Genomic DNA, 57,671 nt, shown 5'->3' with positions numbered 1-57,671 from the left:
TATTCTTTACGGAATAGTTCTGGAGTAACAGTACGTTTAACAACATCATTTACTTCAGCAGTAGATGGCCAAACATCCTTGAAGAATACATCGTTGCCATTTTTATCTTTTCCGATTGGCTCGTTAGCAAAGTCAATGTTCACTGTACCAGCAAGTGCATATGCAACAACTAACGGTGGTGAAGCAAGGTAGTTTGCTTTTACAAGCGGATGAATCCGGCCTTCAAAGTTACGGTTACCTGAAAGTACAGAGGTAACTAATAGGTCGTTTTCAGCGATTGTTTTTTCGATTTCTTCTTTTAATGGACCGGAGTTACCGATACATGTTGTACAGCCGTAACCAACAAGGTTGAAGCCGATTTGCTCTAGGTATGGAAGTAAGCCGGAATCACGAAGGTAACCAGTTACAACTTTAGATCCTGGTGCTAAAGAAGTTTTTACAAACTTAGGAACTTCCATTCCAAGTTCAACAGCTTTCTTCGCAACAAGTCCTGCACCAACTAAAACGTATGGGTTAGATGTATTTGTACAGCTTGTAATCGATGCAATTGCAACTGCACCTGTTTTAATATCTGCTTCGTCGCCATTATTAAACTTAATGGTTGCAGACTTCTCAAGTTCGTCAGCTTGTAAGCCAAAGCCTTGGTTTCCTTGAGGAGCAGATACCGCTTTAACGAACTCTTCTTTCATTTTTGAAAGAGGAATTAAATCTTGTGGACGCTTAGGACCAGAAAGATTCGCTTCAATCTCAGAAAGGTCGATTTCGATTACACTTGTATAAACAGGCTCAACAGATGGATCAAAGAATAATCCGTTTGCTTTGCAATATTGTTCTACAACATTAATTTGTTCTGCATCACGGCCAGTTAAGCGTAAGTATTCAATGGATTCCCCATCGATTGGGAAGAAACCACATGTTGCACCATATTCAGGAGCCATGTTTGCGATGGTAGCGCGGTCAGCAAGTGGTAATGTAGATACCCCAGGTCCAAAATATTCTACGAATTTACCAACTACACCATGCTTACGAAGTACTTGTGTTACTTTCAGTGCAAGGTCAGTTGCAGTTGCTCCGTTTGGAAGCTCACCTACTAATTTAACCCCAACAACTTCAGGAACAGGGAAATATGAAGGCTGTCCAAGCATTCCAGCTTCAGCCTCGATACCGCCAACACCCCATCCAAGTACGCCAAGACCATTGATCATAGTTGTATGAGAGTCAGTACCTACTAATGTATCTGGGTAAGTTTCTAATTCACCGTCTACATTAGCTACATGAACAACATCTGCTAAGAACTCTAAGTTTACTTGGTGAACGATACCAGTTGCTGGCGGCACGGCACGGTAGTTGTTGAAGGATTTTTGCGCCCAGCTTAAGAATTGGTAGCGCTCAGCATTACGTTCGAATTCATAATCCATGTTAATTCTTAATGAATCAGCTGAACCATATGCATCTACTTGTACAGAGTGGTCAATAACAAGATCAACTGTTTTTTCTGGATTAATTTTGTCTGGGTCTCCGCCAAGGTCAGCCATTGCTTTTCTTAAGGAAGCAAGGTCAACGACAGCGGGAACGCCTGTGAAGTCTTGAAGAATAACACGAGCTGGTTTAAAAGGCACATCTACTTCTTTTAACTCGTTTGTTCCCCATTTTGCTAAGTTTTCAACATGCTCTTTTGTAATAACTCGGCCATCATATTGGCGAAGTACTGATTCAAGTAGTACTTTTACGGAATAAGGTAATTTCGAAACATTTCCAATACCAGCTTCTTCTAACGCATTTAAACGATAATAGTGATAACGTTTGCCGTTTGCTTCAAAAGAAGATTTTGCGTTATAAACATCATTTTTTACCATGAGTTTAACCCCCTCATTCTTAACTAAATACAAAAATAAACGAAAAGTGTGAATATTCCCTTTTACCCCAACTTTTCTCACAATTCTTATCTTAATACAACCTTTAACATAAGTAAATATCAAGAAAGTTATTGTAGTCGATAAGTTTTTCTTATGCTCTTTCATAAAAAGAGTTCGAAATATTTTGAAAATGTTATAGGGCTAAGATGATTCTCATTTGTCGGGAATTCTTTGTATTCGTTATTATTATGTCAAAAAAACTTTTTGATGTCATGTTTTTAGATCCAAAGGAAATATTAACAGATAAGGAGGTGGTTGGTATGGGAAAACGCAAAGCGAATCATGTCATTCCTGGTGCAAATGCAGCCAGTGCTCAAGGACAAGGGGCAGGCTTTAATGAAGAAATGGCAAAAGAGCCGTTGACAGTAAAAGAAAGAATGAACAATAAAAAGCGAAAGAAGAATCAGTAAAAGCAGGAGGTCTCCCCCCTGCTTTTATTTTTCCTATTTTTATTGGTTTACTTCTGAAACCATTGATTGAAGATCTTGCTGGAAGCGTTCCAGCTGGGCTCTTTGGTGTTCAGAGGCAACTTCTAATGCGTTTTCAATTTGCTGATACGCTTCATTCACTTCATCTTTCAAATGCTTCAGCTGATGACCGTAGCTTGCACTATCGGTAACAATATCATAATAAAGACCTTGAGCATTTTCATATCCCTGCTGGGCAGCCTGGAAAGCCTGTTGTTTGTCCTTATGGTAAGGATTTTTTTGCATATCTATGTTTCACCCCTTCATTTTATTTACCGTTAAATTGCACAGAACCAAAAAAAATATTCAGGCATGAAAAAATGGTCTTCACAGCATCCTAATGAGTAGGAGGGATGAAAAAATGGTAAACAAAAACGATGGCAAAGATATGCGTAAAAATGCTCCAAAACAATCTGGCCAGCCTGAGCCGATGAGTGGTTCTCATAAAGTGAAGAATCGCAATCATACACGGGCCAAACATAATTCGCACCATGATATGTAGAAAAGCGGAAGCGCCTTGGTCAGCCTAAGGCAAGTGCTGGAGGACCAGGCGGAGAAGTCGTTCTTTGACTTCATCGCCTGGTCCGAAGCAACCTCGAGGGGCTAGGCGCTGAAGCTGGACAATTCTCAAAGTCGAACATTTATTAGAAATTTTAAAAGACCCCTTTTTCTTAAGAGGGGTCTCCTGCCGTTAAAGCGTTTAAAATGATACCTTCTTCTTCCGGTGTGACAGTTCGTAAATCAATTAAAAACTCATCATTGTGAATCCGTCCGATAATCGCAGGTTCTGATTGGGTTCGAAATTTTCTACCAAGTTGTTCAGCTGTTAATGTTTTATGTTTTAAAGCAATAACCATTGTCGGTAGCTCGACATCAGGCATTGTGCCCCCGCCTACTTGACTGCTTCCAGGAAAAATTTTTGCATGAAATTGACTTGTCCTTGCTAAAAGCTGCGAAACAAATTCCTGGGACCTTTCGTCTAATTCAGTGACAGGAACAAGTAAATCACGGATTGTCGGGATATGCTGCAGCCCTTTTTCTCCCCGGACATAATCCAGTAAAGTGCCCTCTAAAGCCGCGAATGTCATCTTATCCACCCGAACTACTCTAGCCAGCTGATGTTTTTTTAATTGTTCTATTAGTTCTTTTTTGCCGGCAATTATTCCCGCTTGCGGCCCGCCAAGCAGTTTATCTCCACTAAAGGTTAAAAGATCCGCGCCCATTGCAATCAATTCTTTTACAAGAGGTTCCTCTCCAATCCCGTGTTTTCGGAAATCAAAAAGAGCACCACTGCCTAAGTCTTCGTAGAAAATAATCTGTTCGTGATTTCTAGTTAACTGAATTAGTTCCTCTGTTGCAACTGATTTAGTAAAACCAATTACCTTAAAATTACTCGTATGAACTTTCATAACAATTGAAGTGTCAGGAGTAATTGCCTTTTCATAGTCGAACAAATGGGTTTTATTCGTCGTTCCTACTTCTACAAGCCTAGCACCGCTTTCCTCCATAATCGAAGAAATGCGAAAGGAACCGCCAATTTCAACGAGCTGACCGCGTGATACAATAACCTCTTTGTTTTTTGCCAACGCAGATAACACCAGATAAACGGCAGCTGCATTATTATTAACTACCATTACTGCTTCAGCACCTGTGATTTCTTTTAACAGGGCTTCAACATGCGTGTGACGGGAACCGCGTTTTCCTTCTTCTATTAAATACTCAAGATTTGAGTAATTCCGTGCGGTTTCCACTACATGCTCGATTGCATGTTCACTGAGCCTTGCTCGACCAAGATTTGTATGTAAAATCGTTCCTGTAGCATTAATGACTTTTTTTAATGTATAGGTGAATTGTTTTTCAATTTTTCCTTTAAGACAAAAAAATACCTCATCAATAAACGTGCCTGAACCAGGCAATGCACCCTGCCAGGTTTCTTGTAACAATTCATTTCTTATTTGCTCCAATACCTCTTTTAACTGCTTCGTTAATTGATTAAAATCAAAACCCCGCTCTTCAAGGAGGGTTAAAAATTGCGGGTGGTTCTGCAATTCATGAACAGCTGGGATGGAACGTAGCCATTGTTTCACGATGTTAACTCCTTTATTTCCCTACTTTTTACCTATTATAGCATTTTTCACATTTCACGACAGTTTGAATAAAATAAACCAAGCAAGGGGGAATCGCTTTGAATAGAAAGAAAGATGATCAATGTTACGATTTGGAACAAATGGAAAAATGGTTAGAAAATTACTTTCTAGACCCATTAACCTCCTATTGTGACATGACCCAGTTCCGGATTGACCTTTATGAAACAGAAAAAGACTGGATTGTGGAGGCCGTTTTGGATGATTTTAAATCAGCCGAACTTTCCGTAAAAGTGGAGGATATGAAGCTAATTATAACAGCTCGAAAACAAACTCTCTCTACAAACATCAAAAAGATAAGAACCATTGACTTCCCCTTTCCGATTAAAAATCAGAAAGTCTGTGCTTTTTTTCAAAATGGAATTTTAGAAATATTTATCTCCAAAATAGATAAAGGTGCAGGAAACAATCGATTTATTACACTTCCGTAACCGTTTTTCTTTTTTTGTTGCAGTTTACATAATACTATTACTAGCAATAAAAAAGCTCTCAAATTCATCCTTTATGGATTTGAGAGCTTTTTTTTACATGCTTTCGATTATTTTGATGATTTCGTCTGTATCAGGAAAGACACCTGTTTCATCCTTGGAATATATTTTTATTCCATCAACGGTAATTTCAAAAACCCCTCCTGAGGCAGGTATTAATTCCATCTTTTTAATATTACGATTAAAGTGGGTAAATAGCTCTTCTGCGAAACTCGCAGCTTTTGGAGCAAAGTTTCATTGCATGCAAAATTCAACAATTACTTGATAATTTTTCATACGGACCTCCTATTTTGCTACATCAAGATAGTAAAAACATTCTACCTTATCCCTAATATTACAGCAATTATTTTGCACCATTCGTGCGCAAATAACCTGAAAGAGTTATACTAGGTAGATGGAGGTGGACAGTATGAGTGAACAAGAGAAAATTCGCCTAACCTCATTGTCAACAAAAGCTGGCTGAGGCTGCAAAATTGGTCCTGAAGACCTGGCGCAAGTCTTGCGTCTATTGCCAAAACAAGATCCTGTTCCGGAATTACTTGTTGGACATGAAACATCCGACGATGCCGGAGTATTTCAATTAACAGACTCGATCGCACTCATTCAAACACTAGATTATTTTACCCCAATCGTGGATGACCCTTATATGTTCGGTCAGATTGCGGCTGCGAACGCACTAAGTGATGTATATGCCATGGGCGGACAGCCGAAAACCGTTATGAATATTGTCGGCTATCCGATTAAGAAGCTCGGGCCCGATATGCTTTCCGAAATTCTCCGGGGGGCAGCGGATAAGGTAAAAGAATCAGGTGCCTTAACAGTGGGCGGCCACTCAATTGATGATCAAGAACCTAAATTCGGTCTCTCTGTGACTGGAATTGTACATCCGAAAAAGGTGTGGAAAAATGTCGGTGCAAAACTTGGTGATGTTCTTGTTTTAACAAAACCAGTCGGTGTGGGTATTCTTACAACTGGAATTAAAAGAAATGTTGTTACGGTGGAACAAGAACAAGCAGTAACCGAAACGATGGCGATGCTTAATAAAACGGCTGCAGAGGTTTTATCGAACTTCCATCCACACGCTGTTACAGATGTCACTGGGTTTGGTCTGCTCGGTCATGGCAGCGAAATGGCTCGAGGCAGTGGTGTAAGCTTTGAAATTTCGTTCTCCCAAGTTCCAATCCTTGAAGGAGCCATTGAGTTAGCTAAAGATGGTGTCGTACCAGGCGGGTCTAAATCCAATCATAAATGGCTTCAGAATGATGTTGTTTATGAAGAAATCCTTCCAGATGAACAACTTGTTCTTTGTGATGCTATTACCTCTGGTGGTTTACTGGTTTCATTGAATGAAAAGGATGCACGGACATATATTGAAAATCTTCATTCTAATGGACTTGCCCAAGCATCAATCATTGGACGTGTCACTGAGAAAAGCGAAAAATTAATTTATGTAAAAAAATAAAAAGCGAAGCTGATGCTTCGCTTTTTATTTATGCCATCTTTCTTATTTGCAGTTTTTGGGATAATTTTTCAATCATATCTTGTGTCATTTTGTCCAAATCATATTCAAATTTAAAGCCCCATTCTTGCTTTGCAGCGGTGGCATCAATTGAATTTGGCCAGCTATCAGCAATTTTTTGGCGTACAGGGTCTGGATTATAGGCCATTTTAAAGTTTGGAATATACCTCATGATACTTGCTGCGATATCCTCAGGTGCAAAACTCATTGCTGTAACATTAAAGGCATTTCGGTGAATCAGTTTTGAAGAATCTGCTTCCATTAAATCGATGATGGCATTCAATGCATCCGGCATATACATCATATCCATGTAGGTGCCTTTATCAATATAGGAGGTATATCTGCCATTTTTAATTGCTTCATAATAGATTTCAACTGCATAATCTGTTGTTCCGCCTCCAGGCAGTGCTACATACGAAATTAATCCCGGGAAACGTACGCCGCGTGTATCGACTCCGAACCTTTGGTGATAGTAATCAGCCAATAATTCCCCAGCAACTTTGTTTACCCCATACATGGTTGTTGGCCGCATAATCGTATCCTGGGGTGTTTGGTCTTTAGGAGTAGTTGGTCCGAATGCACCAATAGAACTTGGTGTGAAAAATTGCGCATTTACCTCTCTTGCTGTTTCAAGCGCATTCATAAGTCCACCCATATTTAAATTCCAAGCAAACAATGGCTTTGCTTCCGCTGTTGCGGATAAAAGGGCGGCTAAATGCATGATGGTATCAACATTATATTTTTTCGCAATTTCAACCATCCGTTTTCCGTCCGTTACATCTAAAATTTCGAAGGGGCCACTTTCGAAATTAACGTTGTCGCTCTTTTTGATATCCGTGGCAATTACATTGTCTACTCCGTAAATTTCTCTAAGCCTTGTGGTTAATTCTGACCCAATTTGCCCCAAAGCTCCTGTGATTAATATTTTTTTCATATATAATCCCCCGTCCTCTTCACGATGATGTAATTTGAAAAATTAAATGACACCCATTTCCTTACCGACTTTTTCATAAATGGAGATGGCTTTATCAAGCATTTCTTTGGTATGGGCAGCAGTTGGCATGTTACGAACACGGCCTGTTCCCTGCGGTACCGTTGGGAATACTATCGCTTTTGCATATACGCCTTCTTCGTTTAAACGTTTACTAAAAGCTTGGGTTAACGATTCGTCCCCGATTATACATGGAGTGATTGGTGTTTCACTGTTACCGATATTAAACCCTAATTCCTTCAAGCCTTTTTTTAGGTAATTTCCATTCTCCCAAAGTTTTTGATTTAACTCGGTGCTTTCCATTAAAATTTCAATCGATTTTTTACTGGCTGCAACATCTGCAGGGGTTAGGGAAGTTGAAAAAAGGAATGGACGGCTGCGAACCTTTAACCAGTCGATTAAATTTTTCTTTCCAGCCACATATCCTCCAACTACCCCAATTGCTTTTGAAAGTGTACCGATTTGGAAATCAATTTTATCTGATAATCCGAAATGCTTTACAGTCCCGGTTCCATCACCAAGTACTCCTGATCCATGGGCATCATCGACATACGTAATTAGATCAAATTCTTCAGCAATTTTTATGATTTCAGGTAATAGGGCAACATCACCGTCCATTGAAAATACGCCATCTGTAATGACCATTATTTTATTGTAAAGGCCTGATTCCTTTGCTTCTTTCGCTCTCGCCCGCAAATCTTCCATATCGGAGTGTTTAAAGCGGATAATTTTCGCTTTGGATAACCGACAGCCGTCGATAATGGAGGCGTGGTTCAATTCGTCTGAAAGAATCGCATCATTTTTATCCATAACCGCTGAAATCGCTGCCATATTACAGTTAAAACCCGACTGATAGGCAATCGCTGCTTCCGTATGTTTAAATTCTGCTAATTTTTCCTCTAGTTCTACATGAAGCTTGAGCGTACCATTAATGGTACGGACGGCACCGGCTCCGACACCGTATTGTTCGATCGCTTCTTTTGCAGCTTGTTTCAAACGCTCATCTGTTGCTAAACCTAAATAATTATTAGAAGAAAGATTTACAAGCTCCTTCCCATTAATCGTAATGACAGGACCATTTGGACTTTCTAAAGGATCAATAACATTGTATAGACCTTTTCCCTTTAAATCTTCAAGATTTTCATTTAAAAAATGTTCCAAAATATGACTGGACATTTTTCTACCTCCTTATCAACTCAGCGGTTATTTGTCGTTATCCTAAGTACAATTGTCTACTGGACACGGACATTGAAATTAAGCTCAATTGCCTGTATAAAAGCATTCTTGTTAATTACTGTATCATACTTTTTTTGAAATGTTCATACCTAGAGGACAAATTTTTAAAAATTTTTTTATTTACTCCTATAGGGTAACCATTTCAAAAACAGGATATTTGCTTGAAAAGTATTTGAATGGAATCCTTTGAATTTTCATTATATAAAAATAATTTTATTGGAAAGAAAAAACGATATAATAGACTTACTCAAATGAACGAAACAGAAAGGGTGTTTTTTGTGCCAGTTCTCTCTTCTCTCCTCTATACCATCCTTGTTGGTGGGGCATTTATCTATTTATTCATTTTTACGTATGATTTTTTTTATGGTGAAAAACGGGATAAGCAATTGAAAAAAATACATAAGCATTTCCGTAAAGAAACGGTAAATAAGATTGACCTTTTAGAACATCAGCCCAAAAAATTTACAATGTATCAGGTAAAAACAAATACAGAAACGAAAAAAGTCAAAGTAAAACCAGGGTACAAGATTGTAAATATGGTCAAAAAGAAAAAATAAAAGAACCTACCCACTCGGATAGGTTCTTTCCGTATTTATTTCACTTTTTGAAAGGATAATTTTTCAGCTGCTTTATTCACCTTTTGAAGAGCATCTTGGTATTCTACCTCTAATCGTTCAATAATTTCTCCAGCCGTTTCGATTTTGTCAATTGCTCCGACACCATGCCCTGCGGACCAGATATCGCGCCATGCTTTGACATTTGGTTCCTGCTGCATATTATTAAAATCAACTTTTTCTTTTTTCGCAAGTTGAGCCGGATTAAGTCCTGCTTTTACAATGCTTGGAATTAACATATTAGCCTTTACCCCAGAAAAAGCGTCTGTCAAAATGATATCCTCTTGCGTAGCTTCGACTAGCATCTCTCGGTATTCATCTCGGGCCATACTTTCTTTTGCTACAATGAATCTTGTACCCATATAGGCAAGGTCTGCTCCTGCTGCTTGTGCCGCTAAAATTCCCTTTCCAGTCGAAATCGCACCGGCAAGTACGATGATTCCATCCCAGAAGGAGCACACAATATCTACAAAAGCAAAGCCGTTAATTTGACCGGCATGCCCACCTGCCCCGCTTGCCACTAAAATGAGTCCGTCAACTCCTGCCTCCGCCGCTTTTTTCGCGAATTTCACATCACTTACATCTGAAAAAACAAGACCGCCATATTCATGAACGATATCAACGACCATCTTCGGACTGCCTAGTGAGGTGATAACCAACTGAGGCTGATGTTTTTTTATTAATTCAAGTTCCTCCAGCAGTCTCCCATATGAGCTATGTACAACCATGTTCATCGCCCATGGTGCGATTTTTCGGCCAGGATCCTTCGTTTTCGCAGCTTTTAATTCCGCGTTTAATTGCCCCATCCATTGGTCAAGTACTTCAATCGGTCGTGCATTTGGTGCTGGAAATGAACCAATGATCCCATTCAAACAGCAATTTTTGACTAAATCAGGGCCTGATACGAGGAACATCGGTGCAGAGATAATCGGTAAGCGCAATTGAGTCCACCAGTTTTCTGGTATGGATTTGTTCATTTTATCCCCTCTTTTCAATTTGGAATTTTCTGAATAGACTTCTCAGTTTATATAGTAGCTGAAAATGAATGAATATTCAATCACTTCTTAAGAATTAAAAAAAACGTTTTCAAACACGAACGATATTTTTAAAAAATAAAATATTATTCGTTTTTTATCAAAAAAAGATTGATTTTAGCTTTTTGTCATGGTTATAATGTGAATAAATTTATAACCGTTTCACTCATATAATCGCAGGAATATGGCCTGCAAGTTTCTACCGGATTGCCGTAAACAATCTGACTATGAGTGGGCAATGAAACGCGCTTTTCTATCTGAATCGCGCACCTCTTGTTTCCTCTTGGAATTCAAGCCCAAAGGTCATTGCCTCACTCAATTTTGATGTGAGCGGACCTTTGGGCTTTTATTATTAGGAGGTTTAACCGATGAAATTATTGGAAGAAAGAATTAAAGTGGATGGGAATGCCCTTAATGAAAATGTTTTAAAGGTTGATTCCTTTTTGAATCACCAAATTGACCCTCAATTAATGAACGAGATTGGCAAGGAATTCGCGTCTCTTTTTGCAAATGAGGGAATAACAAAAATTGTGACAATTGAAACTTCAGGAATTGCTCCTGCTGTAATGGCTGGATTGCATATGAATGTTCCTGTAATCTTTGCAAAAAAAAGCAAATCTTTAACATTGTTCGAAGCCATGCTGACAACAAGAGTGTATTCCTTTACAAAACAAGAATCTAACGATATCTCCATTTCAAAAAAATATATATCCGAGGATGACCGAATCCTTATAATCGATGACTTTATTGCAAACGGTGAGGCTGCACTTGGATTAGTCAATTTGGTTGAAATGACAAATGCCAAGGTGGCTGGTATTGGCATTGTCATCGAAAAGTCCTTCCAGCCTGGTGCACAAAAATTAAAGGATCTTGGTTTTAGGGTTGAATCATTGGCAAGAATCGCCAAACTATCAAACGGAGAAGTAACATTTGTAAATGAAAAAGTGGAGGAGTTAGTCTAATGAAACAAAATCCTTTTAAAGTTGCCTCTTTAGGAATTCAGCATGTATTGGCAATGTATGCCGGAGCTGTAATTGTTCCTCTGATTATCGGCAGCGCCCTTCATTTTTCAGGTAAACAATTAGCGTATCTCGTATCGCTTGATATTCTTACAAGCGGGATTGCGACGTTATTGCAGGTGTGGCAGAATCGCTTTTTCGGGATTGGTCTTCCAATCGTGCTTGGTTGTACATTTACCGCTGTTGGACCAATTATTGCGATTGGCAGTCAATACGGTCTATCTGCCATCTACGGTTCGATTTTGATTTCCGGTTTAATTGTTATTCTCATTGCCAGTTTTTTTGGAAAATTGATTCGTTTCTTCCCTCCTATTGTAACTGGGTCGGTAGTTACAATTATTGGCCTAACACTAATTCCGGTTGCGATGAATAATGTTGCCGGCGGACAAGGCAGTCCTGATTTTGGTTCTCAAACAAATCTTGCTCTTGCATTTGGGACTTTATTGTTTATTATCTTGCTTTACCGTTTCTCTAAAGGATTTATTCGTTCGATTTCGATTTTGTTGGGATTAATTGCCGGTACCATTGCCGCTGCACTAATGGGGAAAGTAAACTTCGCATCTGTTGGTGAGGCTTCATGGTTCCATATGGTAAGCCCATTACACTTTGCAGCTCCTTCTTTTGAATTGGCACCGATTATTACCATGACCTTAGTAGCCATTGTCAGCTTAATCGAGTCTTCAGGTGTATACTTTGCTTTAAGTGATATTACTGGGAGAAAATTATCGGAAAAAGATTTAGTGAAAGGGTATCGTGCGGAAGGTCTCGCAAGTATCCTTGGAGCTCTATTTAATTCTTTTCCCTATACGACTTATTCACAAAACGTGGGACTTGTTCAATTTTCAGGTGTAAAAAGCAAAAGTGTGATCTACACAATGGCCGGAATCCTTGTATTTCTAGGTTTTGTACCAAAAGTCGCTGCGTTAACAACCGTTATTCCAACATCCGTTCTTGGTGGTGCGATGATTGCCATGTTTGGTATGGTGATTGCTTCCGGGATTAAGATGCTTAGTAAAATTGATTTTACTTCTCAAGAAAACCTACTGATTATCGCTTGTTCAGTCGGGATGGGATTAGGCGTAACGGCGGTACCTGATTTATTTAAACATCTTCCTGATGGTGTTAAAATTCTTACAAACAGCGGAATTGTTGCGGGGAGCTTAACAGCTATTTTCTTAAATATTGTGTTCAATATAATAAAACCTGCTAAGCGAAAACAAGTAGTTACGCAAAATATCGAAGTAAAAGCTTCCTAATTTCTATCCGATATATGTCTACTATATATATGTCGATATAGCCTACATTTTCTTAACGAAAATTACAAAGGGAGAAAATCAAGGATTATTCCGTTATCCGGACTAGTAATCAAGATGTTAATTGAACTTATGACTGAAAATCAAAAAGGTAAAACGAAGAGGAAAATTAAGATAATGAGAAACCACCAGTCAAATGTGATTGGTGGTTTTTTAATAAAAATATAAGTTAATATAAAAAAAGGAGTGACATTTTCAGTCACTTTCTTTCAACTGTTATTATTTAGATTTTCTATATCAAAATTTTCCACACAATTATTGCGACAAGATTCGAATCAATTTGTCTCCATGATGTTTTGATTTCTGAAGATATTTTTCATTTTTTTTTAAATCGATACTTTTAGCCAATAGGGTGTTATAACTGATAAACCAGAATTTATGCCATTCTCTTTTCATTTTAGCAACCATCATAATCACTCCTATATTGTTCTTTGCTTCAGATTACCAAACAATTGTAAAAGTATCGTATTAGAATTGTTAAGATTCTGAAAAAATAATTAGATAAAATATTCAAGAAAAAAGAGGGACACTTTCACTCACTTTTTTAAATAAAGCTCTGTTAAACTTAGTTGTTGATTTCCACTCCAGGATGCTCGCTTTCCGCGGGGCGGGCGGTGAGTCTCCTCGGCGCTTAAGCGCCTGTGGGGTCTCACCTGTCCCGCTGCTCCCGCAGGACACTGAATTTCTTCCTTGAATCCACCCACGCACGAAGGAAATGCGTTAGCATTTTCGAGGAGTCTCGCACCTTCCGCTCCAATCAACGCTGTTCAAAAAATCAACATTGTTCTTTAACACAGCCTTAAATAAAACAAAGAAAATCATTTATTTTTTATTGAGTTAGTCGCTATTGCTACTGCTTCTTTCGTCACCGCTATCTTCTTCAAATTCGTTTTGAAGGTAGTTGTTATTTACACCCTGGTCTTCGATATCACGTGAATACAGTTGTTTAAATAAAGTTTATGCACAATTACATTATTTTTTTGAAAAACTCTCAGAATGACAATATATGTGTTTGAGAGGATGTTATTGTCCATATTAATGAGTAAATCACACAAAAAAACGATGGTACAACAAAATGCATCGTTTTTTTTATCTTTTATAAATCATGAGCCTTATACCGAATTGCATCAATCTTACTACAATCGACAACGATAATTGATCCTGATTCTGTCTCACATTCACTAAAGTGAGCACAGCAAGTCTTTTTATTGAATTTAATTAATACTACATGTTTGATTACCGTTCCACTTATTAACAAATCTACAATTGTATCTTTTTGTAATTTTCTGAGTTGTCTACATACACACCCTTTGCACTTATTTGAACTGCACTTTTTTGAACTGGATTTATTTAAACTGGATTTATTTGAACTGGATTTATTTGAGCTGGATTTATTTGAACTGGATTTATTTGAGCTGGATTTATTTGAGCTGGACTTATTTGAACTGGATTTATTTGAGCTGGATTTATTTGAGCTGGACTTATTTGAGCTGGACTTATTTGAACTGGACTTATTTGAACTGGACTTACTTGAAGAACTACTTGACATATTTCCAATCACTCCATAATTTTTTATAATTCATTTATTAATCTATTAATAAATGAATAAAAATGATGTATGTCTATTTTGAAAAATAATTTTGGATGATTAAAATATGCTGAGGAATTTTCGGGAGGGTGTAAAAATTCTTACGAACAGCGGAATTGTTGCTGGGAGCTTAACAGCTATTTCTTAAATATTGTGTTCAATATTATTCAACCGGCAAAGCTGCAACAAGCAGTAACGCAGAGTATCGAAGTAAAAGCTTCCTAAACTAAACAATAAGGACGATGCTAATTTTAAAGCATCGTCCTTATTAAATTTAGAATCTCAGTCACTGTTTGTTGGTTGGCAGAATTTTCTTCCCCTGGACCGGAGGTTGTCCTTGTAACGGAGATCGGGGAAATGATTACTGCTCCGCCAAAATTAACAATTCCACCTGAAATAGTACCAATATTTATGCCATCTTTATTGATGTCCAATTCAACCACACCTCCCCCCTGTCCATATAAAATAGTATATGTACAAGCAGGTGCCTTGGTTAAACTCTTTGCTATATTAGTAGAATATTGTTTACAAACATGGGTTTTAATAACACTTTAATGCAACGGCCATCTTTTTAATCCCCGCTTGTATGCTTGCCTCAGATAATCCCCCATACCCGATCATGATTGGCTGATTGGAAATAGGTGCGGTCTGATGCCAATACTGTTGTGTCAAGTAAATCCGCACTCCCAGTTTTTCTGCCTGCTGCACCAGTTTCCTCGTATCCAGATTGTAAAATTCAAGCAGTAAATGCAGGCCCGCCTTTTGGCCAATCACCTTGACATTTTTTCCTAAGTATTCATCGATAGCCGCTAACAGCACTTTTTGTTTCAATTGATATATTTTCCTCATTTTTCGAATATGTCGGCTAAAATAACCATCTTTCATAAATCGATAAAGTGCTTCCTGAATCAAGGGAGAAACGGATTGATTATAAAAAGAGAAATCTGATTGGAAGCGTTCAAGTAATTTTTCTGGCAGCACAAGATAACTGATTCTAGCAGCAGGAAGAAAAGCCTTTGAGAAGGTTCCGAGATAAATAACGTTCCCATTCTTATCCAATGATTTCAACGAGGGAATCGGCTGGCCCTGGTAACGAAATTCTCCATCATAATCATCCTCTATAACATAACTGGCATTTTTCTCAGCCCATTGTAGCAGTTTGATTCGCTTCTGAATGGGCAGCACCATTCCCAATGGAAACTGATGGGATGGGGTTACATATGCACAAAGGGCAGTACTATTCTCTAACTCTTCAATTTTGATACCATCATCTTCCAGCGAGATCGGAGTGATCATACAATTTTGACTTTCAAAAACATGGCGAACCCCATCATATCCAGGATTCTCCATGGCTACCCTGTTATTTCCTAAGGAAAGAAGCTGGCATATCAATTGAATGGCTGTTTGCGTCCCGGCAGTGAGAATGACCTGATCCGGGGAACATTTTACTCCTCGCGCTTGATAGAGATAATGGGCGATTTCACTTCGCAGTCCAAGGTGACCTTTTTTATTACCATAAGAAAAAACTTCTTGACTAGGATTTTCCAATGCATCGACTAAACATTTTTTCCATGTCTTATGCGGAAAATGTTCCAAATCAATATCGCCATATTGGAAATCAATCTGAATTTTTTCTTCTTGGGTCGCATTTACACTTTCCATCAGTGGCTGAGTTTCACGGTGTCTATCATTGAAATGAAAATCGTCCAATTGTAAAACAAATAACCCTTTTTTTTCCTTTCCTTCAACATACCCTTCCGCAACAAGCTGTTGATACGCCATTTCGACTGTATTTTTACTAATATTGGTTGTGTGCGAAAGCTGGCGAATAGATGGCAGTTTGGTTCCTGCGGGTAATTGTCCTGTTTCAATTTGTTCGCGAAAATATTGATAGAGCTGTAAATACATTGGATTGACGTCTTCTTTTTTGATAAAGGGAATGATATCCACATTTTCCTCCTCTTCTGTCCCTATAAATTTATGTAATACTGTCTCTTTTAACAAGGGCAATTCATTTTTAAAATGAGTATAACACTAAAATTTGGTGAGGAGAGTAAAATATGATTCCAATAAGACAAAGGGCTTTAGAATGCAAGGATCAAGAAAAAATCAATCTGTTTTTAGAGCAGGAGAAAACCGGTTTTTTAGGTTTGGCAGACGGTAACACCCCCTATGTAATCCCGCTTAATTTTGTTTGGCTGGATGGGGCGATTTATTTTCACGGAGCAGCTGAAGGCAGAAAGGTAACTATAATGGAGGAAAATGCCAAGGCCTGTTTTACGGTGAGTGCGAACCTTGGCACCCTAACCCACCCTGTACCTGCTAAGACAGATACTGCCTATATTAGCGTAATGGTTTTTGGAGAAGCAGAATTAGTTGTGGATCTCGATGAAGCGGTCAAGGCCATGCAGAAAATGCTCGATAAATATGTTCCGGGCTATTACGAACACGCTCTTTCAAGTTCACACGTAGAAAAATACCGTTCTTCGCTTGGCAGCAGAACCGCTGTATATAAGATAAAAGCTCTGGATCTAAGTGCAAAGGAAAATCCAATTCAGATTGAAAAATTATTTTATAATGGCAAAACCCAGCATCATGAATCGACAAAATAAGTAAAACAGACTTGGTAGTCTGTTTTTTTATCGAAAAAAGGATTTAAAGGTGATTCACCTATTCCAAATAGGACGACCTTCCATATGATATAGCATGTACTTTTTTTACAAGAAGGGGCGTTTTTTTATGGAAGATAGTTGTTACGAGGAAAACAGGTGTATTAAAAAGACACTGGAAAAAATCCTTGAAGCACAAAGAAAAGCAAAAAAGAAAAAAGGCGAGTCATGCCAAACATCCTGCTTAGCTCCACTTGGTGAGTTAGGCAATCATTATAGCAATAACACCATTCCATTTATCCTTTATTGTGATTGTGATCCCTTTAAGGTGGAAGGAGTGACTACTTGCCGGGATAAAAATTCTAAAAGCGAAACGTTTGTTTGTTTTATTACCTTCGTTTTTCGGATTATTGATATCAAAGATGATTGTGCCGTATTGGAGCTATTAAAATTTAAAAACCATCAAAAGTGTAATTCCAAAGGTAAGCCTATTTGTTCCCCCTGTTCCCAATTAAATTGTGAAAATATCGATGATTTAATGGCAACAGGCGTCTGTGTAAATGTGGATCTCTCAGGCTTTCATGCAATTCAATGCCTACCTGCTGTCTGCTTATAAGAAAGTGGATAAGTAAAAGCAGCGGAAAACTCCGCTGCTTTTTAGTTTGCTTTTTCCAGTGCCAATTTTAAACCGAATACAATCAATACGAGACCTGTAACTCCCTCCATCAATTTGTTGACGGAAGGTTTTTTAATGAAAGCACTTATTTGATTAATTAAAGAAATATATAATAAAAACCAGATGACGGTTAAAACGGTATAGGTGATTCCCATCAAAAGAAACGGAAGGAATGTTTGGCTGCTGCCATCTAAAAACTGTGGTAAAAAGGTTAAGAAAAATACAGCTACTTTAGGATTTAACAGGTTGGTTAGAAATCCCTGTTTAAAACAAGAGTGACCTTGATAAGTATTTTTTGGAATGATTTCATTTGTCTTTTTCTTTTTTAAAGACCATAGCGTTTTCACTCCAAGGTAAAACAAGTAGAGCGCACCTACAAATTTAAAAATAGAAAAGACCATGGCAGATTTGACGATTATTGCAGATAAACCTACTACTGCTGCTGTTGTATGAATCATCAGAGCACAGCATGTGCCATATACGGTCCTTAGCCCTCCAACTTTCCCGATAGTAAGGGTATTTTTTGTGGTGATGGCTGTATCAGGACCGGGCAAGATAATTAATACAATACACATTATAATAAATAGAAAAAAATTATGAATCATGATTCTCTCCTCTTTTTCCTCTTCTTTATCGACTTGTTTTTTACTTTAAAAACACTCCTATTTACCTTGCTATTTAATCGCTAGAACTTGCTAGCAATTTGCTAAAACAATGCAATTACTAGGATTTCCTTTAGCTGGGTTTTCGATTTGTGTCCTTTGGCTGGATGGCCTTTCTTACTAATTTGCTGCCATCAAAATGGCTCCTATAAGTTTTTACAATTTCTGAAGCTTCTTCATAAGGTCACTAAGGATAAAAGCCCCACCGTACTTATTATTTGGATCAATTACCTTTTCCCACTTTTTTGGAATTTTTTATCATCTCCCTTTTCATTTTTTTAAGATCATCATAACAAATTTTCATAAAATTATGAATTGAACTTTGGGGATAATAGTACTTTTGGCTTATCATTCATGGAGAAAACATGGAACTGATTCTTCACCGTGTTCGAGATCTAGGATACCTTGATGGTGTGCATGGAATAAATTGCTTAAAAACGTGCATTCCTTTATCCTATTAATAGAAATTAATTGCTATTTTTTATAGAAATGAGTTGATTCTTTGCAAAACAAAAATGCTTTACCGATTTTATTTTTTGTCATGTTTCTCGTGATGATTGGTTTTGGGATTATCATCCCTGTCCTGCCTTTTTACGCGGAACAGATCGGAGCTTCGCCAACAGAGCTGGGCCTTTTAATGGCAGTTTATTCTTTTATGCAGTTAATTTTTGCTCCCATCTGGGGACGGGTTTCTGATCGGATTGGCCGTAAACCTGTAATGATGATTGGAATTGCGGGTCTTGGGATTTCTTTTTTAATTCAAGGGTTATCAACACAGTTATGGATGCTGTTTGCGGCAAGAATTCTCGGTGGGATACTTTCATCGGCCAATATGCCAACCGCTATGGCCTATGTAGCTGATATCACAACGGAAGAAAATCGTGGGAAAGGAATGGGAATCATTGGAGCGGCAACAGGTTTGGGCTTTGTTTTTGGTCCGGCTGTTGGGGGGATTTTTTCAAAAATAAGCTTAGGATTACCATTTTTGCTGGCAAGTGCCTCCTCCTTCATTACCTTAATCCTTGTGTTTTTATTACTAAAAGAATCTTCAGAGAAGAAATCGGTCGAAAAAAGACCATCATTGCTAGAAGCTTTTAACGGACCCACATCGATTCTATTTGTCATGCAATTATTGATTTCTTTATCTCTCTCCGGTTTAGAAGCAACCTTTGCCTATTTTGCTGCCAAAAAAGCGGGTATAGATACAGTAGAACTTGGTTATGTATTTATGATTATGGGGTTTGCAAGTGCCATAATCCAAGGTGGATTGGTTGGCCGACTAACGAAGAAATATGGAGAAAGAATGGTTATTCAAGGAGGTATTATTGTTTCAGCAATTGGTTTTGGACTCATCCTCCTTGTGAATAGTTTTCTAACTGCTGCCGTTTATTTAACGATATTTGGAATTGGTAATGGTGTAATTCGTCCAAGTGTCTCTGCTTTGCTAACGAAAACTTCAACAGCAGGACATGGAAGTTCAACCGGTTTACTCTCTTCTTTTGATTCATTAGGAAGAATTATCGGGCCTCCAATGGGTGGATGGTTATTTTCAATCACAATTGGTTTGCCCTACATCTCAGGGGCAGTCCTATCAGTCCTTGCATTGATTCTTTTTCAGATTTATCGCCCAGTTGCTAAAATGGTGAAAGAGAATTGAGAACTCTATCTTCCGGCGCAATGATTATTGCGCCGGAATCCAATAGGATCAGTTTTACGCAGGAAAAAAGTTTACCGAGGGTCTACTTAGTGGAGAATGGCTAAAGTTTAAAGTGTGAAAATAAGAATAATTCACTTCGGAACTTGTCTAAAAGTTCTTCAAACGTGGAATGGATTAATCGTGGAAACAGTGTTTCTAGCGCATCTTTGTAATCCTGCCCTAATTCTTCTCGTAAATGAATGAAAGCATGGAATAATAAAGCTTTTTCAAAATCAATTCCTAATTTATATAAACCGATTGCCAACTCATCCTTAGGAATTTGTTTAATTTTACTGTAAACCCTTTCATTTTTTTTAATCAGGTTTTTATTTAGATAATGAGTGACATAATCTGTATAGATCATTTGACCAATTTCATTTGTTTCTTTATTTGAATAATTAAAGCCAATCACATGGTTTTCCTTACTTTCGCGAATGATAAAGGTTTTATTTCCTTTTAAATGGGTAATAAAATTTTTTACGTGCTTATCAAAAATTTTATCAAATTCAATGATCTGCTGAAGTTTTACCGCGAAATCCCGATGTTCTTCGCCAACAACGAATAAGCGGTCAACAATGGGTAATAGGCTTAATACTCCTTCTGATAGCTGACTGGATGCATCGTATATGATAATATCAAATTCCTTTTTCATCTGTTTAATTTTTCGTTTTTTTTCTGCCAGAGATAATTTTGAGAATTCATGGATCAACTCCGTTGAAATTTCTTCTTTTTCTAAAGTCCCGTAAGAAATAAATGCTGCCGAAAGACTGGTGTTTTTTTTAAGCCAATGATAAATCGATAAAGACAATTCTGTAACACCTGATTTTGCTTTTGGAGAATAAAAACCAACTAAATACAATTCCCTTCACCTGCCTTTATAACAAAAAATCCCCCTTTTATATTGCTGAATTTCCTTACAATACGAGGTATTAATATAGTTTACGGAGTTGTCCATCCAACTGAAACGGCGATTTCATCAGGTTTTTATTTACAAAAACCCCCTGTTAAACTTGGATGTTGATTTCCGCTCCAGGCACAAGCGGTTCGTGGGCGGTCTGGTGAGCCTCCTCGTCGCTTTGCTCCTGCGGGGTCTTTTTCCCCTACTCCGTACTCCCACAGGACACTGAATTGCTCCCTTGAATCGGCCCACGCACGAAGAAAATGCGTTAGCATTTTCGAGGAGTCTTCGTGCCTTCCGCTCCAATCAACTTTGTTTAAAAATCATCATTGTTCTTTAACATAGCTTACAAAAAAAGCCAATCGAAAAAAATCGATTAGCTGCTTGTTGAGGTAAGGAATTTATCAATTTCTGCTATATTTTGATCCAAATTAATACTTAGGACCTCTCCTACATTGTCAAATCGTTCGTTTGTGAAGGAACCATCAACTGGAACCCGCAGAGTTTTTAAATTTGAGGAGCGATTCGTAATTAAATCCCTCCCCAAAGAAAATAACGTTGATGAATCCAGATTGGTTTCAATATATGGATTGATTACACCTAATAGTTTCGGAATCTTGATAACACTTCCCATACTTAATGCCTGATCCTCCAGTTTAGTTAGGACCTCCTGTTGCCGCTCGACACGGCCAAAATCACTTAGATTGTCATGTCTAAACCGGACATAGCCTAATAACTTGTCCCCGTGCAGCGTTTGCTTTCCAGGGTTTAACGTCATCCCAATTCCGGAGGACATTTGATGCGGAACATCTACTTCAATCCCATCTGGTGCAAGGACATCCACCACTTTGGAAAAACCTTTAAAATCTACCATTGCATAATAGTTCACATCAATATGGAAATTTTCTTCAATGGTTTGTCTTAAAAGCTCCGGACCACCAAAGGCATAAGCCGCATTTATCTTTTGCATTCCGTGACCGGGTATATCAACGTATGTATCTCTCATAATGGAAATCAATTTCGCTTGATGAGAATTTTGATCATAATGGGCGATCATAATGGAATCTGTTCGTGAATGCTTTTCACCACGTGAGTCGCTGCCTAAAAGAAGAACATTGAGTTTCCCAAACTTTACTTCTTTCCCTTTGAATGTATCAGTTTGTTTTTTATTACCTAAGTAACTTCCTGCCTCTGCAATCGAAAGTCCTCGCTTATATTGATAAATTGAATAAGCCGTTGTAAATATTATCATCAATATAAAAAGCATCCCAAATACTCTTTTCCATCTAACTTTCCTTCTTCTACGTACTTTTTCCATCTCGTACCTCCGGTTGTCTATACCAAGTTCACAAATTCAATACCCTTAATATTTTAAGTGATTCATAGGAATAATTAAATTACAAAATGGTAAATAAATGATTACGTTTTAAATACTGGCCAAAAAACGGGAGGGAAATTCTGAATTTAATTTAATCATATGTCGTGCGGACATGCATAAAATGGGTTATGAAGATGTAATTGGTAAAGGAGCCGGGAGCATGAAATCTTTCACTCAAACCACGTCATTGTTAGCCCTGTTATTCTTGTTAGTTTTTGCCGCCTATCTGGATTCGCCCTTTTCGTTTATCAATAAAAATTACTCCTACACAGCAACGGCGAGTAAACAAAAAATAGCAAAGCCTGTAACGGCCGCCCCTTCTGATGAGGGCCCTGATCTAGTAGAAAAACTTGAAAAAGTTGAAAAAGTGGATGGATATTTCGTGGAGACCTATCAGGAATATGAAGTGTACAAGGATGAAGATGGAAAAGTCAAAAAAGAGATACCCACTGACCATACCGAAACATTAAAATATTGGGATTATAGTCAAAATTATGGTGAATGAGGGGTAGATCCTCTATAGAAAAGGCTGCCGACCCGGTAGCCTTTTATTATTGTTTCACTAGTTCTTTCATATTAAACAAATTCCTATTGATTCTATTTTATAAGAGGATGAATGGATTTTTTAAAATTGTCTAAAATGGTAGATGAGGAGGTAGAAGAAAAATGAATACAATGGCTTTAATCGTAAAATTTGTTACTTGTCTGGTTGCTTATGCGGTAGCATTAGATCTTTTTTTTAATGCGACTTGGGTGGATATTGTTTGGTTCAGTGTGTTAATGACAATTGTTTCTTATCTTGGGGATAGGATGTTACTTTCTCGAATCGGAAATAAGAATGCCCTTATTGGAGATTTTATCCTATCCTATATGGTGGTTTGGATTTTTGGAAGTGTACTTCTTGACAATTATATGCAGATAGCTTGGGGAAGTATTATTTCAGCAATCATAATAACAATTGGGGAGTTTTTCGTTCACCGAATGTTGCATAGTCCAAGGCAGGAAAGCAGCCTCAAAAAGAATGCGGTACCTGACCGGCTAGCATACGGTATGGAAATGTCCGAGGAGCAAGAACCATTAAAGAAAAAGTGAAGCCTACTTAAATTTTAAAAACAGAATGATTTTAGAGAAGGTCTTCCCATTTGGGGAGACCTTTTTTTAGGTTTAATATGGAAAATAACTGGGGTTTAAAATAACAATTTACATGAAAGGAAATATCTTGATTCCAAATATGAACTTTCTGTGACAAATATGTGAAACATAAAAAATTCTCTACTCAAATGAAATTAAATTTGGTATATTTGTATAGCTTTTTAACATAATCCTCGTGAATAAATAAAAAACAAATCGAATGAAAGGGGTACTTACATTGAGTAAATGGAACCAATTTGCTAAATATTCTATTTTAGCATTCTTGGGTATGGTACTTTTGGCTGGGTGTGATAAAAGTAAATTTATTGTTCTAAACCCAAAAGGTCCGGTTGCCCAACAAGAACTAGATTTAATTATCATTTCGGTTATTTTATGTGCAGTTGTTATTATTCCTGTTTTAGGTATTTTTGTTTATATTGCGGTTAAGTATCGAGACCGTCCGGACAACAAAGCACCATATCAACCAGAATGGGCAGACAGTAAAATTTTAGAGATCGTATGGTGGGGAATTCCGGTTATCATCGTTGCGATTCTTGGTGTTTTTACTGCGAAAACAACAATTAATTTAACAAAACCCCCTGTGAAAGATGTAAAACCATTGGTTGTACAAGTAACTTCACTGGATTGGAAGTGGATGTTTACTTATCCAGATAAAAAAATTGCCACCGTAAATTACGCTGAGATTCCTGCTGGTGTTCCGGTACAATTTGTTTTAACTTCTGATGCACCGATGAACTCGTTCTGGATTCCTCAATTAGGCGGTCAAGAATATACGATGCCGGGAATGTCAATGGGCTTATGGCTGCAGGCGAATAAAGTTGGAGAATACTTTGGTTCCGGTGCAAACTTTACCGGTAAGGGCTTTGCACATATGCAATTTAGAGTGAAATCAGTAAGTCAAGCTAATTTTGATAAATGGGCAGAAAGTATTAAGAAAAGTTCTCCTGTCTTAACAAAAGCTGGTTATGAAAAATTGTCCAAGCCAAGTACCGAAAAAGAGTTAAGCTTTTCATCATATCCTAATGGATTATTCCAAGACATTGTGAACAAAAATGGTGGTATTTACTATAATCATAAAAATCACATGAACATGAGCGATAGTGCTGAAATGAAGTCAATGCCTGGAATGGATATGGGAAAATAAACAAACAGGAGGAAATTATCAATGGATAACTCGCATTTTTTTGTCACCGGCGATCCTATGATTTATGGTGCCGATGTTTCGATTGTTCTAGCCATGATTGGGATTGTATTTTCTCTCACATACTTCAAAAAATGGGGATGGCTATGGAGAGATTGGATTACAACCGTTGACCATAAAAAAATTGGTATTATGTATCTCCTTTCCGCTTTACTTATGCTTTTCCGCGGTGGGGTCGATGCGATTTTAATGCGTATTCAACTTGCGTTTCCTGATATGCATTTCTTACAATCTGAACACTATAATGAAATTTTTACAACACATGGAACGATTATGATTTTATTTATGGCGATGCCATTTATGTTCGGATTATTTAACATGGTTGTTCCATTGCAAATTGGTGCGCGCGATGTTGCGTATCCAATGTTGAATGCTGTGAGCTTCTGGTTATTCTTTATCGGAGCGATGCTCTTTAATATTTCCTTTGTAATCGGTGGTTCAGCGAGTGCCGGATGGCTATCCTACCCGCCTTTATCTGAAAACGATTTTAGCCCGGGTCCTGGTCAAAACTTCTGGATTTGGGGAATTCAAATTTCAGGTATAGGTAGTTTGGCAACAGGTATTAACTTTGTTGTAACGATCTTAAAAATGCGGACACCATCTATGCGCTTAAAAGATATGCCATTATTTTCATGGTCTGTATTAGCGTCATCAATTGCCATTTTAGGTGTATTCCCTATTTTAACTGTTACTTTAATCATGTTGACTGTTGACCGCTTACTTGGCGGACATTTCTTTACAATGACTGCCGGCGGTAATCCTATGTTATGGGTAAACTTGATCTGGATGTGGGGTCACCCAGAAGTATATATTGTTGTATTACCTGCCTTCGGTGTGTTCTCTGAGATTGTTGCTACATTCTCGAAAAAACGTATTTTTGGTTATGGTTCAATGGTATTTTCTATGATTGCTATTTCGATAGTTTCTTATTACACTTGGGTGCACCATTTCTTTACAATGGGTGCCGGTGCGGACGTAAATATTGTTTTTGCGATATGTACGATGATTATCGCAATCCCGACTGGTGTTAAGATCTTTAACTGGCTGTTTACTATGTACCGCGGCCGTGTACGCTTATCACAGCCTATGCTTTGGTTTTATGCATTCGTACCATGTTTCCTTGTTGGTGGTGCAACAGGTGTTATGCTTGCTGCCGCGCCGGCAGACTATCAATACCATAACAGTTACTTCCTGATCGCCCACTTCCACCAAGTATTAATCGGTGGTGTAGTATTCGGTTACCTTGCAGGTCTTTATTATTGGTGGCCAAAACTATTCGGCTTCAAGTTAAACGAACGTTTAGGAAAATGGGGATTCTGGTTGTGGCAAATTGGTTTCTATGTTTGCTTTATGCCACAGTACGCTCTTGGTTTCATGGGTATGACTCGTCGTATTTATACGTATAACCAATCAGCAGGTTGGGACATGGGTTGGGCACCGCTTAACTTAATCTCAACGGTCGGTGCATTCTTTATGGGTATCGGTTTCGTCTTCCAAGTTTGGCAAATTCTTTATAGCATTAAACACGGTGAACGCGATGTAACTGGTGATGCTTGGGATGGCCGTACATTAGAATGGTCAATTCCATCCCCTCCTCCAGTTTATAACTTTGCGATCTTACCAAAAGCAAATGGCAAAGATGCTTGGTGGTATCAAAAAGAAGAAATGAAAAAAGAAGGATATAAACCTGAACCGGTAAAATATGAACCGATTCATATGCCAAAAAATACAGGTATTCCTTTCATTATGTCATGCTTCTTCTTTATTGCCGGTTTTGGATTTACGTTTGATTGGATTTGGATGGGAGTCATCGGATTAATTGGTGTTGCCATAACATTATTTACTCGTTCATTCCAATATGACACGGATTATTATATTCCTGTAGAAGAAATCGAACGAACTGAGAAAGCATTAAGAAAAAACATTTCAGTTCAGCGAACTGCAAACTAGGAGGTTAAAAACATGCAACATAGCGCTTCAGCTCATGTTTCTGACCATGATCATGGTCATGTTGACCAAGAAGGATTAAAGGTTTTAGGATTCTGGATATTCCTTGTAACTGACTGTCTATTATTTGCAACCTTCTTTGCAGCGTATGCGGTCCTGCACACTCATACAAACGGAGGGTTCACAGCAAAAGAATTCGATGTACCAGGTTTTATCATTGAGACTTTCATTCTTTTAATTAGTTCATTTACAAGTGGTTTGGCAGTACTCGCCATGCATAAAGGCAATAAAAAAGGTCTTATTAAATGGTTAATTGTAACAATTGCTCTTGGTGCTGTATTCGTAGGTCTTGAAATCAACGAATTTGTAAATATGGTTCATGAAGGTGCAACACTTCAAAGCAGCGCCTTCCTTACTTCCTTCTTTTGTTTAGTTGGTACACACGGCGTTCACGTTTCTTTCGGTATCCTTTGGATCATTGGAATTATTGTTCAAATCAAGAAAAAAGGAATTACTGAAGTTACAAAACGAAAAGTTTCCATTGTCAGTCTTTATTGGCACTTCTTAGATGCTGTATGGATCTTTATCTTTACTGTCGTTTATTTAATGGGGGTGATGTAACATGTCAGCACATGGACACGAACACGAACACACTGGTTCCATCAAAGCATATGTGACAGGTTTCATTCTTTCGATAATATTGACTATCATCCCTCTTGTTCTTGTTTTAAATCATATGATGGCAAAATCAGCGCTTATGTTCAGCATATTGCTGGCGGCTGTTTTACAGTTTGTCCTTCAATTATTCTTCTTCATGCATATTCGTGATGGTGAAGGACCGAAGTACAATGTGATGGCATTAATCCTTGGGATTATTTTCGTTGCAACAATTGTTGCCGGATCGGTTTGGATTATGTCATTCAACTCTCAAGTTCATTAATGTTACTAAGTGCCCAGCGATTTTAGAGACCGCTGGGCACTATATCTTAATGGTCAGAAAAGAAATGGTTTCTTACATAGGAGGTGCTCTAAGATGAAATACTTTTGGCTTTCTATCATTGCAGCGGCAACACTGTTTCTAGTAAATATTATTGGATTTATTGACACGATGACAAATTCCGCAATGGGATGCGGGAGCGGATACCCTTTGTGTAATGGTAAATTATATCCTGATTTTTCTGATTATCACTCTGTCATTGAATACACCCATCGTATCGTTGTGGGGCTTGCGAGCCTGTTATTATTTGTTGTTTCAGCAATGGCTTGGATTCGCTATAAATCACGAAAAGTGAAAATGCTGGTATTCTTTGCGATTTTAGGTATCCTTGGGGAATCGACCCTTGGTGCCTTAACAGTAATGATTTCACTCTCTCCTCTTTTGCTGGCAGCGCATTTGGGAATTGCACTTATATCATTTTCAGCATTAATCAATATTGCCTATGTGATTTATTTGGAGGAAAAGAAAAATCCTTCCTTGAAAAAGATGCCCGCGTCATTTTCCGTTTTTTCTTGGTTTACTTTTATCTTTCTTTATGCAGCTATTTATTTCGGGGGTTATGTTGCCAAAACAGGTTCGGGTGAAGCCTTCCGTGGTTTTCCGATTCCGACCGAACGCTACGGGGATGTTGGAAATGCTTTTTGGGTTGATATCATTCATCGTTCATTTGCCCTTGGTCTAATCATTCTCTTTTTCGAGCTAATTCACCTTTCAAAAAAATACCGTCAAGATCGTCCGGACATTTATCGCTTCAGTCAAATTAATTTTTTATTCATTCTTTTGCAAGGATTAAGTGGTGCCCTTTTAATCTATACCCATTTAAGTTTGGGAGCAGTCCTCCTACATGTTTCCATTCTATCTCTATTAGTTGGAATCCAAAGTATCATCTGCTTTCAAAATGGCTAGGCAAAAATCCTAAATGAATCGTTTAGGATTTTTTTTATTTCTCTTTTTCTTACCCATTGGCTCTGTTAAACTTGGTTGTTGATTTCCGCTCCAGGCACAAGCGGTTCGTGGGCGGTTCGTGGGCGGTTCGTGGGCGGTTCGTGGGCGGTTCGGCGAGCCTCCTCTGTCCCGTACTCCCACAGGAGTCTTCGTGCCTTCCGCTCCAATCAACGCTGTTCAAAATCTATATCGTCCTTTAATAAAGTCTATCTATTTTAAAAATCAAGTAATTTGCACTATTAAAATTTTTTTTAAAAAAAGTTTGACAAATTTGTGACAATTGATAGAATATTCAGTAAGGGAGTGATGATCATGGAGTATAAATATTTAAAAATTTTTAAAGCATCCATGTTTGGAATCGGTACTGGTGTACTCATTTTTATTTCTAGCTTTTTTGTAAGCGCTGCCAATGGAGGATACTTTTATACTGCAACAGGTGTTGGTGTCGTCATTGCTTCTATTATTACCTTATTATTTGGTATGTGTCTAAGCTTAATGGATGAAGTAACAGAAGCGGAGATTCGAAATAAAGAAACAAAACTATATTTTGTTCCAAAAAGAACATTTCATTAAAAAATAAAAAAATCAGGCGTAATTTTTGAATAAAATTGCGCCTGATTTTGTTTGAAAAGGAAAAGGTTCACATTTTCTACGATAGGACATAATTACTAATTTCGACCGAAATTTATCATCCCTGTAATTTTTCAACCTCACCCATTTTCTTCTTTACCGGCCAAAACGCCCATTTTCCTAAAATCGATGTGATGGCAGGAACCAAAAACGGTCTGATCATAAATGTATCCAAAAGTACACCGATGGCTGTAATCGTTCCAAAATGGACAAGTATTTGAATCGGAAGTGTCGTTAAGATGGCAAATGTGCCTGCTAAAATTAAACCAGCTGAGGTAATGATTCCCCCCGTTTCAGCTACCCCTTCGCGAACTGCATTTACAAGGGACATTTCATTACTTTTTCTCCAAATGCTTGAAATCATAAAAATATTATAGTCCTCTCCAAGTGCAACAATAAATACGAAAGCATATAAAGGGATAAATCCTTGGATCTCATTCACGTTGAACCCATAGTGCAAGATAATCCATCCTAGCCCTAATGCACTATAATAAGATAAGAGCACCGTTCCGATTAGGTAGATAGTGGCGATAATGGAACGAAGATAGAACAATAGTAAAACGGCGATCATTACAAGGACAATCGGAATAATCAAGGAGGAATCGGCTTTCGTAGTCTCTTTTGTATCATATTGTTCGGCTGTTTGCCCGCTTATATAAACCTTGCTATTCGCACCACTACTTTTTAAAATTTCCTTTAGGTCCTTTTTAAGTTTAGGGATGGATTCCATTGCCTTGTTGGAATAAGGATTATCTTTTAATTCCACATCATACTTGACCAAGCTTGGATCCTTTTCACTTCGCTCGGCATTCGACACCTTCGCAATATACGGTAATCCTTCCAATTTTGCTTTCACGGTGCTTTCATCTTCAATTCCTTTTACGATGACAGTAGCTGGTGCCAACTCACCAGCACTAAAGTGTTCAGAAAGGATTTCAAAGCCCTCACGAGACGGCATATTTTTTGGAAACGATGAAAGTGTGTCATACGTATATTCAATTTTTAATGAATAAATGGCCAAAATTCCCAAAATCGTAAACGTCGTAATAAACACTTTCCAAGGGTTTTGGCTAACCATTCTACCGATGATATTTCCTAACCGTTTTTCTTTATTGCGATTCCGATATACCTTCCCTTTTTTCTCTGCCAATTTTTTATCCATTTCTTCGGTACGAGGGATAAATGGGAAAAAGGAAGCTCTTCCTAATATACTTAGAAACGCAGGAATAAGCGTTAAACTCGCACACATCATGATAAGAATCGCCAAACTGAACGGAATCGCAAAACGGTGGATGGATCCGTAGTTCGCCACTAATAAAACAAGAAGAGAGATCACAACAGTCAGTCCGCTCATTATAATCGCACCAGATGATCTCGTAAACGCATTTTTAATGGAACGAAATTTGCTCTCCTCTTTATTTAAACTATTTCGAAATTGGGCAATTAGGAATAAACAATAATCGGTCCCAGCCCCAAATAGTAATACAGTCATAATCGAGATAGCTTGAGAATCAAAGTCGATTACTCCTTCCCTCCCTAACAATCCAAGAATCGGGCTGATCACCATATAGGCCATCCCAACCCCAATTAATGGTATGAGGGCTAATATCGGCGAACGATAAATGACCAGAAGGAAAATCAGAACAAGTAAAACGGTACCAAAAAGTAAGGAGAGATCCCCTTGGCTGAATAGGTCAGTGGCATCTACCGATATTCCTGCAGGTCCTGTAACCCTAACGAGTAAAGAGTTTGCATCATTGATTTTTTTCGTAAATGGATTGGATGAGAAAATAGGTTTTGAAATTTGTTTCAATTTATCCAATCGTTTTTGTATCTCTGCAGTCTCAAGGTCTTGATCAAATACTACCGGTAAAACGAAGGTTGTTCCATCCTTGGATACTTGTTGTTTTAATACAGGAAGCGGCATTTTATAAAACGGGGGCACCTCCGCCCCTTCAATCGGGTTATCAACAACAAGTTTCTTTGTTAGTGTTTGTATGGATGCTAGATCTTCATCCGATAACTGATTCTTTTTATACCAAGTCATCAGTGCAGGGGTTCCCGTCTTATTACCAAAATTCTTTTCTATGATTTCCTTTGCTTTTTGAGAGTCAACTTTCTCTAAAAAGAGATCCGCTCTTTCATTCTTTTGTGAATTTGCTTGGGGTAAAGTGATATTTAATAGAATTATGACGAATACCCAAATAAGGATGGTAATCCATCGACCTTTTTTCCCGCTAACTAGCTCACCCCAACGCATTAACCAATTTTTCTTCACAATTCTCGTCTCCCTTCATTACCTTATCAGTTGATAAGTGGGTAGCAAAAAAAGAGAAGGCCTACTAGCCTAACTCCCTATCCCATCTAAAATAATACTTACAATTAATTTAGCTTTTCTCTCAGCCTGTACTTTTCTCTCTTTATCATCCAAGGTTTTAAGGCCTGAAAATTGTAATAAGGACTTAAGGATATCTAAAATGAAGTAGGACATTTCTATTGGATTGCTCTCAAGCTTTGATAGTTCCTTTATATGTTTTTCATTTTCTGCTTCCACGATGATCTTAACAATGGGATTGAAATAACTTTCTAACCACCAATTACGAATTAGTAGTTGTGTCTCCTCGTTCATTTCGTGTTTTAGGTCGTGAAACATTTGTGATAAATCCTCTTGGTGATTCATGAGCATGTAATAGGCAATCTGATGCACTCGTTCTCTAAATGACGTATATTGCTTTTTTATTTTCTCCATATGGAATTTCGTGCGGCTCATTATTGCTCTAACCACTTCGATATAAATTTCTTGCTTATTTCGAAAATGATGATATAAAGCTGGCTGGGTAATACCGCAAGATTGGGCAATTTGTCTAGTGGAGACGGAACGATAGCCATAGGTCATAAATAATTTTTGGGATATGTTAATTATATTCTGCTTCGTTTCAATTGCAGAAATCTCAGATTGCTTATTTGGTGTAATTGCCATTGATTGTTTCAGCCCTTCTTACTTATCAACTGATCAGTTATATCATATTATAAATTGATTTAAATAAATAGTACAGTAAAGTTCGCTTTGAAATAGAAAAATACGAATAACCCAGGTTTAATAAGGAACCTGAGTCTTTTCTAATCTTTCTAAAATTTTTCTTTTCCGATAAAGCATCATCCCTGCCTCTGAGAGGTCGCTAATCATGGACCGGTTAGTGAAAGCGCCGAAAATCATCCCGGCTACCGGTACCATTTGAAATAATTTTTTCCACCCAAAGTTGTCCCGGTATGTATAGACAACCTCTCTCCAGCCTTGTAATTGGGACATCATCTCATCTGATTTATTATCTCTTTGATAAAAGTTTGCCAGTTCATTTAAAATCGCACGTTTCCCCACAACATCGGCTGATGAAAATTGCAGACATTTAATCATAAAAATTCGTTCATTTTTATCGTTTGGGTCATAGCCGTGGAGAATCGCAATTTCTTGTAAAGTTTTTAAGGAAATAGCCAATATAGCCGGTATATCAATGGCCAAGGTGAATATTCCCCCTATTCCTGTGCTTGCTCCTTGGAGTGTGGCAAAATTCTTTCTTCGCCCGCTAAGTTCATGGCTAATTTTATCCATTGTTTTTAATGGCAAATCTTGAATATCTGAAACCTTTTCAATGGGTTGATTTGTTTCTTTTTGAACCATGTTGAATAAACTTTTTTCATTAATTAAATATTTTCCACCGGTTTGGATGTAAGCCCCAATTTCCTCAAGCAATAAACCGATCTTATTGTGAATGAATTGGGGTGTAATTTTATCTAACAGCTTAAATGGCAGACGCCCAATCCGTTCCCAAAACCATAGACCGCTCTGGTCTTTTTCCCATTTTTCAATGATGGATAGTTCTTTCAGTAATTCCTCTTTTGACTCCATTACTTTAACCACCTATTTTCATTTAAAAATCATCTTGCTCTATTTTTCCCATGAGTAATTTTTATTACATACGGAAAAAATTGAAAATGGTTTCAAATGGGGATGTTGGTAAGCAAAAAAGGCCTCTTTTTGAGACCTTTGCTGATTTATTTTGTGACAATAATCGGACCGTCTTTGGTAATAATCAGGGTGTGTTCATATTGGGCAACGCGGCTTTGTTCGGTTATATAGGTCCAGCCGTCACCCTTTTCGAGCACTTCCTCTTCATGTGTAGAGATAAATGGTTCAAATGCAATAACCATTCCTTCACGTAACAAGCCACTCTCTGACGGTTCATAATAATTAAAAATATATTCAGGCTTCTCATGGATGGTCCGTCCAATTCCATGGCCCGTAAGGTTTTTGATCACGGTGAATCCTTGTTTTCTAGCCGTCTGATAAACTACTTTCCCCATACCATTTATTTTTGAACCCGGCTTTGCTTTCTTAAGACCGGCTTCAAAAGCTTCTTGTGCCACTTCGCAGATTCTCTTTAACACAGGATCTCCTTCTCCCACGACAATCGAGATGCCGGTATCGGCGAAATATCCATTTTTGGAACCTGAAACATCAATATTGACGAGATCCCCCTCTTGAATCACTCGATTTCCCGGTATACCATGGGCTACTTCTTCATTCACACTAATACAAGTATAGCCAGGAAAATCATATTCTCCTTTTGGTGCAGAAACGGCTCCTTCTTTTTCAAAAAGCCCACCTGCAATTTCGTCTAACTCTTTTGTCGTGATACCTGGTTTAGCTTTTTGGACTAATTCATCTCGAATAGCCGCACAAATTCGGCCGATTTCTTTTATGCCATTAATATCTTCTTCTGTTTTTACAATCATGGTAAATCCCCAATCTTAAAATTTTGTCATAAATTCTTTTATGTAATAAATTTTACCCGTAGTCTTTTAAAAATCCAAGTCCTAGCCTCTAATAGATCCTTTTAAAACGAAAAGACACTTCTTAATCGAGTAAGTGTCTTCCAAAATAGAAAGTCAATGTTTTAATAGTATGGATATCCACCATATGGATAATACGGGGCTGTATAGGGCGCTGGATATGGAACAGCTGCCGGGTAAGGATAGCCGCCGTAGCCAATCCCAGGAGATAGTAGTGCACCGGCTGTTAGACCTCCTAATAGTCCTCCGACAAACGGTGCTCCGTAACCCCCAAAGCCACCATAACCACCATGATGCCCTCCGTGTGTTCTAAGATTCATTATGTCCATCCTCTCCCTGCTAGGTATAAGCCTTACTTTCTTTAATATATATGGGATAGATGTCCATGGAATGGGCGGGCTTTCCTTAAATTATTGGCGGCAATTAAAAGCAGCCCAGTTTAGCTAAAAAGGGCTGCTTGACCAATTATTCACCTAAGTCAACGTTGTGGTACACTTGCCTAACATCTTCTAAATCTTCAAGTGCATCAATCATCTTTTCAAATTTTGCTTGTCCATCTTCAGGAAGGGTAATTTCATTTTGTGCAAGCATGGTTAATTCAGCAACAGTAAATTCCGTAATGCCGGCATTTTTGAAGGCTTGTTGAACAGCATGGAATTGGTCAGGCTCAGCATAAACAATTACCTGTTCCTCTTCTTCAATAATGTCACGAACATCTACGTCAGCTTCCATCATGATTTCAAGGACTTCTTCCTCTGTTTTCCCTTCAATACCAAAAACAGCTGTGGCATCAAACATATAGGCAACAGAACCACTTACTCCCATATTACCGCCGTTTTTTCCGAAAGCAGCACGCACGTCAGAAGCAGTACGGTTTACGTTATTTGTTAACGCATCAACAATTACCATAGAACCATTTGGTCCAAATCCTTCATATCGAAGCTCGTCATAGCTTTCCTCTGAACCACCCTTTGCTTTTTCAATCGCACGGTCAATAATATGTTTTGGTACACTATATGTTTTCGCGCGTTCGAGTACAACTTTTAATGCTGTATTGGATTCAGGATCTGGTTCGCCCTGTCTTGCAGCTACATAAATTTCACGGCCAAACTTCGCATAAATACGGCTTGTATTTGCATCTTTAGACGCTTTCTTTTCCTTAATATTATTCCACTTACGTCCCATCGTCTTCCAACTCTCTTTCAACATTGAATCAACTGAAATAATTCACTAAATAATATTATCGTAAAATGGGCAATTTGTTAAGTGTCTCTAGTATCCTCCCTCCAAAAATCAATAAAATGACTAAAAAATAGATAACTCTTATAGGGTTTATACCTTTTTCTTCACGTAATGAACGCGTTGTATAGCAAGCTTTTTAAAATGTGATTTAAATCACATCAAAATATAATGAAAATGATTATCATTTTTATTAAAGAGATTGAAATCTATTTTGGAGTGATAATAATGAATCAAGCAATGAAAACCATTGAGGGTTGGTATAGTTTACATGATTTCCGGAATATTGATTGGCCAAAATGGAAGGCTGCAACTGAAGCACAGCGCGAACAGGCATTAACTGAATTTAAAGCTCTTTTAAGTAAATGGGAATTGGTCGAGGAAAATAAACAAGGCAGCCATACTGTTTATACGGTTGCAGGACAAAAGGCCGATCTAATGTTTATGATACTACGTCCTACAATGAAAGAAATAATCGCAGTGAAGACAGAATTTAATAAAACATTGTTCTCAGATTACACCAAACCTGCTTATTCCTATGTTTCCGTTATCGAAAAAAGCAGTTACTCACAAATGGCAACAAATCCATTTGAAGATCCTGCTATAAGGGCAAAACTTTATCCTTCAATCCCAAAAACAGAATACATTTGCTTTTATCCAATGAGTAAACTTCGCGGCGAAAAAACGAACTGGTTTATGCTTCCTATGGAGGAACGGAAACGGTTAATGTTTGAACATATTGATACTGGAAAACCTTATTCGGAGCAGGTGAAACGTATTGTAACAGGTTCCGTTGGTCTTGATGACTATGAATGGGGCGTTTCCTTATTTTGTGATGATGCCCTACAATTTAAAAAATTAATCTATGAAACAAGATTTGATGAGGTCAGCGCTGTTTACGGGATTTTCGGATCCTTCTACATCGGTAATCTTTTAACACAAGATCAAATCAATCAATTCTTTCAAAAATAGAAAAAATACGGTTATCTGCCGTCATTTTCTATTTTCTAGCCAGTTATCCATTTCTGATGTGTTAAACTAAATTTATCCCAGAAATACAAGTGGAGGTAAATTTATGAATAACCTTGACAAAAAAACACTAATCGCGCAACATCCCCTGCTACAAAATTTAATAGCATTGGATGAAGTTTTTTGGGTCAATCCTCATCTTGAAACCGGTAAAGAAGGGATTGAAAAAGCCCCGTTAACCCAGGATGATATTCGTGATGCTGAGGAAAGATTAAAAAGGTTTGCACCCTACATTGCAAAGGTTTTCCCTGAAACGAAACCAACAGACGGAATAATCGAGTCTTCTTTAGTGAAAATTCCTTCGATGAAACAATATTTACAACAAGCCAACGAAGAATCGATTGAAGGAGAATTATGGTTAAAATGTGACAGCCACCTGCCGATTTCCGGATCGATTAAAGCACGAGGTGGAATTTATGAGGTTTTAAAGCATGCAGAGAAATTGGCAATTGAGCATGGAATATTAAAACTAGAGGATGACTATTCTATCATGGACAGTGATCGGTTTCGTACCTTTTTCTCAGGTTTTTCCATCGCAGTTGGCTCAACTGGAAATTTAGGTCTAAGTATTGGCATTATTAGTGCAAAGCTAGGTTTTCATGTAACGGTTCATATGTCAGCCGATGCAAAATCATGGAAAAAAGAACTTCTTCGCAGCAAAAACGTTAATGTGATCGAATATGAGGCAGATTATAGTAAAGCAGTTGAGGAAGGCAGAATTCAAGCGGAAGCCGACCCGAACTGTTATTTCGTCGATGATGAAAATTCTCATGATTTATTTTTAGGATATGCTGTTGCTGCTTCGCGACTAAAAAATCAATTAGAGGAATTAGCTGTAAGGGTGGATGAAGACCACCCGCTATTTGTTTACCTTCCGTGCGGAGTCGGCGGCGGTCCCGGTGGTGTGGCCTTTGGATTAAAACAATTGTTTGGGGATCATGTCCATTGTTTCTTTGCCGAGCCCACACACTCCCCTTGTATGCTGCTTGGGTTAGTAACCGGACTTCACGATAAAATTTCTGTTCAGGATATAGGGATTGATAATTGTACAGATGCCGATGGGTTGGCAGTTGGCAGGCCATCCGGTTTTGTTGGGAAAACCATTGAGCCTTTTTTAAGTGGCTGTTATACCGTCAGTGATGAGCAGCTTTACCAGCATTTAAAGGAATTAGTGGACCAAGAAGAAATTCGCTTAGAACCTTCCGCATTAGCAGGTATGGCGGGTCCGGTCCAATTATTTAAAAATGGTTCTGGTTATATCACGAAACACAACTTAAAAGATAAGATGAAAAATGCGTCCCATATTGTATGGGCAACTGGCGGAAGTATGGTACCGCAAGAAATGCTTGAGGTTTACTATCAAAAAGGGCATGAACGATCATCAAAAATTTAATCAAAAAAACATTGGGCAACCATACCCAATGTTTTTTATCATTTTGTTGGAGATGCTTGATAGGCTGTTTCAGTTTCTTCTTCCGGTTCTAACTCTAATTCCTCGATGGCTACAGCACGGGTATGAACGGTATGGTTCCATTCTCTCTGATTCTTTTTTAGAAACCCTAAAATCGTAACGGGAATCCAGGAGAGTCCAAAAATATAGGAAACAAAAAACCAGTGAAGTTTTTTCCCTTTTTTCTCTAAAATCATCGCAAGAATTGGCAAGGATAAATAGGCCGCAATAAAGGTCCCGTAAATCCACCCATCAAAGATTATAGACTTATCAACAACATCTCCTAAAAAGCCATCAACCTCATATACCCCTGTATAAGAAAGAAATCCGGCAATAATCAGAATTAATGCCAAAATTGATCGGGAAGGCATGACTAAGTAGATTGCAGAATCAATAAGCATGAACTTTCGTTTTTTTATCCCTTCGAGTAGTAATGGAAATGTATATCTTGTCATACAGTCAAAATGTCCCTGCATCCAACGGATTCGCTGTCTAAAGGATTGCTTAAAACCTAACGGTTTTTCATCATATAGTTTTGCATCGTGGGCCCAAGCGACTCTTTTTCCTGTTTTTAAAATATATCTTTGCGTAAATTCAAGATCTTCTGTTAAGGAAGTGGCTCCCCAGCCAATTTCTTTTAAAACCTTGGTGGTGACCGTAACCCCTGTCCCGCCTAGTTGGGCAGTTAAACCTAAATTCTCTCTGACTAGCTGATAAATTCGATTCGTTGACCAGTACGCAAACGAATAGGATTTGGTTACCCATGTATCTTCAGGATTTTTAGAATCTAAGTAGGCTTGAACGACATCATGTCCTTCCATCAGCTTGGAGTTAATAATCTGTAAAAAATCCCTTCCGACCAGGTTATCGGCATCAAACATGACCACTGCATCATAGGAGGTTCCGTCCTCTTCAATCTCCCATAAGCGTTCGAACATCCACTCAAGCCCAAAGCCTTTTCCCTTGTGAGTCAGATCATGTCTTTCCATCGCCTTCACACCTGTAGCACGGACCGCAGATGCTGTGCCGTCTGAGCAATTATCACAAATAACATATACATCATATAAGTCTTTTGGATAGTTTAAATTCTTTAAATTCTCACAAATTTGGCTGATTACATTTTCTTCATTGTGTGCTGCAACAAGGACAGCAAAGCTATTTTTAGGCTCCTTGATGACCGTCTTTTTAAATTTTCGAAGTCCTGCATAACTCATAAAGGTTTGATAGCCGACAAAAAATAGAGATATGGCCTGTACGGCTAATAAAAATAGGTAAATCCCGAACTCCGAAGCTTCACTCCAGCCATGTGTAAAAACACCATATCCAACCGTCAGCACTAAACAAATTGCCACTAAAATGATAAACATAGTACACCTCAGCTTTAATGGGGTGTGTGTCTGTTACCCCTTTTCAATAAGGGTATCCATAAAGGGCGTTTTTAAAACGGAAGGTTTTAACCTAAAACTGGTTTTTCGATTCTGGGGTTATATCTTGCATATCATATTGGCAAGGATAGAAAAAAACAATCAAAAATGATACTGGCAGGTGCAGGATGAAAGAAAGAACTTCTCAACTCGGACTATTTGTGTTTTTATCGTTATTATTAAAATCACTTTATGTAAAGTATTCGATTATGGATGAGCTAAATATAGTTGGTTTTTTAACGGAAATGGCCTTTTTGGCCTTATTTATTATTACAGTATCTTCTATTCGAAACAGGGTTTCAAGTATTTTGCTTTTGATCTTGAACTTTGGATATTCTATTCTTTGCTTAACCACCCTTCTCTATTTTGATTACTACAACACCATTTTTACGTATAAATCTTTAGGAGAGATTGACCAGGTTGGAGAAATTTCTGACAGTATTGTTGCACTATTCAAACTCCAGTATATATGGTTATTTTTCGATTTTATTTTGCTTTGCTTTTGGCCAAAACTTAAGCGTATTTTACCATTTAGTCAATTACAACTAGGGCCAAAACTTTTCGGGTTGACCATTGCCTTTTTATTATTTTTTACCGGTACAAGCCTATTTTCATCTTCTAATATCATAAATGAATTAAGTAAATATGAACAATTAGGGATTATGGGCTATCAGTTTTCAGAGGCAGCTACGGATATCCAGTCTATTTTTTCAAATAATGACATTAGCGCAGAAACCTTAGAAAAGAATCGGCATAGCCCGGATAATGGCAATATGAGACTGCACGGGGTTGCATCGGATAAAAATTTGATCATTATTCAATTAGAATCCGTTCAAAATTTTTTTATTAACTTAAAAATAAATAGCAAGGAGGTAACTCCTAATTTAAATCAGCTGCTAAGGAGCTCCTATTATTTCCCACATTTTTACTCTCAAGTGGGAAAAGGCAATACATCGGATGCCGAATTTATTACCAATACATCGATCTATCCTTTAGGAGGTGTGCCGATGTCTACTGCAATTGAAGGAAAAGCGGTGCCGAGTCTTCCTAAAATGCTTGAGGAAAATGGCTACCATACCGCTACCTTTCATGCCAATAGTGTTTCTTTTTGGAACAGAAATCGCCTTTATCAGTCCTTAGGTTTTAATGAATATTATGATAAAAAGTATTTTGGTACTCACGATATCGTTTCATATGGTGTTTCGGATGAGGTGATGTATAAAAAAACAATTGAAAAATTAGCTGACTTCCATCGAAACGGAAAGAAATTTTACGCAAATATTATTGCTTTATCCAGTCACTTTCCGTTTAAGCTTCCGGATTCGAAACAACCCTATACGGTTCCATTGCCAAAGGAATATGACAATTCCTTCGTTGGCTCCTATATTAAATCGGTTAGCTATGCGGATTATGCTTTCGGAAAATTCGTGGAGGATTTGAAGCGAAAAGGTCTTTATAAGGACTCGGTAATCGTCGTTTATGGTGACCATCAAGGTCTGCAAATGAAAAGTGAACAGGATAAACAATTAGTTCATCAGATTTTCGGGAGAAAATATGATTCTGTTTTAGACCATTTAAATATCCCTTTAATTGTGAAGGTTCCATCAGTGGAAAAAGCGAAGAAAATTCCTACTGTCGGTAGTCTGGTAGATATTTATCCAACCGTTGCGAATCTTTTAGGCCTCAATATTAGCAAACAAATTGTATTTGGAACTGATTTGCTTAATACAAATAAGAATCAAATCGGAATTCGCTTTTATGCCCCGACGGGAACATTTGTGAACCAGTCTTATCGTTTTTCTCCTGGTAAAACCAATGATCAGGGGGAAATTTTAAGTCTGAACGGACGAAAAGAAAGGACGGCACCGAATCGTGCCATAAAGGAAGAAAAAAAGATCATCGAATACATGAAACTCTCAGATCAATATGTTAAATCGCTGCCAAAACTGAAATGACTTGAGAACAAAAAGGGACAGAGACTCCCTCTCTGTCCTTTTTTGCATTCTATTTGATATCTAGACTCATACGTTTCTCCATTTTTCTTAAAAGGAAGGTAAAAATTAAAACTAGGACCAAATAGTAAAAGCCAACAACTATATATGTTTGCAATTGTTGGTAATTGGCTGCTGCTTCACTTAATCCAGAACCCCATAAATCCGACATTCCCACATAGGCTACTAAAGAAGAATCTTTTAACCCAATGATAAATTGATTTCCAAGCGGCGGGATGGAAAATTTAAATGCTTGAGGTAAAATAATCCTTCTCATGGTAAGGGGATAACTCATACCTAGAGAACGTCCTGCTTCCATCTGACCGCTATCAACAGATTGAATGGCACCTCGAAATATTTCAGCAATATAAGCTCCATTATGAATGGCTAATGCTAAGGCTCCTGCCCAAAATTGTGAAAGTGTAACAACCGAAGCAATTCCAAAATAAAGGATAGCAATTTGTACAATTAAAGGAGTTCCTCGAATTAATCCGATATATAGAGTTGCAAATTTATTTAACCATTTATTTGTAGATATTCTAAAAAATGCGAATATAAGTCCAATGATACTTCCAATTAATAACGATGTAATGGTTAACCTCAAGGTTAGAAAGGCTGCTTTTGGAAAAACATCAAAGGTGTTTAAAACAATATCAAAAATAATAATCACCTTCCTATCTTATTGAAAAGGGTGTGATTCAATCCACACCCTTACACTGCTCTTATTCTCCTAAAATATTGCGTCCAAACCATTTATCGCTAATTTTTTCATAGGTTCCATCTTTTATGATTTCCTTTAATGCCCTATTAAGTTTTTCCTTTAATTCCTTATCTTCTTTGCGGACAGCAATCGCTTGATCATCATGTGTTAACGGTTCTCCAATATCTTTTATTTTAATTGAACCTGCTTTAATAATTGGAAAGCCAACCATTTGATCGGTAATCACTGCATCTAATCTGCCTGTTGGTAGATCCATAAGCGCAGTAATATCACTGTCATATTCTACAACATTGTTTTTATCCGTATAGGTTAATGCCAGGTCCTTATAGGTACTTGCTTTGACAACACCAATCTTCTTTCCTTTTAAATCAGAATCTGAATGAATGCTATTGTTTTTTTCAGATACAAAAATTTGTGCTCCAGATCGATAATACGTGTCGGTAAAATCAACTGATTTTTTTCGTTCGTCCGTTACTGTCATACTGCCGATAATTGCGTCATATTTTTTTGCTTGCAGCCCCTGAATGAGGGTTTCCCAAGGATTTGTGACAGGGACAGCTTTCATTCCCATTTTCTTAGCAAGTGCTTGCCCGATTTCTACATCGAAGCCTTGTAATTTGCCATTTTCTTTAAAATTAAAAGGTTTGTACAATCCACTCATCGCGTAATGAAATTCTTTTTGCTTTGTTGAGTCAGTACTTGTTTTATTACTGCAGGCTGAAAGCATCAAAGCAGCAATAATAACTCCGATAAATAAACCCAATCCCCATTTCTTTTTCATGAAAATCCTCCTCGTTATTTTTATAAAATACTATTTAAAAACTGTTTAGCTTTTTCATGCTTTGGATTAAGAAAGAAATCATTTGGTGGACCTTCTTCTAAAATTTTGCCATTTCCCATAAATACAACACGGTCGGCAACCTCACGAGCAAATCCCATTTCATGGGTCACTACAATCATCGTCATCCCTTCTTTAGCAAGTTGCTTCATGACTTGGAGAACTTCACCGACAAGTTCGGGATCCAACGCTGAGGTCGGCTCATCAAAGAGCATAATCCGAGGTTCCATTGCTAAAGCACGGGCTATAGCTACTCTTTGTTTTTGCCCTCCTGATAAATTCCTTGGATATGCTTGAGCTTTGTCCTTTAACCCTACTTTTTCGAGCAAATTAAGCGCTTTTTCTTTTGCTTGCTGCTTGTCCACTTTTTTTACAAATAAAGGGGCTTCCATAATATTTTCCAGAACATTTTTATGAGGAAAAAGGTTAAAATGTTGAAACACCATCCCAACTTCCGCCCGGATATTATTCAAATTTGACTCATTTGGAACAACCCTTTTTCCAAGCAGGGTGATCTCCCCTTGGTCATAGAGCTCAAGGAAATTAAGGCATCGAAGGAGTGTGCTTTTTCCTGAACCGCTGGCACCAATTAAGACAATAACTTCTTTTTCTTCAACGGTTAAATCGATTCCATCCAACACAGTATTAGAGCCGAATGCTTTTACAAGGTTTTTAACTTGTATCATGTCTACCTCCTTTTGGTGTATATAAATTTTAAGGTTTGCTTAGAGTTGTGATTTAAGGAATCACAATCCTTTAAGGCTATACTATAAAACTAAAAAAGTATTATTTCCTTTAATCAAATAATTTTTTCCTAGTATAATATTTTTGTTAAATTGTGTGTGAATACATTTCAGAAGAACATTCTGAATTTTCATTCTCTTCAAATATTATATCAAAAGGAAGAAAGTGCATCTATTAGACAAGAAGTATAGTTTTTTTCTTAAAATTTATACATTTTGTATAAAGAGGTTAAAATTTCTACATAAATCTATAACCTTGATGTTTTATTTTCTAATCAAAATAAAAGGATCCATCTATGATGGATCCTGGAAATATTTATTTCACAAATACTAGTAAAAGCCAGAGGTATAAAGAAATCAGGGTAAAGATCATGGTAAGTGGAATCACGATTATGGTGACCTTCATGTAATCCTTCCATGAAATTGGAATATGGTTTTTCTTTAAAATATGCATCCATATTAAAGTGGCTAAAGTACCGATTGGCAGAATGAGCGAACCAATATCACTGCCAATAATATTAGATAAGTATACGGATTTTAATAAAAGTGGGTCTAGTCCCATTTCGGTTAAGGTTAAAGTAGCAACCATTAAGGCAGGATGGTTATTAAATATGTTCGCTAACACAGCTGTAATAATCCCCATGGTAATACTTGCATGAAACAGACTATCATTAACAATCGGCTTTAAGTGTATTAGTAAATAGTTTGTTAGACCTATATTATGGAGACCAAAAATGATTACATACATACTGAAGGCAAATATTAAGATATGCCAAGGAATTTTGCCGGCTACATCTTTGGGATTTATCTTAAGATAAATCCATCGCCAAATTAATAAAACTAATGAACCTAAAACGGCAACCAATGATACGGATATTCCCATGAAGGAGGCAACAAATAAACTAATTCGAACCAAAAATACAAATAACAGCATATAAATCATAAGTTTCTTTTGTTGTTGAAATAAACTATCATTACTTTTTTGGAGTGGATGGTAGCGGCGGTTTTTCTGGAGTGGAATCGAATAGGAATGGAAGCGAATTTCTTTTGGAATATCCTTTTTAAAGACTAAATACAATAAATAGGCTAAGAAGAGTAGACCTAGCACCCCTGGCACGAACATCATTTCTGTTTGTAAATAGAGATCCATTCCAATAATTTTTAGGGCAATCAGGTTTACGATATTACTTACACCGATTGGCGCACTTGAAGCGGTTGCAATTAAGGCACCACTGAGAAGGTATGGAATTTTTTGACGATTCTTTAACCCCAGGTTTTTTAAAATTAATATTAAAATGGGTGTAGTGATTAAAATACTTCCATCATTATTAAAGAATAGAGTCATTAAAAAGCAAAGCAACAACGTATACCAAAATAGTCGAATTCCCGATCCCTTTGAAACTTTTAACATGAGAGCAGCAGTCCACTTGAAAAATCCGAAACTTTCAAGCACTATGGCCATGACAATTGTGGCTATGATGGTTATGGCTGCTCCTGTTACTTTTGAACTTATATCCAGTAAATCCCCGGGCGAAACACTTCCGCTAAGGAAAACTATAATGGCTCCGATTGTTGCAGGGATTGCCTCGTTCATGTTTTTAGGACGGAGAAATATCAAAACCATGGTAAGGATAAATGATAAGATGGTGATGATTACCGTCGACAACGAATACATGTAAATTTTTCACTCCCTTGATGTCAAACTTCTGATAAAACCTTTCTGTTTTGCGTTTCGTTCACCCCTTGTCCTTTGTTTTATCATACGTAAATTTTGGAGGCTTGAACTAAACGAATATCTCGAATTATTGATAATTCAGCAAAAACCCTACAAATATTTCCTAGATTTTTACCCACTTTTTGTCCAATAGGCGAATACACGGAAAGGCTTTGACGGGCATCAGCCCAGACATTTAGTAAAAATAAAAAAACCGGTACAGTTGAATGTACCGGTACAATTTTTAATTAAATTTTCTAAATCATTGAAACTATAAGTTTTCAATCAGTTTCTATTATCCTATTTAATTACCGTTTTTTACTCTTTTTTCCTAGCGAACCAAGACTTCCTCGGAATTCTCTTCTATTTTGGCTGTTACCTGTACTTCCGCGATATTTCGACTTTTTCTCAGAATCATGGTCACCCGTGCTTCCATTTGAACCATGATTATTATCTTCACAGGAACAGTTGCCCGTGCTGCCATTACTTCCGCTAGATGTATGGCCTCCTGGGTTGGTGTTTGAGCCTTTACTTCCGGCAGATTTATGATTCCCCTTACTGCCACTTGACCCGGAACTGCCGCTGGAGCCGCTGCTTATACTGGTATGCTTGCGGCGCTTACTTTTAGAACCATTATCTCCATTTGAACTGCCTTTTTTTCCGCTTGAGTTTTTTCGTCCACTTGACCCGCTACTGCCCCAGCTGCCTGAACTTCCGGAACTACGGCTAGAGCCATGACTTCCTTTACTTCCAGAACTTCCGGAACTACCGCTAGAGCCATGACTTCCTTTACTTCCGGAACTTCCGGAACTACCACTAGAGCCATGACTTCCTTTACTTCCGGAACTTCCGGAACTACCGCTAGAACCATGACTTCCCTTACTTCCGGAACTTCCACGTGATCCACTGCTACCCCTGCTGCCGGAACTGCCGCTGCTTCCTGAGGAACCTGAACGGTGACGTTTTCCTAATGGTCCACGACCTGAACTTTGTCTACCGCTCGATCCGCTACTTCCGGAACTACCGCTAGAACCACTACTTCCGGAACTACCGCTGGAACCACTGCTTCCGGAACTACCGCTGGAACCGCTACTTCCGGAACTACCGCTGGAACCACTGCTTCCGGAACTACCGCTGGAACCGCTGCTTCCGGAACTACCGCTGGAACCGCTGCTTCCGGAACTACCGCTGGAACCACGGCTTCCGGAACTACCGCTGGAACCGCTGCTTCCGGAACTACCGCTGGAACCACGGCTTCCGGAACTACCGCTGGAACCGCTGCTTCCGGAACTACCGCTGGAACCACGGCTTCCGGAACTACCGCTGGAACCGCTGCTTCCGGAACTACCGCTGGAACCACGGCTTCCGGAACTACCGCTGGAACCGCTGCTTCCGGAACTACCGCTGGAACCACGGCTTCCGGAACTACCGCTGGAACCGCTGCTTCCGGAACTACCGCTAGAACCACATGAACCAGAACTACCGCAGCTACATCCACTACTACCGCTGGATCCGCTGCTTCCGTGACTGCCGCTGGAACCACTGCTTCCACTTGATCCACTGCTGCCTGAAGAACCTGAACGATGACGTCTACCTAATGGGCCGCGGATACCCTTGCTCCGACTTGAACTTTGTCTACCACTGGACCCACTGCTCCCGCTGGAACCACTGCTACCGGAACTACCGCTGGAGCCGCTGCTGCCGCTACTTCCACTGGATCTTCTTTTACCACGACTGCCGCTGGATCCGCTGCTGCCACTACTTCCACTGGATCTTCTTTTACCACGACTGCCGCTGGAGCCGCTACTACCGCTACTACCGGAACTACCGCTGGAGCCGCTGCTTCCACTGGATCTTCTTTTACCACGACTGCCGCTGGAGCCGCTGCTGCCGCTACTTCCACTGGATCCTCTTTTACCATGACTGCCGCTGGATCCGCTGCTGCCGCTACTTCCACTGGATCTTCTTTTACCACGACTGCCGCTGGAGCCGCTGCTGCCGCTACTTCCACTGGATCTTCTTTTACCACGACTGCCGCTGGATCCGCTGCTGCCGCTACTTCCACTGGATCTTCTTTTACCACGACTGCCGCTGGATCCGCTGCTGCCGCTACTTCCACTAGATCTTCTTTTACCACGACTGCCGCTGGATCCGCTGCTGCCTTTACTTCCACTGGATCTTCTTTTACCACGACTGCCGCTGGAGCCGCTGCTGCCGCTACTGCCGCTGGATCCACTGCTACCGCTACTACCGCTGGATCCGCTGCTGCCGTGACTACCGCTGGACCCACTGCTACCGCTGCTACCGCTGCTACCGCTGCTGCCGCTGGATCCACTGCTGTCGGACTTATTCTTTTTCCCTTTGGATTTCGGTCCTTTTTTACCGCCCTGGGATTTAGGCCCCTTTCCTTTATGTTTTGCAACGACTTCTTTTGGATTACTATCTAGAAAGGCTAACACACCATTTTCTTTCGCCATAGCTAATAATTGGTCCATGTCCAACTTTAATACCATTTTTTCACCACTTCCAAAAATAAATATTTTCCTTTCTAACTTATGGGAAAACTGTCGGGATTGACATGGACATTTATATATTTTTAATAAAATTCACCTAATTCTTTGTATATTGGAATTTTACAAAACTGCACATTTACCTATCTCAAAGCATACAATTCTAAAAATAATTTATTTAGGGGTATATAAGTTGCTTAAATATGAAATCTTTATAAATCCAAAAATACTAAAAAACTTAGAACAGGATATTTGGACGGATCCTGTGCCAGCAGTGCTAAAAATGGAGGGAAATCATTATGCAATTACCCTTGCCTACCGCGGAAACGTCATCAGAAAGAAGAAAAAAAAATCATATCACATCATTTTTAAAAAACCCTATACCGTAAATGGAGCCCATGAAATCCACCTTAATGCAGAGTATTCGGATATCTCTCTAAGCAGAAACAAACTCGCACTGGATTTTTTTCATTCCTTAGGAGTAATTTCGCCGCGTTCTAAGCATGTTCTTCTTTTTATTAATGGATATTGTAAAGGGATTTATTTAGAGCTTGAATCTTTCGACAAATACTTATTGAAAAAAAGAAATCTGCCTCAGGGGGCAATTATTTATGCCACTAATTATCATGCAAACTTCTCCCTAACCACTCCAAAAAATAAATTAAAAACCAGCTTAGATGAGGGGTATACAGTCAAGTATGGGTCAGAAAAGGATCTTGCAAGACTAGAAGATTTTATTGCAAAGGTAAACACTTTAAATAACGATGATTTTGAAAAAGTTATCCCTAAATTTTTGGATACTGATCAATATGTAAAATGGTTGACAGGAGTCGTTTGTACGCAAAATTTTGATGGGTTTATTCATAATTATGCTTTATATCATAATGGGAAAAGCAATCTTTATGAAATGACTCCCTGGGATTATGATGGCACTTGGGGAAGGGATCTTCACGGGAGGAAATTAAGCCATGATTTCGTGCCAATTACTGGTTACAATACATTAACGAACAGACTTCTCACTTTCCCGCATTTTAATGAAAAGTATGTAACCACTCTTTCATCTGCCTTAGAAAATCAATTTACTGTTAAAAACCTTGAACCCATTATCACGGACCTATTTAATGAACTCAAGCCCTATATTGGTCTTGATCCTTATTTAACCATTAATGAACAAACACTTGAAAAAGAAAAATTATACATTCTAAGTTTTATTAAAAAACGAAATTCTTACCTTAAAGAACAGATGATGACCGTTAAATAGGCAAAGATAAGTATATGGCAAATTCCATATACTTTTTTTTGCCTATTTTTTCCTCAAAATTGAAAAACAGGCACCTATAATAGTACAACATCACCCCGTGATACATATAGATGCAGTGTAAATGTTTATTTAATTTTAAGGAGGAAAATGGTGGTATGAATAAAGAAATGATGAGTAACTTTGTCGGCAAAACCATTAAGGTTGATAGACATGGTCCAAATTCAAGGGTTGGAAAATTATTAGAGGTTTTCGATGACGGATTTATCTTATTAACCGAAAAGGATGGTATCTTGTACTACAATATGCAGCATATCAAAAGTATTACGGAAAGCACCCAGGACAAAATCGATGCTGGGGTAGAAGCACCAGAAGGATTTGAATATAAAAAGGCAACTACCTTCAACGATTTGTTAAAAAGCTTGCAATATCAATGGGTACACATGAACCGTGGTCCTGAGAGCATTGAAGGCGTGCTTAGTGAGATTACTCCGGATTATGTAGCCATTATTGTGAAGGATGAAATTGTTCGCTTCTCTATGTTCCATATTCGAAATATCAGCTACGGCCTAAAAGTTGAAAATACGAATGAAGGCGAAAAAGGATCTGAAGATAAGGGCAAAGAGGATAAGAGCAAAAATAACGACAAGAAAAAATAATGAGTTGAAACTCGTCGCTTCTCTTTACAGGGAAGCGACAATTAATCCCATAAGGAGGATTTATGAATGAGCCAAGATCGATTTTCATCTACTCTGGATTTATTAAAAGGCTTTAGTGTAAATCTGTATGTAGGTGAAGAAATAGTCAAAGGAAAACTAATGGGCGTAGAAGAAGACCATATCATTTTAGAAAACGAAAATAATTACATTTTTTATTATAGTCTAGATAAGATCCAAGCGATCACAAAGAACACAAAAGAGTTCCAAAGTGAGGAAGTTTCAAATCAATTTTTAAAAACGACTAGCTTAAAAGATTTACTCGATTCATTAACTCATTCTTGGGTAAGTATCCTTTGTTTAAATAAGCAAACGTTTAGCGGGATTGTCAGTGAAGTGGACTCCGATTTCGTCACCTTAGTTAGCGGTGAAGAAAGAATTCTAATTAAACTATCTCATGTCTCCAATATTGTAAAAGGAGTTATTGAAGAAAACTCAAGCAGTTCAGACTCAATTTCAGAATCAGAATCAGAAACAGACTCAAATTCAGATACAAATTCTGAATCAGATTCAGATACGAATTCAGAATCAGACTCAGATTCAGATTCCAATGATGAAGAGCAAAATGAAACAGAGGTAACATATCAAGAGGAAGAAGCAGAAAATAGTTCGAACGAAACAATCGACATCGTAGAGGAAATTACCGCTATCGAGGAAGAAGAAAGCATTGATCTTTTCAGTCAACTACCTGTTGATAATTCCGCTGCATTGGTTTGGTCACAATCCATTAAACCGAAAACTGTTGAAAAAGAGGAATCAACAAACCAACAAACAAAATCATCCAAAAGTGATCGCACTACTTCATCCAAGGAAGAAAAAAGTAAGAAAAGCAAACGTTCCAGTTCCACTAAGGATCAGAGAAGTTCAAAGTCTAAGAGCTCCTCAAGGAAAGATGTTGTAGAAGTAAAAGCAACGAAAGAAACAAAGAAAGAAACAAAGAAAGAAACAAAGAAAGAAACAACTGCTTTAAAGTTTAGCGATACAGCAAATATCTTCGGCTCAGTGAAGGAAACAAGAGATACTAAGAAAACCGTGGAAACCAGTGCTGCGACCATTCAGAAGGCTGAGGAAAAACGGCCAAATCGTTTTGCGGGCGAACCGATTTCACATAATAGCGAAGGTGCTTTCCCATTCGCCGGCTGGCCAAGTAGGAGAAATAGAGCGAACCGTTTCTAATTCCACAACCTCTATCAAGGTAGTCATTATGAAAATCATCATAATTCTCTTCCATGTCAATGTCCCTTATAGCATCCTAAAGAAATGCTTACAAAATGATTTGGACTGGTCTATTCAAGGTCATTCCCTTAAACACCAGTCCATCTCATCTTGTATATTTCAAATCCTATGAAAGGATAAGATTTTATGAATTTAAAAGAACAGATCGGAAAATATATAAAACTAGAGATTTCAGGTAAAAAAATTATAAGTGGCATGCTGATCGACATCGGAAGTGATTTATGGGTCCTGTTTGATGGCTATGATTATTTATATATACCTACTATCCATATTCAAAATTGGCAATTTCTTGACGAAGATGAAATTGATGAGTTTTATATTTCATCAGAACCTTCCCCAATCTATAATCATAACGAAGAAATATCCCTACGAAAGACACTTACTTCCGCAAAAGGAATTTTTACAGAAATCTATGTAACTGGAAACAAAGCATTACATGGATACATTATTAGCATCATGAATAATTATTTCATTTTTTACTCCCCCATTTACAAAACAATGTTTATTTCCCTCAACCATCTAAAATGGTTAATTCCTTATTCAGAAAATCAACGTCCTTATGGACTAAGTAACACGAATTTCCCAGTGAATCCTTCAAACCTTTCCTTTGCAAGGTCTTTTGAAGTACAAATTGAAAAGTTAGTTGGAGAATTAATTGTTTTTAATATGGGAGAAAGTGAAAATTTTATAGGGAAAGTTCAGGGGATAAAAAATAATTTTGTGGAAATTATTAGGGCTAAAGAAGATCCGGTGTACTTGCATCTACAACACGTCAAAACTGTTCATATGACCTAAAATATTTTACGGAGTGTCTTTCCAGGACACTTTTTTTTGAAAAAAAAAAACGGACTGATTTAGTCCGCTTCTTCCCTCCAAAAGGATCTATTTATTTTTGAGATAAACCGTTTCTGATTTTTCACTAACACGAAAGTATAATAGTTCAAAAGTTACCCCGTATAAAAAGGTTACTAAAATGACAGAGCCAATCATATCAAAAATGACATGCTGCTTAACAAATAATGTGGAAACAATAATTAAGGTCCCTACTATATTTATACACAGTGTGTTAAGAATGTGTTTGTTTTTTAAATGCAATGAAGCAAGCATAATTGTAAAAGTAGTTAGGACATGAATGCTTGGAAAGCAATTGACTGGCTGATCATTTGCATATATCCATTTGACAAGCTTGATTAGCAAGCCATTACCTATTAATTCGGGCCTTGGCACGGTCGTTTGGAAAAAGAAATACACGATAAAACAAATAAGTTCTGCAACGACAATAAGAATCAATGTTTTTAAATATACTTTTGTGTCTTTAAAGCAAAAATAAATTAAATAACAAAAAATATAGCCATACCACACAATATAGGGAATGATAAATAAAGGCAGAAAGGGAATAACCTGGTCAACAGAAGTGGAAATATCTACTGCTTTATGTGTCCGTTCATTTAGGATTTGATAAATACTCGCCAATAGGGGAATTACAAACAATAAAAGCAAGTATGGAGCTTTTTTGATAACTATTTTCATTGTTTATTCCTCCCTTTAAAGATTGGTAATCCATTTTAATTCATTCATTTTTTAAAAATCAAAAGACTCCTAGTTTATAGTACCATATACATAGTTTTTGTGCATGATATTCCCAATTAGACTACAACTTTATAATAAAATTTGGTAAAACAAAAAGGACGAAACTCAGGCGGACACCTTCGTTTGGTCCTTACATTTGTTGGCTGAATAAATTTTGTAATGATTGATGCTAAACTTGAAAATTGTACATTAGTTTTATTTTAACATTTTTTCCTTACTATTTAAAATGATAACCTCTTCTTTAATACTTCTGTATCTTTAATTAACTGGTTTATTAATTCTTGAACAGTTGAAGCTTTCGCTAATCGCGGACTTTGACCTGCCCAAAGAGACATAAATTCCGGGTTTCGTGATGTGGAGGATGCTTTGCGAATCCCTTTTGTTAATTCATTTTGAATTGGATATGGCGGCAAGATGTGCTCGTTTATTTTCATTGTTTCGATAAAACGATTGTTCACTCCTCTTGCCATTTTCCCTGAAAAAGCTTTCGTCAATACCACCTGGTCTTCGGAGGCTTTGATGATGGTTTCCTTATGTACTTGCGATGCTCCACTCTCTTCACATACGAGGAAGGCGGTTCCCATTTGAACGGCCTGCGCTCCAAGGCATTTTGCAGCAATTGCTCCCCTTGCATCCATAATGCCTCCCGCAGCGATAATGGGAAGGTTTATTTGGTCTGCCGCCTGAGGAATTAACGACATTAAACCGATTAAACCTTGCTCTGCATTATTTTCGAAGGTACCGCGGTGTCCACCGGCCTCACTTCCTTGCAAAACGACCATATCCATACCAGCCTGTTCGTTTAGGATGGCTTCTTGAACAGTTGTGGCCGTACCGATGACGATAATTGAATTCTTTTTTAAATGATCGATGATTTCTTGGGAAGGCACTCCAAATGTAAAGGAACAAACCGGCACTTGTTCTTCCACAACGACCTGTATCTGCTCATGAAAAGTTTCCAGGTCCTGTTCATAAGTTGGGATTTTAACGGTGGAGTCAACTTTTAGCTCCTGTTCAATTGGTTGGAGAAGTTCTTTAGCTGTCATTATTTTTTGCTCATCCTGTTGATAGTTTGATGGAACAAATAAATTGATTCCAAAGTTTTTCTCCGTTAACTGTTTTACTTCCTGTATTTGTTGCCGGATTTGACTTGGAGATAGATAACCTGCACCAATTGTTCCGAGGCCGCCTTCATTCGAAACTGCCGCAACTAATTTTGACGTAGTCGGCCCCCCCGCCATTGGAGCTTGAATAATCGGATATTGAATACCTAACTGATTTGTTAAATCATTTTGCCACATGCTTTTCTTCCGCCTTTCATAATATAATATGATTAATCAGTTGTTTAAATAGTGACAGGCACCGTCCGTGGACAAACCGTTTGTTTTGTCTGTGTGGAGCGGATACCGGATTTATATCAGAATGGGTGGTGATGAGATGGAGCGAATTGTTCTTTTTGATGGTGTATGTAATTTATGTAATCATAGTGTGCAGTTTATTATCAAGCGAGATGTATCTGGGAAATTTAAGTTCGCATCCCTCCAAGGAGAAACTGGAAACCGAATGATAACGAAATATGGTCTCGCACCTGATCTTAATAGCTTTGTTTTAATTGAAAACGATAAGGTCTATATGAAATCGACAGCTGCATTACGGGTTTGTCGGGAGCTCAAAGGTGCATGGAAGCTGTTCGCAATCCTAATGATGATCCCAACGAATATTAGAGACTACATATATGATATCATAGCGAAAAACCGCTATACATGGTTTGGCAAGAAAAACAGCTGTATGCTCCCTTCACCGGAGTTGAAAAAGAGGTTTTTGGATTAAAAAAGCCTGAACCTACACTATAGGTTTCAGGCGTGTATTGTTTTATGCTTTCATTTTGGTATTCGCTTCATATAATTCCACTGCTTCTTTCACGGAAAAACCTTCATGCACAATCGAATGGATCGCCTGAATCATCGCAAGCGGGTAATCAGACTGCCAAATATTCCTCCCCATATCCACCCCAACCGCTCCTTGCTCCATTGCATTATACGTAATCTCGAGTGCTTCCCGGATTGTATCAAACTTCGGTCCCCCAGCGATCACAATCGGTACCGGGCACTTGCTTGTCACCTCTTCGAAATTTTCACAGTAATAGGTTTTTACAATATCTGCCCCCATTTCCGCTACTACCCTTGAAGCTAATGCAAGGAACCTCGCATCCCGTTTTTCAAGCTCTTTGCCGACCGCAGTAATCCCTAAAACCGGGAGTCCGTAATCATGGGCATCACTGACAACATGTGCAAGATTCGTAACCGTTTGCGTTTCATAATCAGAGCCAATAAAAACAGAAACACCCACCCCTACCACATTATGACGGATCGCCTCTTTCACAGAGGTGACAATCGTTTCATTTGCCAAATCCTTACCAACCGTTGTCGGACCGCCAGATACACGCAGGACCATCGGTTTTTCCGTATCATTGGGAATACAAGATGCGAGTGTACCCCTCGTTAAATAGAGGGAGTCTGTATATGGAAGAAGATCTTTTACCGTTTCACCCGGCTTTTCTAATCCCCTAATCGGCCCCAAAAAGTACCCATGATCAATCGCCAGCATGACGGCCCTTCTATTGGGCAAAATTTTATTCAAACGGTTTTGAAACCCCCAGCTCATTCGTAACACACTCCTTTATTTAATGACAGGATTCGGTAGAGTTACAGTATCCCGTTCCGCAATATGCGGGGACTTTATAAACACAGCCTTAAATAGTTTCTCAGATTGATTGATTAAATAATGGGAATCATGTGGCCGGCATTGAATCATATCCCCCTGCTTTGCCGGAATATGGTCCCCATTGATATAAAAATCAATTTCACCTTCTAGGATATAGAAAATTTCTTCACAAACGGAATGATAATGGTTTTGAAAGTCCTGTCCCGGCTTCAATACTACAACTCCCACATCCACGTTGGGCCCCTTTGTTAAGTATTTTGGTCCGTTGTCCCCAAACCGGTATTCAAATTCATTTTCATTCACCTTCTTCATCCATTTCACCCCTTTCAAAAATTAATCTAATCCAGGTGCTTTCCACATATTAGTGGTTAAACCACGGTCGGCTAGGATCAGCTGTTCTTTATAGACACGCCTCCATTTTTTAAAAATCTCAAGATAAACCCTATGATTTTCTAAATTAGGTTGGTAGGTCCGCTCCCACTTCACTACCTGTTCGACTGCTTTTTCAATATTTTCATAGAGTCCTGCCCCGATACCTGCATATAAAGCTGTGCCTAATGCGGCAGCTTCTTTTACCACAGGAACCTTAACCGGAACCCCTAAGACATCTGCAAGGGTCTGGCTCCACAGCTTTCCTTTCGAAGCTCCCCCTGCAAAAATTACCTCCTCTGGATAAGTACCTGTTGCTTCTTCAATCAATTTTAAGTTTCCTAAAGTAATTAAGGCTGCATTTTCTTGGAGGGATTTAAAGAGTTCTTTCTTTCCAGTTTTCTGAGGATCAAGTGTGAGGTTTATAAAGGATGGAGCCGCATGCCGCCAGGAACCAAAATTCATCGTATCGGAAAAAATCGGGATAATTCCATTCGCGCCAATCGGCACATCTTTGGCTTTTTCTTCTAAAATCTCATATGGATCGACTCCGGTTGCAGCCGCCTCTGCTTTTTCCATGTCACAAAATGCATCACGGAACCATCTCATTACAAGACCGGGGAAAAAGACAATGGTTTCAAGCTGCCATAGGTTTGGTTCCGCATGACAGTTCACCCGTATTCGTCCCCCTTTATCTACGATGGGTTCTGAAACATTGACTTCCTGCTGCCAAAAGGAGCCGCCTGAAACCATCGTTTGCCCTTCCAGAACAGCCCCTACGCCAATAGAAGCCATTTGCGCATCTCCTCCTCCTGAGACAATAAGGGTTCCAGGACATAATCCTGTTAAGACTGCGGTCTCATCCGTCAATGCCCCTAGGACTGTCCCTGCCTCATTTACAGGAGGAAATAAATTCTCTTTAATTCCGCATAAACTGGCCGTTTTCTTTTCCCAATCCCGTTTCCTTAAATCAAAAATACCGGTGGTACAGCCATTTGATGGGTCGACCTGAAGCTTGCCAGATAGTTTAAAAAGAAGCCAATCATTAATCATCGTCATCGCCGCTGCTTTTTCATAGATTTCCGGTAAATGGTTTTTAATCCATAACAGCCTTGGCAATGCACCTAGAGCGAACATTTGTCCAGATACGTTATAAATCTCTTTTTCTATTCCGGAATTTAGATCTTTTAGCGCCTTAACTTCCTCTGAGGCCCTTGCATCCACATTGGCGCACGCCCAAATCTCCTTACCCTGATCATCATAAAGGACAATTCCTTCACGCATGGCTGTTGCGCTGATGGCTTTGATATTCCTTGCGTTAATTCCTGTGTCTTTTAATACATTTTGAATACATTGGACAACCAAGCCCCAGTTTGTTTCCCAATCAAAATCCATTGACCCGGGGATCCGTTCATCCGCTAAATGGTTCCATTCAAATTGCGAAACACCGATTTGATTTCCAAACAGATCAAATAATACCGCCCGAATACTGCCCGTTCCGGCATCAAAGGCGAGAATGTACTCCATTTGGCTTCACCTCTATATCAGGTTTTTAATTTTGTCACCGCTTACAAGAAATATATCCGCAATTTTTTTAAAAAGAACTGAATTGCCTTGTCCCTTTCATAAGAGAAAAAAACCCTGTATGATTCATACAGGGTTTTAAGCATTAATTTAAAAAACAAGGATCATTAAAGTAGACAATTTCAGAAAGAATTTTGGTGCCTTGAATCTTTTTGAAGGCTTCTACTGCTTCCTCCTCTTTTTCATATTCATACATTTTAATATTATCTATAGAATAAAGAGTGATAACCCACATTTTCAATTCCTCCAATAATTATTTGCAGTGAAAAATAGACGAATACTAGCAAAGTCACTTCATTTTTGGGCCTAAACTTTTATTTAACATCATTAAATTGCTGTATGAATGTTGTCAAATCGATTGTCTTTAAAGCTTCTGCGGCTTTTTCGATATCTTTAGAGAATATTCGGTCCTTTTTAATAGAAGGAACAATTTCTCTTCCCTTTTCGTAAAGTCTTCTTGTTTGTGTAGCCATTTTATCCACACCACGGTATTCTACAGCCTGCATGGCACAAATCAATTCAATCGCAAGAACTCTTCTTGCATTTTGAATAATTTGATGAGCG

The 57,671-nt window shown here is 38.2% G+C and carries 59 protein-coding genes, 2 pseudogenes and 1 riboswitch (1 of these 62 running past the window's edge); of the genes and pseudogenes, 27 read left to right on the top strand and 34 right to left on the bottom strand.

The window, feature by feature from the left end:
• Positions 1-1,856, bottom strand: the 5' portion of a protein-coding gene (gene acnA / locus E2K98_RS19035; RefSeq protein WP_133336895.1) for an aconitate hydratase AcnA. It extends 853 nt beyond the left edge of the window; the window shows 1,856 of its 2,709 coding nt (coding positions 1-1,856); it begins with the start codon at positions 1,854-1,856; its stop codon lies off the left edge, out of view.
• 320 nt (positions 1,857-2,176) lie between these two features.
• Here acnA and sspO point away from each other — a divergent pair, with 320 nt between their 5' ends.
• Positions 2,177-2,326 carry a small acid-soluble spore protein O gene (gene sspO / locus E2K98_RS19030; protein WP_133336893.1) on the top strand — a complete coding sequence of 50 codons (150 nt, stop codon included), beginning with the start codon at positions 2,177-2,179 and terminating at the stop codon, positions 2,324-2,326.
• Positions 2,327-2,365: 39 nt separating this feature from the next.
• On the opposite strand, the gene E2K98_RS19025 is transcribed toward sspO, so the two are convergent.
• Positions 2,366-2,629 (bottom strand): hypothetical protein, encoded by a 264-nt coding sequence (locus E2K98_RS19025; RefSeq protein WP_026576419.1) that lies wholly within the window; start codon positions 2,627-2,629, stop codon positions 2,366-2,368.
• Positions 2,630-2,744: 115 nt separating this feature from the next.
• Here E2K98_RS19025 and E2K98_RS19020 point away from each other — a divergent pair, with 115 nt between their 5' ends.
• Positions 2,745-2,885, top strand: a complete 141-nt coding sequence (locus E2K98_RS19020; protein WP_026576420.1) for a small acid-soluble spore protein P — start codon at positions 2,745-2,747, stop codon at positions 2,883-2,885.
• 169 nt (positions 2,886-3,054) lie between these two features.
• Here E2K98_RS19020 and selA read toward each other — a convergent pair whose 3' ends face one another.
• Positions 3,055-4,470, bottom strand: coding sequence for an L-seryl-tRNA(Sec) selenium transferase (selA, locus tag E2K98_RS19015; RefSeq protein ID WP_133336891.1), 1,416 nt, complete (start codon positions 4,468-4,470; stop codon positions 3,055-3,057).
• A gap of 98 nt (positions 4,471-4,568) precedes the next feature.
• Here selA and E2K98_RS19010 point away from each other — a divergent pair, with 98 nt between their 5' ends.
• Positions 4,569-4,958 (top strand): Hsp20/alpha crystallin family protein, encoded by a 390-nt coding sequence (locus tag E2K98_RS19010; protein WP_133336889.1) that lies wholly within the window; start codon positions 4,569-4,571, stop codon positions 4,956-4,958.
• Positions 4,959-5,051: 93 nt separating this feature from the next.
• Here the strand turns inward: E2K98_RS19010 and E2K98_RS32350 are convergent.
• Positions 5,052-5,237: pseudogene (locus E2K98_RS32350) on the bottom strand (Rdx family protein); the annotation flags it as partial.
• A gap of 187 nt (positions 5,238-5,424) precedes the next feature.
• Here E2K98_RS32350 and selD point away from each other — a divergent pair.
• Positions 5,425-6,477 carry a selenide, water dikinase SelD gene (gene selD, locus E2K98_RS19000; protein ID WP_133336887.1) on the top strand — a complete coding sequence of 351 codons (1,053 nt, stop codon included), beginning with the start codon at positions 5,425-5,427 and terminating at the stop codon, positions 6,475-6,477.
• Between the two features lie 28 nt (positions 6,478-6,505).
• Here the strand turns inward: selD and E2K98_RS18995 are convergent, their stop codons facing one another.
• Positions 6,506-7,468: an L-threonine 3-dehydrogenase gene (locus E2K98_RS18995; RefSeq protein ID WP_133336885.1), complete on the bottom strand. Its 963-nt coding sequence runs from the start codon at positions 7,466-7,468 to the stop codon at positions 6,506-6,508.
• A 42-nt stretch (positions 7,469-7,510) separates the two neighbouring features.
• Positions 7,511-8,701 carry a glycine C-acetyltransferase gene (locus E2K98_RS18990; protein ID WP_133336883.1) on the bottom strand — a complete coding sequence of 397 codons (1,191 nt, stop codon included), beginning with the start codon at positions 8,699-8,701 and terminating at the stop codon, positions 7,511-7,513.
• Between the two features lie 338 nt (positions 8,702-9,039).
• Between E2K98_RS18990 and E2K98_RS18985 the strand changes: the two genes are divergently transcribed.
• Positions 9,040-9,318: a hypothetical protein gene (locus E2K98_RS18985; RefSeq protein WP_133336881.1), complete on the top strand. Its 279-nt coding sequence runs from the start codon at positions 9,040-9,042 to the stop codon at positions 9,316-9,318.
• 35 nt (positions 9,319-9,353) lie between these two features.
• Here the strand turns inward: E2K98_RS18985 and E2K98_RS18980 are convergent, their stop codons facing one another.
• Complete coding sequence (locus tag E2K98_RS18980) at positions 9,354-10,352, bottom strand: NAD(P)H-dependent flavin oxidoreductase (RefSeq protein ID WP_133336879.1); 999 nt, start codon at positions 10,350-10,352, stop codon at positions 9,354-9,356.
• Positions 10,353-10,555: 203 nt separating this feature from the next.
• Positions 10,556-10,657, top strand: a riboswitch (purine riboswitch).
• A 120-nt stretch (positions 10,658-10,777) separates the two neighbouring features.
• On the opposite strand from E2K98_RS18980, the gene E2K98_RS18975 reads away from it, so the two are divergent.
• The 3 genes from E2K98_RS18975 to E2K98_RS31465 all read left to right on the top strand — a co-directional run bounded on the left by E2K98_RS18975 (position 10,778) and on the right by E2K98_RS31465 (position 14,309).
• Entirely contained in the window at positions 10,778-11,371 is a 594-nt protein-coding gene (locus E2K98_RS18975) for a xanthine phosphoribosyltransferase (RefSeq protein ID WP_133336877.1), read from the top strand.
• On the top strand, positions 11,371-12,684 hold the full coding sequence (locus tag E2K98_RS18970) for a nucleobase:cation symporter-2 family protein (RefSeq protein ID WP_133336875.1): 1,314 nt from the start codon (positions 11,371-11,373) through the stop codon (positions 12,682-12,684). The genes E2K98_RS18975 and E2K98_RS18970 overlap by 1 nt, the downstream gene beginning before the upstream one ends.
• 1,265 nt (positions 12,685-13,949) lie before the next feature.
• Complete coding sequence (locus E2K98_RS31465; RefSeq protein WP_208025390.1) at positions 13,950-14,309, top strand: hypothetical protein; 360 nt, start codon at positions 13,950-13,952, stop codon at positions 14,307-14,309.
• 271 nt (positions 14,310-14,580) lie between these two features.
• Here the strand turns inward: E2K98_RS31465 and E2K98_RS18955 are convergent, their stop codons facing one another.
• Both E2K98_RS18955 and pdxR read right to left on the bottom strand, forming a co-directional pair.
• Positions 14,581-14,772 carry a hypothetical protein gene (locus E2K98_RS18955; protein ID WP_235824862.1) on the bottom strand — a complete coding sequence of 64 codons (192 nt, stop codon included), beginning with the start codon at positions 14,770-14,772 and terminating at the stop codon, positions 14,581-14,583.
• Positions 14,773-14,869: 97 nt separating this feature from the next.
• On the bottom strand, positions 14,870-16,279 hold the full coding sequence (gene pdxR, locus E2K98_RS18950) for a MocR-like pyridoxine biosynthesis transcription factor PdxR (protein ID WP_235824861.1): 1,410 nt from the start codon (positions 16,277-16,279) through the stop codon (positions 14,870-14,872).
• Positions 16,280-16,389: 110 nt separating this feature from the next.
• Between pdxR and E2K98_RS18945 the strand changes: the two genes are divergently transcribed.
• On the top strand, positions 16,390-16,941 hold the full coding sequence (locus E2K98_RS18945; RefSeq protein ID WP_208025389.1) for a pyridoxamine 5'-phosphate oxidase family protein: 552 nt from the start codon (positions 16,390-16,392) through the stop codon (positions 16,939-16,941).
• Positions 16,942-17,068: 127 nt separating this feature from the next.
• The gene (locus tag E2K98_RS18940) at positions 17,069-17,554 is read left to right on the top strand and encodes a CotY/CotZ family spore coat protein (RefSeq protein WP_165976319.1); all 486 of its coding nucleotides are present in this window, start codon (positions 17,069-17,071) and stop codon (positions 17,552-17,554) included.
• A 41-nt stretch (positions 17,555-17,595) separates the two neighbouring features.
• Here the strand turns inward: E2K98_RS18940 and E2K98_RS18935 are convergent, their stop codons facing one another.
• Positions 17,596-18,219 (bottom strand): LysE family translocator, encoded by a 624-nt coding sequence (locus E2K98_RS18935; RefSeq protein ID WP_208025388.1) that lies wholly within the window; start codon positions 18,217-18,219, stop codon positions 17,596-17,598.
• A gap of 559 nt (positions 18,220-18,778) precedes the next feature.
• On the opposite strand from E2K98_RS18935, the gene E2K98_RS18930 reads away from it, so the two are divergent.
• Complete coding sequence (locus E2K98_RS18930) at positions 18,779-19,933, top strand: MFS transporter (protein ID WP_133336871.1); 1,155 nt, start codon at positions 18,779-18,781, stop codon at positions 19,931-19,933.
• A gap of 100 nt (positions 19,934-20,033) precedes the next feature.
• Here E2K98_RS18930 and E2K98_RS18925 read toward each other — a convergent pair whose 3' ends face one another.
• Together E2K98_RS18925 and E2K98_RS18920 are read right to left on the bottom strand one after the other, a co-directional pair.
• Positions 20,034-20,831 carry a hypothetical protein gene (locus E2K98_RS18925; protein ID WP_133336869.1) on the bottom strand — a complete coding sequence of 266 codons (798 nt, stop codon included), beginning with the start codon at positions 20,829-20,831 and terminating at the stop codon, positions 20,034-20,036.
• A 415-nt stretch (positions 20,832-21,246) separates the two neighbouring features.
• Positions 21,247-22,188, bottom strand: coding sequence for an LCP family protein (locus tag E2K98_RS18920; RefSeq protein WP_133336867.1), 942 nt, complete (start codon positions 22,186-22,188; stop codon positions 21,247-21,249).
• Between the two features lie 220 nt (positions 22,189-22,408).
• Between E2K98_RS18920 and E2K98_RS18915 the strand changes: the two genes are divergently transcribed.
• From E2K98_RS18915 to E2K98_RS18880, 8 genes are all read left to right on the top strand, one after another.
• Entirely contained in the window at positions 22,409-22,753 is a 345-nt protein-coding gene (locus E2K98_RS18915; protein WP_133336865.1) for a hypothetical protein, read from the top strand.
• 161 nt (positions 22,754-22,914) lie between these two features.
• Positions 22,915-23,340, top strand: coding sequence for a YndM family protein (locus E2K98_RS18910; RefSeq protein WP_133336863.1), 426 nt, complete (start codon positions 22,915-22,917; stop codon positions 23,338-23,340).
• 277 nt (positions 23,341-23,617) lie between these two features.
• The gene (gene qoxA, locus E2K98_RS18905) at positions 23,618-24,544 is read left to right on the top strand and encodes a cytochrome aa3 quinol oxidase subunit II (RefSeq protein ID WP_235824860.1); all 927 of its coding nucleotides are present in this window, start codon (positions 23,618-23,620) and stop codon (positions 24,542-24,544) included.
• Between the two features lie 21 nt (positions 24,545-24,565).
• Positions 24,566-26,551, top strand: coding sequence for a cbb3-type cytochrome c oxidase subunit I (locus E2K98_RS18900; RefSeq protein WP_133336861.1), 1,986 nt, complete (start codon positions 24,566-24,568; stop codon positions 26,549-26,551).
• A gap of 12 nt (positions 26,552-26,563) precedes the next feature.
• A complete protein-coding gene (cyoC, locus tag E2K98_RS18895; RefSeq protein WP_133336859.1) occupies positions 26,564-27,169 on the top strand; it encodes a cytochrome o ubiquinol oxidase subunit III in 606 nt (201 codons plus the stop codon).
• A gap of 1 nt (position 27,170) precedes the next feature.
• Positions 27,171-27,488 carry a cytochrome o ubiquinol oxidase subunit IV gene (cyoD, locus tag E2K98_RS18890; protein ID WP_133336857.1) on the top strand — a complete coding sequence of 106 codons (318 nt, stop codon included), beginning with the start codon at positions 27,171-27,173 and terminating at the stop codon, positions 27,486-27,488.
• A 93-nt stretch (positions 27,489-27,581) separates the two neighbouring features.
• A complete protein-coding gene (locus E2K98_RS18885) occupies positions 27,582-28,451 on the top strand; it encodes a COX15/CtaA family protein (protein WP_133336855.1) in 870 nt (289 codons plus the stop codon).
• Positions 28,452-28,802: 351 nt separating this feature from the next.
• Complete coding sequence (locus E2K98_RS18880; protein ID WP_026576443.1) at positions 28,803-29,063, top strand: hypothetical protein; 261 nt, start codon at positions 28,803-28,805, stop codon at positions 29,061-29,063.
• 115 nt (positions 29,064-29,178) lie between these two features.
• On the opposite strand, the gene E2K98_RS18875 is transcribed toward E2K98_RS18880, so the two are convergent.
• The 6 genes from E2K98_RS18875 to E2K98_RS18850 all read right to left on the bottom strand — a co-directional run bounded on the left by E2K98_RS18875 (position 29,179) and on the right by E2K98_RS18850 (position 35,156).
• Complete coding sequence (locus E2K98_RS18875) at positions 29,179-31,398, bottom strand: MMPL family transporter (protein ID WP_372512711.1); 2,220 nt, start codon at positions 31,396-31,398, stop codon at positions 29,179-29,181.
• Between the two features lie 69 nt (positions 31,399-31,467).
• Positions 31,468-32,100 carry a TetR/AcrR family transcriptional regulator gene (locus E2K98_RS18870; protein ID WP_133336853.1) on the bottom strand — a complete coding sequence of 211 codons (633 nt, stop codon included), beginning with the start codon at positions 32,098-32,100 and terminating at the stop codon, positions 31,468-31,470.
• A gap of 117 nt (positions 32,101-32,217) precedes the next feature.
• Complete coding sequence (locus E2K98_RS18865; RefSeq protein WP_133336851.1) at positions 32,218-33,027, bottom strand: EcsC family protein; 810 nt, start codon at positions 33,025-33,027, stop codon at positions 32,218-32,220.
• A gap of 146 nt (positions 33,028-33,173) precedes the next feature.
• Positions 33,174-33,914 (bottom strand): type I methionyl aminopeptidase, encoded by a 741-nt coding sequence (gene map, locus E2K98_RS18860; RefSeq protein ID WP_133336849.1) that lies wholly within the window; start codon positions 33,912-33,914, stop codon positions 33,174-33,176.
• A 161-nt stretch (positions 33,915-34,075) separates the two neighbouring features.
• Positions 34,076-34,291 (bottom strand): hypothetical protein, encoded by a 216-nt coding sequence (locus tag E2K98_RS18855; protein WP_133336847.1) that lies wholly within the window; start codon positions 34,289-34,291, stop codon positions 34,076-34,078.
• A gap of 145 nt (positions 34,292-34,436) precedes the next feature.
• Positions 34,437-35,156 (bottom strand): YebC/PmpR family DNA-binding transcriptional regulator, encoded by a 720-nt coding sequence (locus tag E2K98_RS18850; RefSeq protein WP_133336845.1) that lies wholly within the window; start codon positions 35,154-35,156, stop codon positions 34,437-34,439.
• Between the two features lie 282 nt (positions 35,157-35,438).
• On the opposite strand from E2K98_RS18850, the gene hemQ reads away from it, so the two are divergent.
• Both hemQ and E2K98_RS18840 read left to right on the top strand, forming a co-directional pair.
• Positions 35,439-36,182, top strand: coding sequence for a hydrogen peroxide-dependent heme synthase (hemQ, locus tag E2K98_RS18845; protein WP_133336843.1), 744 nt, complete (start codon positions 35,439-35,441; stop codon positions 36,180-36,182).
• A 103-nt stretch (positions 36,183-36,285) separates the two neighbouring features.
• On the top strand, positions 36,286-37,632 hold the full coding sequence (locus E2K98_RS18840; RefSeq protein WP_133336841.1) for a D-serine ammonia-lyase: 1,347 nt from the start codon (positions 36,286-36,288) through the stop codon (positions 37,630-37,632).
• Positions 37,633-37,670: 38 nt separating this feature from the next.
• Here the strand turns inward: E2K98_RS18840 and E2K98_RS18835 are convergent, their stop codons facing one another.
• Positions 37,671-39,056: a glycosyltransferase family 2 protein gene (locus tag E2K98_RS18835; RefSeq protein ID WP_133336839.1), complete on the bottom strand. Its 1,386-nt coding sequence runs from the start codon at positions 39,054-39,056 to the stop codon at positions 37,671-37,673.
• Between the two features lie 185 nt (positions 39,057-39,241).
• On the opposite strand from E2K98_RS18835, the gene E2K98_RS18830 reads away from it, so the two are divergent.
• Positions 39,242-41,068 carry an LTA synthase family protein gene (locus E2K98_RS18830; protein ID WP_133336837.1) on the top strand — a complete coding sequence of 609 codons (1,827 nt, stop codon included), beginning with the start codon at positions 39,242-39,244 and terminating at the stop codon, positions 41,066-41,068.
• Positions 41,069-41,117: 49 nt separating this feature from the next.
• Here the strand turns inward: E2K98_RS18830 and E2K98_RS18825 are convergent, their stop codons facing one another.
• The 8 genes from E2K98_RS18825 to E2K98_RS31740 form a co-directional block, all read right to left on the bottom strand.
• On the bottom strand, positions 41,118-41,765 hold the full coding sequence (locus E2K98_RS18825; RefSeq protein ID WP_133337219.1) for an amino acid ABC transporter permease: 648 nt from the start codon (positions 41,763-41,765) through the stop codon (positions 41,118-41,120).
• 61 nt (positions 41,766-41,826) lie between these two features.
• Positions 41,827-42,606 (bottom strand): ABC transporter substrate-binding protein, encoded by a 780-nt coding sequence (locus tag E2K98_RS18820; RefSeq protein ID WP_133336835.1) that lies wholly within the window; start codon positions 42,604-42,606, stop codon positions 41,827-41,829.
• Positions 42,607-42,626: 20 nt separating this feature from the next.
• Entirely contained in the window at positions 42,627-43,349 is a 723-nt protein-coding gene (locus tag E2K98_RS18815) for an amino acid ABC transporter ATP-binding protein (protein WP_133336833.1), read from the bottom strand.
• A 373-nt stretch (positions 43,350-43,722) separates the two neighbouring features.
• Positions 43,723-45,081: an arsenic transporter gene (locus tag E2K98_RS18810; protein WP_133336831.1), complete on the bottom strand. Its 1,359-nt coding sequence runs from the start codon at positions 45,079-45,081 to the stop codon at positions 43,723-43,725.
• Positions 45,082-45,451: 370 nt separating this feature from the next.
• On the bottom strand, positions 45,452-45,685 hold the full coding sequence (locus E2K98_RS31755) for a hypothetical protein (RefSeq protein ID WP_133336829.1): 234 nt from the start codon (positions 45,683-45,685) through the stop codon (positions 45,452-45,454).
• A gap of 30 nt (positions 45,686-45,715) precedes the next feature.
• A complete protein-coding gene (locus E2K98_RS31750) occupies positions 45,716-46,027 on the bottom strand; it encodes a hypothetical protein (protein ID WP_165976317.1) in 312 nt (103 codons plus the stop codon).
• 60 nt (positions 46,028-46,087) lie between these two features.
• Positions 46,088-46,672 (bottom strand): hypothetical protein, encoded by a 585-nt coding sequence (locus tag E2K98_RS31745; RefSeq protein ID WP_235824859.1) that lies wholly within the window; start codon positions 46,670-46,672, stop codon positions 46,088-46,090.
• A 42-nt stretch (positions 46,673-46,714) separates the two neighbouring features.
• Positions 46,715-47,542 (bottom strand): hypothetical protein, encoded by an 828-nt coding sequence (locus E2K98_RS31740; RefSeq protein ID WP_133336827.1) that lies wholly within the window; start codon positions 47,540-47,542, stop codon positions 46,715-46,717.
• 281 nt (positions 47,543-47,823) lie between these two features.
• On the opposite strand from E2K98_RS31740, the gene E2K98_RS18790 reads away from it, so the two are divergent.
• The 4 genes from E2K98_RS18790 (at position 47,824) to E2K98_RS18775 (ending at position 51,635) form a co-directional block, all read left to right on the top strand.
• Positions 47,824-48,891, top strand: a complete 1,068-nt coding sequence (locus E2K98_RS18790) for a CotH kinase family protein (protein WP_133336825.1) — start codon at positions 47,824-47,826, stop codon at positions 48,889-48,891.
• A 155-nt stretch (positions 48,892-49,046) separates the two neighbouring features.
• On the top strand, positions 49,047-49,547 hold the full coding sequence (locus E2K98_RS18785; protein ID WP_133336823.1) for a hypothetical protein: 501 nt from the start codon (positions 49,047-49,049) through the stop codon (positions 49,545-49,547).
• Positions 49,548-49,613: 66 nt separating this feature from the next.
• Positions 49,614-50,780, top strand: a complete 1,167-nt coding sequence (locus E2K98_RS18780) for a hypothetical protein (protein WP_133336821.1) — start codon at positions 49,614-49,616, stop codon at positions 50,778-50,780.
• 186 nt (positions 50,781-50,966) lie between these two features.
• Positions 50,967-51,635 (top strand): DUF2642 domain-containing protein, encoded by a 669-nt coding sequence (locus E2K98_RS18775; protein ID WP_133336819.1) that lies wholly within the window; start codon positions 50,967-50,969, stop codon positions 51,633-51,635.
• Positions 51,636-51,722: 87 nt separating this feature from the next.
• Here the strand turns inward: E2K98_RS18775 and E2K98_RS18770 are convergent, their stop codons facing one another.
• Together E2K98_RS18770 and E2K98_RS18765 are read right to left on the bottom strand one after the other, a co-directional pair.
• Positions 51,723-52,370 carry a phosphatase PAP2 family protein gene (locus E2K98_RS18770; RefSeq protein ID WP_133336817.1) on the bottom strand — a complete coding sequence of 216 codons (648 nt, stop codon included), beginning with the start codon at positions 52,368-52,370 and terminating at the stop codon, positions 51,723-51,725.
• A 281-nt stretch (positions 52,371-52,651) separates the two neighbouring features.
• Positions 52,652-53,731, bottom strand: coding sequence for an NAD(P)H-dependent flavin oxidoreductase (locus tag E2K98_RS18765; protein WP_133336815.1), 1,080 nt, complete (start codon positions 53,729-53,731; stop codon positions 52,652-52,654).
• Positions 53,732-53,867: 136 nt separating this feature from the next.
• On the opposite strand from E2K98_RS18765, the gene E2K98_RS18760 reads away from it, so the two are divergent.
• The gene (locus E2K98_RS18760) at positions 53,868-54,260 is read left to right on the top strand and encodes a thiol-disulfide oxidoreductase DCC family protein (RefSeq protein WP_133336813.1); all 393 of its coding nucleotides are present in this window, start codon (positions 53,868-53,870) and stop codon (positions 54,258-54,260) included.
• Positions 54,261-54,302: 42 nt separating this feature from the next.
• On the opposite strand, the gene lsrF is transcribed toward E2K98_RS18760, so the two are convergent.
• The 5 genes and pseudogenes from lsrF to E2K98_RS18740 form a co-directional block, all read right to left on the bottom strand.
• Entirely contained in the window at positions 54,303-55,094 is a 792-nt protein-coding gene (gene lsrF / locus E2K98_RS18755; RefSeq protein WP_133336811.1) for a 3-hydroxy-5-phosphonooxypentane-2,4-dione thiolase, read from the bottom strand.
• Between the two features lie 15 nt (positions 55,095-55,109).
• Positions 55,110-55,466: a cupin domain-containing protein gene (locus tag E2K98_RS18750; protein WP_133336809.1), complete on the bottom strand. Its 357-nt coding sequence runs from the start codon at positions 55,464-55,466 to the stop codon at positions 55,110-55,112.
• 21 nt (positions 55,467-55,487) lie between these two features.
• Positions 55,488-57,050: an autoinducer-2 kinase gene (lsrK, locus tag E2K98_RS18745; protein ID WP_133336807.1), complete on the bottom strand. Its 1,563-nt coding sequence runs from the start codon at positions 57,048-57,050 to the stop codon at positions 55,488-55,490.
• A gap of 142 nt (positions 57,051-57,192) precedes the next feature.
• Positions 57,193-57,342: a hypothetical protein gene (locus tag E2K98_RS31065; RefSeq protein ID WP_165976316.1), complete on the bottom strand. Its 150-nt coding sequence runs from the start codon at positions 57,340-57,342 to the stop codon at positions 57,193-57,195.
• Positions 57,343-57,421: 79 nt separating this feature from the next.
• Positions 57,422-57,671: pseudogene (locus E2K98_RS18740) on the bottom strand (histidine ammonia-lyase); the annotation flags it as partial.

Source organism: Bacillus salipaludis (genome assembly GCF_004358205.1).
The sequence above is the reverse complement of the archived record's forward strand: the minus strand, read 5'-3'. Positions and strand labels throughout refer to the sequence as shown.

Bases quoted from the DNA above. Each gene is read 5' to 3' on its own strand.
- sspO (WP_133336893.1), top strand. From the start codon at position 2,177: ATGGGAAAACGCAAAGCGAATCATGTCATTCCTGGTGCAAATGCAGCC.
- E2K98_RS19025 (WP_026576419.1), bottom strand. From the start codon at position 2,629: ATGCAAAAAAATCCTTACCATAAGGACAAACAACAGGCTTTCCAGGCT.
- E2K98_RS19020 (WP_026576420.1), top strand. From the start codon at position 2,745: ATGGTAAACAAAAACGATGGCAAAGATATGCGTAAAAATGCTCCAAAA.
- E2K98_RS18995 (WP_133336885.1), bottom strand. From the start codon at position 7,468: ATGAAAAAAATATTAATCACAGGAGCTTTGGGGCAAATTGGGTCAGAA.
- E2K98_RS18990 (WP_133336883.1), bottom strand. From the start codon at position 8,701: ATGTCCAGTCATATTTTGGAACATTTTTTAAATGAAAATCTTGAAGAT.
- E2K98_RS18980 (WP_133336879.1), bottom strand. From the start codon at position 10,352: ATGAACAAATCCATACCAGAAAACTGGTGGACTCAATTGCGCTTACCG.
- E2K98_RS18975 (WP_133336877.1), top strand. From the start codon at position 10,778: ATGAAATTATTGGAAGAAAGAATTAAAGTGGATGGGAATGCCCTTAAT.
- E2K98_RS18970 (WP_133336875.1), top strand. From the start codon at position 11,371: ATGAAACAAAATCCTTTTAAAGTTGCCTCTTTAGGAATTCAGCATGTA.
- E2K98_RS18945 (WP_208025389.1), top strand. From the start codon at position 16,390: ATGATTCCAATAAGACAAAGGGCTTTAGAATGCAAGGATCAAGAAAAA.
- E2K98_RS18940 (WP_165976319.1), top strand. From the start codon at position 17,069: ATGGAAGATAGTTGTTACGAGGAAAACAGGTGTATTAAAAAGACACTG.
- E2K98_RS18935 (WP_208025388.1), bottom strand. From the start codon at position 18,219: ATGATTCATAATTTTTTTCTATTTATTATAATGTGTATTGTATTAATT.
- E2K98_RS18920 (WP_133336867.1), bottom strand. From the start codon at position 22,188: ATGGAAAAAGTACGTAGAAGAAGGAAAGTTAGATGGAAAAGAGTATTT.
- E2K98_RS18915 (WP_133336865.1), top strand. From the start codon at position 22,409: ATGAAATCTTTCACTCAAACCACGTCATTGTTAGCCCTGTTATTCTTG.
- E2K98_RS18910 (WP_133336863.1), top strand. From the start codon at position 22,915: ATGAATACAATGGCTTTAATCGTAAAATTTGTTACTTGTCTGGTTGCT.
- E2K98_RS18900 (WP_133336861.1), top strand. From the start codon at position 24,566: ATGGATAACTCGCATTTTTTTGTCACCGGCGATCCTATGATTTATGGT.
- cyoC (WP_133336859.1), top strand. From the start codon at position 26,564: ATGCAACATAGCGCTTCAGCTCATGTTTCTGACCATGATCATGGTCAT.
- cyoD (WP_133336857.1), top strand. From the start codon at position 27,171: ATGTCAGCACATGGACACGAACACGAACACACTGGTTCCATCAAAGCA.
- E2K98_RS18885 (WP_133336855.1), top strand. From the start codon at position 27,582: ATGAAATACTTTTGGCTTTCTATCATTGCAGCGGCAACACTGTTTCTA.
- E2K98_RS18880 (WP_026576443.1), top strand. From the start codon at position 28,803: ATGGAGTATAAATATTTAAAAATTTTTAAAGCATCCATGTTTGGAATC.
- E2K98_RS18870 (WP_133336853.1), bottom strand. From the start codon at position 32,100: ATGGCAATTACACCAAATAAGCAATCTGAGATTTCTGCAATTGAAACG.
- E2K98_RS18865 (WP_133336851.1), bottom strand. From the start codon at position 33,027: ATGGAGTCAAAAGAGGAATTACTGAAAGAACTATCCATCATTGAAAAA.
- map (WP_133336849.1), bottom strand. From the start codon at position 33,914: ATGATTGTAAAAACAGAAGAAGATATTAATGGCATAAAAGAAATCGGC.
- E2K98_RS18855 (WP_133336847.1), bottom strand. From the start codon at position 34,291: ATGAATCTTAGAACACACGGAGGGCATCATGGTGGTTATGGTGGCTTT.
- E2K98_RS18850 (WP_133336845.1), bottom strand. From the start codon at position 35,156: ATGGGACGTAAGTGGAATAATATTAAGGAAAAGAAAGCGTCTAAAGAT.
- hemQ (WP_133336843.1), top strand. From the start codon at position 35,439: ATGAATCAAGCAATGAAAACCATTGAGGGTTGGTATAGTTTACATGAT.
- E2K98_RS18840 (WP_133336841.1), top strand. From the start codon at position 36,286: ATGAATAACCTTGACAAAAAAACACTAATCGCGCAACATCCCCTGCTA.
- E2K98_RS18835 (WP_133336839.1), bottom strand. From the start codon at position 39,056: ATGTTTATCATTTTAGTGGCAATTTGTTTAGTGCTGACGGTTGGATAT.
- E2K98_RS18830 (WP_133336837.1), top strand. From the start codon at position 39,242: ATGAAAGAAAGAACTTCTCAACTCGGACTATTTGTGTTTTTATCGTTA.
- E2K98_RS18820 (WP_133336835.1), bottom strand. From the start codon at position 42,606: ATGAAAAAGAAATGGGGATTGGGTTTATTTATCGGAGTTATTATTGCT.
- E2K98_RS18815 (WP_133336833.1), bottom strand. From the start codon at position 43,349: ATGATACAAGTTAAAAACCTTGTAAAAGCATTCGGCTCTAATACTGTG.
- E2K98_RS18810 (WP_133336831.1), bottom strand. From the start codon at position 45,081: ATGTATTCGTTGTCGACGGTAATCATCACCATCTTATCATTTATCCTT.
- E2K98_RS18785 (WP_133336823.1), top strand. From the start codon at position 49,047: ATGAATAAAGAAATGATGAGTAACTTTGTCGGCAAAACCATTAAGGTT.
- E2K98_RS18780 (WP_133336821.1), top strand. From the start codon at position 49,614: ATGAGCCAAGATCGATTTTCATCTACTCTGGATTTATTAAAAGGCTTT.
- E2K98_RS18775 (WP_133336819.1), top strand. From the start codon at position 50,967: ATGAATTTAAAAGAACAGATCGGAAAATATATAAAACTAGAGATTTCA.
- E2K98_RS18770 (WP_133336817.1), bottom strand. From the start codon at position 52,370: ATGAAAATAGTTATCAAAAAAGCTCCATACTTGCTTTTATTGTTTGTA.
- E2K98_RS18765 (WP_133336815.1), bottom strand. From the start codon at position 53,731: ATGTGGCAAAATGATTTAACAAATCAGTTAGGTATTCAATATCCGATT.
- E2K98_RS18760 (WP_133336813.1), top strand. From the start codon at position 53,868: ATGGAGCGAATTGTTCTTTTTGATGGTGTATGTAATTTATGTAATCAT.
- lsrF (WP_133336811.1), bottom strand. From the start codon at position 55,094: ATGAGCTGGGGGTTTCAAAACCGTTTGAATAAAATTTTGCCCAATAGA.
- E2K98_RS18750 (WP_133336809.1), bottom strand. From the start codon at position 55,466: ATGAAGAAGGTGAATGAAAATGAATTTGAATACCGGTTTGGGGACAAC.
- lsrK (WP_133336807.1), bottom strand. From the start codon at position 57,050: ATGGAGTACATTCTCGCCTTTGATGCCGGAACGGGCAGTATTCGGGCG.
- E2K98_RS31065 (WP_165976316.1), bottom strand. From the start codon at position 57,342: ATGTGGGTTATCACTCTTTATTCTATAGATAATATTAAAATGTATGAA.